This window comes from Streptomyces sp. MspMP-M5 (genome assembly GCF_000373585.1).
GTDB lineage: Bacteria > Actinomycetota > Actinomycetes > Streptomycetales > Streptomycetaceae > Streptomyces.
Genome location: NZ_KB891880.1, coordinates 57,672 through 114,946, shown reverse-complemented (window position 1 = coordinate 114,946; position 57,275 = coordinate 57,672). Strand labels below are relative to the sequence as shown.

The 57,275-nt window shown below is 72.4% G+C and carries 48 protein-coding genes and 1 tRNA gene (2 of these 49 cut by a window edge); 29 read left to right on the top strand and 20 right to left on the bottom strand.

What is annotated here, in order from left to right; all coding sequences use genetic code 11:
• On the bottom strand, window positions 1-979 hold the 5' portion of the coding sequence (locus B073_RS0110350) for a glycosyltransferase 87 family protein (RefSeq protein WP_018538024.1). It extends 416 nt beyond the left edge of the window; 979 of the gene's 1,395 nt are visible here — the first part of the coding sequence; the start codon lies at window positions 977-979; the stop codon falls past the left edge of the window.
• Window positions 980-1,188: 209 nt separating this feature from the next.
• On the opposite strand from B073_RS0110350, the gene B073_RS0110345 reads away from it, so the two are divergent.
• From B073_RS0110345 to B073_RS0110310, 8 genes are all read left to right on the top strand, one after another.
• Window positions 1,189-1,261, top strand: a tRNA-Ala gene (locus B073_RS0110345).
• A gap of 344 nt (window positions 1,262-1,605) precedes the next feature.
• On the top strand, window positions 1,606-3,564 hold the full coding sequence (locus tag B073_RS0110340; protein WP_026247242.1) for a S53 family peptidase: 1,959 nt from the start codon (window positions 1,606-1,608) through the stop codon (window positions 3,562-3,564).
• A gap of 311 nt (window positions 3,565-3,875) precedes the next feature.
• A complete protein-coding gene (locus B073_RS0110335; protein ID WP_018538022.1) occupies window positions 3,876-6,803 on the top strand; it encodes a leucine--tRNA ligase in 2,928 nt (975 codons plus the stop codon).
• 243 nt (window positions 6,804-7,046) lie between these two features.
• The gene (locus B073_RS0110330) at window positions 7,047-7,868 is read left to right on the top strand and encodes a hypothetical protein (protein ID WP_018538021.1); all 822 of its coding nucleotides are present in this window, start codon (window positions 7,047-7,049) and stop codon (window positions 7,866-7,868) included.
• A gap of 226 nt (window positions 7,869-8,094) precedes the next feature.
• Window positions 8,095-8,940, top strand: coding sequence for a DegV family protein (locus B073_RS0110325; RefSeq protein ID WP_018538020.1), 846 nt, complete (start codon window positions 8,095-8,097; stop codon window positions 8,938-8,940).
• Between the two features lie 171 nt (window positions 8,941-9,111).
• Window positions 9,112-10,329, top strand: a complete 1,218-nt coding sequence (locus B073_RS43790; protein ID WP_324608786.1) for a ComEA family DNA-binding protein — start codon at window positions 9,112-9,114, stop codon at window positions 10,327-10,329.
• A 188-nt stretch (window positions 10,330-10,517) separates the two neighbouring features.
• Window positions 10,518-13,346: a ComEC/Rec2 family competence protein gene (locus B073_RS0110315; RefSeq protein ID WP_078507959.1), complete on the top strand. Its 2,829-nt coding sequence runs from the start codon at window positions 10,518-10,520 to the stop codon at window positions 13,344-13,346.
• Window positions 13,327-14,100: an arylamine N-acetyltransferase family protein gene (locus B073_RS0110310; protein ID WP_018538017.1), complete on the top strand. Its 774-nt coding sequence runs from the start codon at window positions 13,327-13,329 to the stop codon at window positions 14,098-14,100. Before B073_RS0110315 ends, B073_RS0110310 begins: the two co-directional genes overlap by 20 nt.
• Before the next feature lie 84 nt (window positions 14,101-14,184).
• Here the strand turns inward: B073_RS0110310 and B073_RS0110305 are convergent, their stop codons facing one another.
• On the bottom strand, window positions 14,185-14,460 hold the full coding sequence (locus tag B073_RS0110305; RefSeq protein ID WP_018538016.1) for a hypothetical protein: 276 nt from the start codon (window positions 14,458-14,460) through the stop codon (window positions 14,185-14,187).
• A gap of 118 nt (window positions 14,461-14,578) precedes the next feature.
• Between B073_RS0110305 and holA the strand changes: the two genes are divergently transcribed.
• Window positions 14,579-15,562 (top strand): DNA polymerase III subunit delta, encoded by a 984-nt coding sequence (holA, locus tag B073_RS0110300; RefSeq protein ID WP_026247240.1) that lies wholly within the window; start codon window positions 14,579-14,581, stop codon window positions 15,560-15,562.
• 159 nt (window positions 15,563-15,721) lie between these two features.
• Here the strand turns inward: holA and B073_RS0110295 are convergent, their stop codons facing one another.
• Together B073_RS0110295 and rpsT are read right to left on the bottom strand one after the other, a co-directional pair.
• Window positions 15,722-16,546, bottom strand: coding sequence for a hypothetical protein (locus tag B073_RS0110295; RefSeq protein ID WP_234025042.1), 825 nt, complete (start codon window positions 16,544-16,546; stop codon window positions 15,722-15,724).
• A 666-nt stretch (window positions 16,547-17,212) separates the two neighbouring features.
• Window positions 17,213-17,479 (bottom strand): 30S ribosomal protein S20, encoded by a 267-nt coding sequence (gene rpsT / locus B073_RS0110290; protein WP_018538013.1) that lies wholly within the window; start codon window positions 17,477-17,479, stop codon window positions 17,213-17,215.
• 364 nt (window positions 17,480-17,843) lie between these two features.
• Here rpsT and lepA point away from each other — a divergent pair, with 364 nt between their 5' ends.
• The 4 genes from lepA (at window position 17,844) to hemW (ending at window position 25,793) form a co-directional block, all read left to right on the top strand.
• Entirely contained in the window at window positions 17,844-19,718 is a 1,875-nt protein-coding gene (gene lepA, locus B073_RS0110285) for a translation elongation factor 4 (RefSeq protein ID WP_078507955.1), read from the top strand.
• A gap of 282 nt (window positions 19,719-20,000) precedes the next feature.
• Window positions 20,001-21,890, top strand: coding sequence for an AMP-dependent synthetase/ligase (locus tag B073_RS0110280; protein ID WP_018538011.1), 1,890 nt, complete (start codon window positions 20,001-20,003; stop codon window positions 21,888-21,890).
• Window positions 21,891-22,142: 252 nt separating this feature from the next.
• A complete protein-coding gene (locus tag B073_RS0110275) occupies window positions 22,143-24,179 on the top strand; it encodes a SpoIIE family protein phosphatase (RefSeq protein WP_018538010.1) in 2,037 nt (678 codons plus the stop codon).
• Window positions 24,180-24,560: 381 nt separating this feature from the next.
• On the top strand, window positions 24,561-25,793 hold the full coding sequence (gene hemW, locus B073_RS0110270) for a radical SAM family heme chaperone HemW (protein ID WP_026247239.1): 1,233 nt from the start codon (window positions 24,561-24,563) through the stop codon (window positions 25,791-25,793).
• An 84-nt stretch (window positions 25,794-25,877) separates the two neighbouring features.
• Here hemW and B073_RS0110265 read toward each other — a convergent pair whose 3' ends face one another.
• The 3 genes from B073_RS0110265 to B073_RS0110255 all read right to left on the bottom strand — a co-directional run bounded on the left by B073_RS0110265 (window position 25,878) and on the right by B073_RS0110255 (window position 27,983).
• Window positions 25,878-26,153, bottom strand: coding sequence for a DUF1876 domain-containing protein (locus B073_RS0110265; protein ID WP_018538008.1), 276 nt, complete (start codon window positions 26,151-26,153; stop codon window positions 25,878-25,880).
• 119 nt (window positions 26,154-26,272) lie between these two features.
• Window positions 26,273-27,118 (bottom strand): DUF3097 domain-containing protein, encoded by an 846-nt coding sequence (locus B073_RS0110260; protein WP_018538007.1) that lies wholly within the window; start codon window positions 27,116-27,118, stop codon window positions 26,273-26,275.
• A 130-nt stretch (window positions 27,119-27,248) separates the two neighbouring features.
• Entirely contained in the window at window positions 27,249-27,983 is a 735-nt protein-coding gene (locus tag B073_RS0110255) for an MBL fold metallo-hydrolase (protein WP_018538006.1), read from the bottom strand.
• 319 nt (window positions 27,984-28,302) lie between these two features.
• On the opposite strand from B073_RS0110255, the gene hrcA reads away from it, so the two are divergent.
• The 4 genes from hrcA to B073_RS0110235 all read left to right on the top strand — a co-directional run bounded on the left by hrcA (window position 28,303) and on the right by B073_RS0110235 (window position 32,384).
• Window positions 28,303-29,319 (top strand): heat-inducible transcriptional repressor HrcA, encoded by a 1,017-nt coding sequence (hrcA, locus tag B073_RS0110250; protein WP_018538005.1) that lies wholly within the window; start codon window positions 28,303-28,305, stop codon window positions 29,317-29,319.
• Window positions 29,320-30,456 (top strand): molecular chaperone DnaJ, encoded by a 1,137-nt coding sequence (dnaJ, locus tag B073_RS0110245; RefSeq protein WP_018538004.1) that lies wholly within the window; start codon window positions 29,320-29,322, stop codon window positions 30,454-30,456.
• An 87-nt stretch (window positions 30,457-30,543) separates the two neighbouring features.
• Window positions 30,544-31,644, top strand: coding sequence for a nitronate monooxygenase (locus tag B073_RS0110240; protein ID WP_018538003.1), 1,101 nt, complete (start codon window positions 30,544-30,546; stop codon window positions 31,642-31,644).
• On the top strand, window positions 31,641-32,384 hold the full coding sequence (locus tag B073_RS0110235; RefSeq protein ID WP_018538002.1) for a 16S rRNA (uracil(1498)-N(3))-methyltransferase: 744 nt from the start codon (window positions 31,641-31,643) through the stop codon (window positions 32,382-32,384). Before B073_RS0110240 ends, B073_RS0110235 begins: the two co-directional genes overlap by 4 nt.
• A 353-nt stretch (window positions 32,385-32,737) precedes the next feature.
• Here the strand turns inward: B073_RS0110235 and B073_RS0110230 are convergent, their stop codons facing one another.
• Window positions 32,738-33,169 (bottom strand): OsmC family protein, encoded by a 432-nt coding sequence (locus tag B073_RS0110230; RefSeq protein ID WP_018538001.1) that lies wholly within the window; start codon window positions 33,167-33,169, stop codon window positions 32,738-32,740.
• Between the two features lie 196 nt (window positions 33,170-33,365).
• Here B073_RS0110230 and B073_RS0110225 point away from each other — a divergent pair, with 196 nt between their 5' ends.
• The gene (locus tag B073_RS0110225) at window positions 33,366-33,725 is read left to right on the top strand and encodes a histidine triad nucleotide-binding protein (protein WP_018538000.1); all 360 of its coding nucleotides are present in this window, start codon (window positions 33,366-33,368) and stop codon (window positions 33,723-33,725) included.
• Window positions 33,726-33,731: 6 nt separating this feature from the next.
• Window positions 33,732-34,637: a ribonuclease Z gene (locus B073_RS0110220; protein ID WP_018537999.1), complete on the top strand. Its 906-nt coding sequence runs from the start codon at window positions 33,732-33,734 to the stop codon at window positions 34,635-34,637.
• A gap of 47 nt (window positions 34,638-34,684) precedes the next feature.
• Here B073_RS0110220 and B073_RS0110215 read toward each other — a convergent pair whose 3' ends face one another.
• Window positions 34,685-35,479 carry an HAD family acid phosphatase gene (locus tag B073_RS0110215; protein ID WP_018537998.1) on the bottom strand — a complete coding sequence of 265 codons (795 nt, stop codon included), beginning with the start codon at window positions 35,477-35,479 and terminating at the stop codon, window positions 34,685-34,687.
• A gap of 335 nt (window positions 35,480-35,814) precedes the next feature.
• On the opposite strand from B073_RS0110215, the gene B073_RS0110210 reads away from it, so the two are divergent.
• Together B073_RS0110210 and B073_RS0110205 are read left to right on the top strand one after the other, a co-directional pair.
• Window positions 35,815-36,900, top strand: coding sequence for an S-(hydroxymethyl)mycothiol dehydrogenase (locus B073_RS0110210; RefSeq protein WP_018537997.1), 1,086 nt, complete (start codon window positions 35,815-35,817; stop codon window positions 36,898-36,900).
• Window positions 36,900-37,529: an MBL fold metallo-hydrolase gene (locus B073_RS0110205; protein WP_018537996.1), complete on the top strand. Its 630-nt coding sequence runs from the start codon at window positions 36,900-36,902 to the stop codon at window positions 37,527-37,529. Before B073_RS0110210 ends, B073_RS0110205 begins: the two co-directional genes overlap by 1 nt.
• Window positions 37,530-37,681: 152 nt before the next feature.
• On the opposite strand, the gene B073_RS0110200 is transcribed toward B073_RS0110205, so the two are convergent.
• Window positions 37,682-39,022, bottom strand: a complete 1,341-nt coding sequence (locus B073_RS0110200; RefSeq protein WP_018537995.1) for a 6-phospho-beta-glucosidase — start codon at window positions 39,020-39,022, stop codon at window positions 37,682-37,684.
• A 67-nt stretch (window positions 39,023-39,089) separates the two neighbouring features.
• Here B073_RS0110200 and B073_RS0110195 point away from each other — a divergent pair, with 67 nt between their 5' ends.
• From B073_RS0110195 to era, 6 genes are all read left to right on the top strand, one after another.
• Window positions 39,090-40,283 (top strand): carbohydrate kinase family protein, encoded by a 1,194-nt coding sequence (locus B073_RS0110195; protein ID WP_018537994.1) that lies wholly within the window; start codon window positions 39,090-39,092, stop codon window positions 40,281-40,283.
• A 165-nt stretch (window positions 40,284-40,448) separates the two neighbouring features.
• On the top strand, window positions 40,449-41,453 hold the full coding sequence (locus B073_RS0110190) for a PhoH family protein (protein WP_018537993.1): 1,005 nt from the start codon (window positions 40,449-40,451) through the stop codon (window positions 41,451-41,453).
• A 40-nt stretch (window positions 41,454-41,493) separates the two neighbouring features.
• A complete protein-coding gene (gene ybeY, locus B073_RS0110185; RefSeq protein WP_018537992.1) occupies window positions 41,494-41,991 on the top strand; it encodes an rRNA maturation RNase YbeY in 498 nt (165 codons plus the stop codon).
• An 11-nt stretch (window positions 41,992-42,002) separates the two neighbouring features.
• Window positions 42,003-43,322 carry a hemolysin family protein gene (locus tag B073_RS0110180; RefSeq protein ID WP_018537991.1) on the top strand — a complete coding sequence of 440 codons (1,320 nt, stop codon included), beginning with the start codon at window positions 42,003-42,005 and terminating at the stop codon, window positions 43,320-43,322.
• A gap of 640 nt (window positions 43,323-43,962) precedes the next feature.
• On the top strand, window positions 43,963-44,325 hold the full coding sequence (locus B073_RS0110175) for a hypothetical protein (RefSeq protein WP_037811393.1): 363 nt from the start codon (window positions 43,963-43,965) through the stop codon (window positions 44,323-44,325).
• A gap of 100 nt (window positions 44,326-44,425) precedes the next feature.
• Window positions 44,426-45,364 carry a GTPase Era gene (gene era, locus B073_RS0110170; protein ID WP_026247238.1) on the top strand — a complete coding sequence of 313 codons (939 nt, stop codon included), beginning with the start codon at window positions 44,426-44,428 and terminating at the stop codon, window positions 45,362-45,364.
• Between the two features lie 776 nt (window positions 45,365-46,140).
• On the opposite strand, the gene B073_RS0110165 is transcribed toward era, so the two are convergent.
• Both B073_RS0110165 and B073_RS0110160 read right to left on the bottom strand, forming a co-directional pair.
• Window positions 46,141-46,407 carry a protealysin inhibitor emfourin gene (locus tag B073_RS0110165; RefSeq protein WP_018537988.1) on the bottom strand — a complete coding sequence of 89 codons (267 nt, stop codon included), beginning with the start codon at window positions 46,405-46,407 and terminating at the stop codon, window positions 46,141-46,143.
• Window positions 46,408-46,471: 64 nt separating this feature from the next.
• Window positions 46,472-47,563 carry a M4 family metallopeptidase gene (locus tag B073_RS0110160; RefSeq protein WP_051093971.1) on the bottom strand — a complete coding sequence of 364 codons (1,092 nt, stop codon included), beginning with the start codon at window positions 47,561-47,563 and terminating at the stop codon, window positions 46,472-46,474.
• Between the two features lie 292 nt (window positions 47,564-47,855).
• Between B073_RS0110160 and leuA the strand changes: the two genes are divergently transcribed.
• A complete protein-coding gene (leuA, locus tag B073_RS0110155; protein WP_018537986.1) occupies window positions 47,856-49,613 on the top strand; it encodes a 2-isopropylmalate synthase in 1,758 nt (585 codons plus the stop codon).
• A 266-nt stretch (window positions 49,614-49,879) separates the two neighbouring features.
• Window positions 49,880-50,599, top strand: coding sequence for a TerB family tellurite resistance protein (locus B073_RS0110150; protein ID WP_018537985.1), 720 nt, complete (start codon window positions 49,880-49,882; stop codon window positions 50,597-50,599).
• A gap of 363 nt (window positions 50,600-50,962) precedes the next feature.
• Here B073_RS0110150 and B073_RS0110145 read toward each other — a convergent pair whose 3' ends face one another.
• From B073_RS0110145 to B073_RS0110110, 8 genes are all read right to left on the bottom strand, one after another.
• Window positions 50,963-52,195 (bottom strand): cytochrome P450 family protein, encoded by a 1,233-nt coding sequence (locus B073_RS0110145; protein WP_018537984.1) that lies wholly within the window; start codon window positions 52,193-52,195, stop codon window positions 50,963-50,965.
• The gene (locus B073_RS0110140; RefSeq protein ID WP_018537983.1) at window positions 52,111-53,541 is read right to left on the bottom strand and encodes a cytochrome P450; all 1,431 of its coding nucleotides are present in this window, start codon (window positions 53,539-53,541) and stop codon (window positions 52,111-52,113) included. The genes B073_RS0110145 and B073_RS0110140 overlap by 85 nt, the downstream gene beginning before the upstream one ends.
• Window positions 53,538-54,122 (bottom strand): GTP-binding protein, encoded by a 585-nt coding sequence (locus tag B073_RS0110135; protein ID WP_018537982.1) that lies wholly within the window; start codon window positions 54,120-54,122, stop codon window positions 53,538-53,540. The genes B073_RS0110140 and B073_RS0110135 overlap by 4 nt, the downstream gene beginning before the upstream one ends.
• A gap of 22 nt (window positions 54,123-54,144) precedes the next feature.
• Window positions 54,145-54,507, bottom strand: coding sequence for a DUF742 domain-containing protein (locus B073_RS0110130; protein WP_018537981.1), 363 nt, complete (start codon window positions 54,505-54,507; stop codon window positions 54,145-54,147).
• Complete coding sequence (locus B073_RS0110125; protein WP_018537980.1) at window positions 54,504-54,932, bottom strand: roadblock/LC7 domain-containing protein; 429 nt, start codon at window positions 54,930-54,932, stop codon at window positions 54,504-54,506. Before B073_RS0110125 ends, B073_RS0110130 begins: the two co-directional genes overlap by 4 nt.
• Window positions 54,929-56,419 (bottom strand): ATP-binding protein, encoded by a 1,491-nt coding sequence (locus tag B073_RS0110120; RefSeq protein ID WP_026247235.1) that lies wholly within the window; start codon window positions 56,417-56,419, stop codon window positions 54,929-54,931. Before B073_RS0110120 ends, B073_RS0110125 begins: the two co-directional genes overlap by 4 nt.
• Before the next feature lie 253 nt (window positions 56,420-56,672).
• On the bottom strand, window positions 56,673-56,885 hold the full coding sequence (locus tag B073_RS0110115; RefSeq protein ID WP_018537978.1) for a DUF397 domain-containing protein: 213 nt from the start codon (window positions 56,883-56,885) through the stop codon (window positions 56,673-56,675).
• Window positions 56,867-57,275 carry the 3' portion of a helix-turn-helix domain-containing protein gene (locus tag B073_RS0110110; RefSeq protein ID WP_018537977.1) on the bottom strand. Its footprint extends 425 nt past the window's final position, so 409 of the gene's 834 nt are visible here — the last part of the coding sequence; its start codon lies beyond the right edge, outside the window — the gene reads right to left on this strand; the stop codon is at window positions 56,867-56,869. The genes B073_RS0110115 and B073_RS0110110 overlap by 19 nt, the downstream gene beginning before the upstream one ends.

The following is a 57,275-nucleotide window of genomic DNA, read 5'->3' as shown; positions in this document are numbered from 1 at the left end:
AGGCCAGGGTCGCCCAGGCGTGCTCGCCGCGCAGCAGCGCCCCGGCGGCCAGCGCCAGCCCGGCGACCGCCGCCAGCCCGGCCAGGACGAGCCAGGCGGTGCCTGGGTCGTGGGTGTGCAGCAGCCGGGCCAGGGCGCCGCGCAGTGACTGGTTCGCGGTGATCTCCACCTCGCCGACCCGGTCGGCGGCGAACACGATCTCGGTCCAGAAGCGGTGCGAGTCGCGCGGCAGCACGACCGCAGAGAGGAGGGCGGTGGCGCCGAAGGTGCCGGTGGCGACGGCGGCCTGCCGCAGCCAGGGGTTCCAGGCGGCGCGCCACCCGGCGCCGGAGCGCAGCCGCCGGACGGCGTGGACCGCCCCGGCCAGGGCGAGGAAGACGGCGAACAGTGCCGGGGTCAGCTTGATTCCGGCCGCGATACCGATGCCGAGGCCGGCCCAGCGGTTGCTGTCCCGGCGGGTCAGGTCCCACAGCACCAGCACGGCGAGCAGGAGGTTGATCTGCCCGTAGCGCAGGGTCGTCCAGACCGGCTCGCACCACACCAGCAGCGCGGAGAGCGCCAGCGTCGCGGCGAGCGGAGGCACCCGCCGGGGCCGGCCGACGAGGCGGAGGGAGAGGTGGACGACGGCGACGAGCAGGACGAGGTTGCCCGCCGTGGCCAGTGTGCGCATCACCGGGACGCCGAAGAAGGTGAGCGGAACGAACAGCAGCGCGGCGAAGGGCGGATAGGTGTTGGGCAGCCGGGCGGAGGTGGCCACCATGTCGTAGAGGGCCTTGCCGTCGCGGGCGGTCTCGCCCTCGGCGCGGTAGACCATCAGGTCCACCATCGAGACGTGCGCCAGCCGCTGCGCGACCCAGAAGGCGGCGAAGGAGAGCAGGCAGGCCAGCGCCGCGGCGCCCACCGGGTGGCGGCGGATCACGCCCGCGCGGGGGCGCGGCCCGCGAGGGTGGATGGGCTGGTCCGGCTCCAGCGCGGTCACGGCGTACGGCTCCCCTGGACGAATCGGGCACGGCTCGCCGACAGTACCCCGGGTCCCACCGGAGGGCCTGCGGGGGCGCTATGGCCCGAGGGGCCTAGGGGTGGTGGCCGGGGGCGGGTAGGCGATTTGGCAGAAGGCCGGGGGGTCCGTGTAATGTAGGCGATGCCGCAGCGGGGAGCCGGAAGGAAAACCGCAGCGGATCAGGACCTGGGGCTATAGCTCAGTTGGTAGAGCGCCTGCATGGCATGCAGGAGGTCAGGAGTTCAATTCTCCTTAGCTCCACAGAAGGCAGAGCGGGTCGTCCGTAGCGGACGGCCCGCTCTGTCGTGCGTTTACGGGGATCGGCGCACCGCAGAGGGCCTTTCGGGGTTGCCCTGATATCCGGTCAACAACCTGTCGCATTCGGCGAGTTGGACGGCCCTTTCGCGACCGCTTCCGCCCGCTCCTGGCGGTTCTTTGGTCTCTTCTTGGTGTTCGCATAACCCTGACATGAACGGTTCACCGAAAGAGTGGCGAATCGCGTGAGCGTCACATCCGGCGCATTCACCGCTGATGAGGTGTCGCGCACCGGCGCACCGGCGCCGCGTCACCCCGCAGCGCACCGCATCGCCACAGCAGGGGGTTACATGAGAGCAAGCCGCACCAGATCACCGCGCGTCCGCGCCGGTCTGGCCTTGACCGCGGCGCTGCCGATGGTCGCCGGAGCGCTCGCGCTCGGCGCACCGGCCGCCGACGCCGCGGGCCACGACGGGGGCCGGCACGCGCTGCAGGGCACCAAGCCGAAGTGGGCGACCGCGCAGGCCGACCAGGGCACCACCGCCGACAGCGCCCGGGTCGACGCCCGGGTCTACCTGGCCGGCCGCGACGCCAAGGGCCTCGCGGACTACGCCAAGGCCGTATCCGACCCGCACTCCGCCGCGTACGGGAAATACCTGAGCGCCGCCCAGGTCAAGACCCGCTACGGCGCCACGCCGGACCAGATAGCCAGGGTGACCGCCTGGCTGAAGAAGTCCGGCCTGACGGTCACCGGCACCACCGACCGCTATGTGACGGTCACCGGCGACGCGGCCGCCGCCGAGCGGGCCTTCGCCACCGACCTGCACAACTACCGCAAGAACGGCCACACCTACCACGCGCCGTCGGCCACCGCCTCCGCGCCCGCGGCCCTCTCCGACGCGGTCCTGACGGTCACCGGCCTGGACAACGCGCCCCGGATGGCCCGGCACCACTCCGCCGAACTCCCGCCGCCGTCCCCCGTCTTCCGCAACGCCGGGCCGTTCTCCACGTACTACGGCTCGCGGACCGACAAGGACCTGCCCTCGGCCTACGGGAGCAAGGCGCCGTACGCGGTCAAGGGCTACACCGGCAAGCAGCTGCGCGCCGCCTACGGGGCGAAGAACTGGACCGGCAAGGGCGTCACCGTCGCGATCACCGACGCTTACGCCTCGCCGACCATCGCCAAGGACGCGGACACCTACGCCGGCCGCAACGGCGACCCGCACTACCGCAAGGGTCAGCTGTCGCAGGTCCTGCCCAAGGGCTACACGCACATCGACGAGTGCAAGGCGGCCGGCTGGTACGGCGAGGAGACCCTCGACGTCGAGGCCGTGCACGCGGTCGCCCCCGCCGCGGACATCGTCTACGTCGGTGCCGCCTCCTGCAACGACGACGACCTGCTGGACTCGCTCGGCAAGGTCGTCGACGGGCGGCTCGCCGACATCGTCTCCAACTCCTGGGGCGACATCGAGGCCAACGAGACCCCGGACGTGGCCGCCGCCTACGACCAGCTCTTCCAGCGCGGCGCCGTCGAGGGCATCGGCTTCTACTTCTCCTCCGGCGACAACGGTGACGAGGTCGCCAACACCGGCACCAAGCAGGTGGACACCCCGGCGAACTCCGCGTGGGTGACCGCGGTCGGCGGCACCGCCCTGGCCGTCGGCAAGGGCAACAGCTACCAGTGGGAGACCGGCTGGGGCACCCAGAAGTCGGTGCTCTCCAAGGACGGCAACGACTGGACCGACTTCCCCGGCGCCTTCAACGGGGGCGCGGGCGGCGGCACCAGCAAGACCGTCGCGCAGCCCTTCTACCAGCGCGGTGTCGTCCCGGACACGCTCGCCAAGGCCAACGGCGCCGGCGCCATGCGGACCGTTCCGGACATCTCGGCCGTCGCCGACCCGAACACCGGCTTCCTGGTCGGCCAGACCCAGACCCTGCCCAACGGCAAGCTCGGCTACGAGGAGTACCGCATCGGCGGCACCTCCCTGGCCGCGCCGGTGATCGCGGGCGTCCAGGCGCTGGCCCAGCAGGCCCGGCACGGCATCGCCATCGGCTTCGCCAACCCGGCCATCTACCAGCGGTACGGCACCTCGGCCTACCACGACGTGACCGACCACCCGCTGGGTGCCGGCCGTGACCTGGCGGTCGTCCGGGTGGACTTCGCCAACGGCATCGACGCGAGCAAGGGCACCATCACCTCGCTGCGCAGCCTCGGCAAGGACAGCTCGCTGCACGCCACCGTGGGCTACGACGACGTCACCGGCGTCGGCTCCCCGGGGGCCGGATACGTCAGCTCCTACCGTCCCTGAGCCAGGGGCGTCCCCGAGCCGCGCCGTGACTTCATGGACGCGGCGGTAGGGGAGGGGGGATAGCAGGACAGGGCCCGCGCCGGGGAATCCCGGGCGCGGGCCCTGTGTGCCCTGCGGTACCCTGGCGCCATGTGTGCCGTACGCCTTCTGCTTAGCGGGCCGCGCTGATCAGTCCCGACCGGGCCCTTCGCTGTGGCCGCCCGGGTCGGAATCGGCGCGGCGTCCCCTCCTGAGCGAGGGGCATTTTTGTTTCCACGGAAACCGTGTCCGCGGCAGCCGCAGGCGAGACGATCGATGGAGCTTTGAGGACGATGAGCGAGACGACTTCCTCCCCCGCTGCCGAAGGCGCGGGCGGTACCCCCACCGAGGTGGCAGCGCCGCACCGCTACACGGCCGCGCTGGCCGCCGACATCGAGGCACGCTGGCAGGACTTCTGGGAGGCGGACGGGACCTACGAGGCCCCCAACCCGAGCGGGAAGCTGGCGGGCGACCCGGAGGCGGTGGCCCGTCCCAAGAAGTTCGTCATGGACATGTTCCCGTACCCCTCGGGTGCGGGGCTGCACGTCGGGCACCCGCTGGGCTTCATCGCCACCGACGTCTACGCCCGCTACCACCGCATGACGGGCCACAACGTCCTGCACACCCTGGGCTTCGACGCCTTCGGCCTGCCGGCGGAGCAGTACGCCGTGCAGACCGGCACCCACCCGCGGGTCTCCACCGAGGCCAACATCGTCAACATGCGGCGCCAGCTGCGCCGCCTGGGCCTGGGCCACGACCAGCGCCGTTCGATCGAGACCATCGACCCGGCGTACTACAAGTGGACCCAGTGGATCTTCCTGCAGATCTTCAACTCCTGGTACGACCCGGAGGCGGACAAGGCGCGGCCGATCGACACCCTGGTCGCCCAGTTCGAGGCCGGCACCCGGCCCACCCCCGACGGCCGCCCCTGGGCGGAGCTGTCCGGCACCGAGCGCGCCGACGTCCTGGGCGAGTACCGCCTGGCGTACGCCTCGGACGCCCCGGTGAACTGGTGCCCCGGACTGGGCACGGTGCTGGCCAACGAGGAGGTCACCGCCGAGGGCCGCTCCGAGCGCGGTAACTACCCGGTCTTCAAGTCCAAGCTGCGCCAGTGGAACATGCGGATCACCGCCTACGGGGACCGGCTGCTGCGCGACCTGGACGCACTGGACTGGCCGGAGGCCATCAAGCTCCAGCAGCGCAACTGGATCGGCCGCTCCGAGGGCGCCCGGGTCGACTTCCCGGTCGGCGACTCCCACAAGATCACCGTCTTCACCACCCGCCAGGACACCCTGTTCGGCGCGACCTACATGGTCCTGGCGCCCGAGCACCCGCTGATCGCCGGCTCCGACAACGGCACCGGCTCGATCGTCCCCGACGCCTGGCCCGCGGGCACCCACGACGTGTGGACCGGCGGCCACGCCACCCCCGCCGAGGCCGTCGCCGCCTACCGCAAGCAGGCCGCCGCCAAGTCGGACGTCGAGCGGCAGGCCGAGGCCAAGGACAAGACCGGTGTCTTCACCGGCGTCCACGCCACCAACCCGGTCAGCGGCGAGCAGATCCCGGTCTTCATCGCCGACTACGTCCTGATGGGCTACGGCACCGGCGCGATCATGGCCGTCCCGGCACACGACAGCCGTGACTTCGCCTTCGCCCGCGCCTTCGAGCTGCCCCTGCGCTGCGTCGTCGAGCCCACCGACGGCCGCGGCACCGACACCGCCACCTGGGACGACGCCTTCGGCTCGAACGACGCGAAGCTGGTCAACTCCAGCGGCGACACCGTCTCGCTGGACGGCCTGAGTGTGCCCGAGGCCAAGGCGCGGATCACCGCGTGGCTGTCCGCCAACGGCATCGGCGAGGGCACCGTCAACTTCCGGCTGCGCGACTGGCTGTTCAGCCGCCAGCGCTACTGGGGCGAGCCGTTCCCGATCGTCTACGACGAGGACGGCGTGGCGCACCCGCTGCCCGAGTCGATGCTGCCGCTGGAACTCCCCGAGGTCGACGACTACTCGCCGCGCACCTTCGACCCGGACGACGCCGACACTCAGCCCGAGACCCCTCTGTCCCGTAATGCGGACTGGGTCGACGTCGAGCTGGACCTGGGCGACGGCCGCGGGGTGCGGCGCTACCGGCGCGAGACCAACACCATGCCCAACTGGGCCGGTTCCTGCTGGTACGAGCTGCGCTACCTCGACCCGGACAACGGCGACGCGCTGGTCGACCCGGGAGTCGAGCAGTACTGGATGGGCCCGGGCGAGGACCGGCCGCACGGCGGTGTCGACCTGTACGTGGGCGGCGCCGAGCACGCCGTGCTGCACCTGCTGTACGCCCGCTTCTGGTCCAAGGTGCTGTACGACCTGGGGCATGTCTCGTCCGCCGAGCCGTTCCACAAGCTGTACAACCAGGGCATGATCCAGGCGTACGTCTACCGGGACGCCCGCGGTATCGCCGTCCCGGCCGCCGAGGTCGAGGAGCACGAGGGCGGCGTCTTCTACTACGAGGGCGGCAAGGTCTCCCGGCTGCTGGGCAAGATGGGCAAGTCCCTGAAGAACGCCGTCACGCCGGACGAGATCTGCGCCGAGTACGGCGCGGACACCCTGCGGCTGTACGAGATGGCGATGGGACCGCTGGACGTCTCCCGGCCCTGGGACACCCGGGCCGTCGTCGGCCAGTACCGCCTGCTGCAGCGGCTGTGGCGCAACGTGGTCGACGAGGCGACCGGCGAGGTCACCGTCGTCGACACCGAGCCGGACGAGGCCACGCTGCGGGCCCTGCACAAGGCGATCGACGGCGTCACCCAGGACATGGCGAACCTGCGCTTCAACACCGCCATCGCCAAGATCACCGAGCTGAATAACCACCTGACGAAGGCCGGCGGCCCGGTGGCGCGCACCGTCGCGGAGCGGCTGGTGCTGCTGATCGCCCCGCTGGCGCCGCACATCGCCGAGGAACTGTGGCGCAAGCTGGGCCACACCGACACGATCGTCCACGCGGACTTCCCGGTGGCCGACCCGGCGTACGTCGTGGACGAGACGGTGACCTGCGTCGTCCAGGTGAAGGGCAAGGTCAAGGCCCGCTTGGAGGTCGCGCCGTCGATCTCCGACGCGGACCTGGAGGCGGCGGCGCTGGCCGAGCCCGCGGTGGTCGCGGCGCTGGGCGGCGCGGGCGTCCGGAAGGTGATCGTCCGGGCACCGAAGCTGGTGAACATCGTTCCGGCGTGAGCGGCCTCTCCGGCGTGAGCAGCCTTCCGGCTTGAGTCGCCATTCCGGCATGAGCCGCCTCTGACCTGGTCTTTTGGCGGCTTGTGCGGCGGCCGGGGGACGGTGTGCCGCGCGCGTATAGGTGGTTTCCCCTACGGGCAGGTTGGGGGTTCGTCTGGAACCCGCGACCTGCCCGACGCGTTTACGGTGGAGGGACAGGCGCCGGCGGGGATCCGGCGCCGCCGACACCTCAGGGGAGTGCCCATGGAAGCCGCCGTCGCCGTCATCGGGTTGCTCTTCGTGCTGTTCGTCGCCGCCGGGGTGTTCGTCACGGTCAAGGCGGTCCAGGCGGCCAAGCGCGGGGTGGACCGCAAGGTCGCCCAGGCCCGGCGGACGGTCGAGGACACCACCCTGCGGGCGCGCCAGTTCACCCAGCCCGGAGTCGTCGGCGAACTTGCCCAACTGCGGCTCTCGTTGCGCACGTCCATGCGCGCCACTCAGGAGGTCCTGCGCAGCGCCTCCTCCGAGGACGCCTCGCTCGCCGAGGCGGTCCGCCTCTTCGAACGGCTCAGCGCGCACGGCCGCGAGCTGGACGACGAACTCCACCGCCTGGAGCGCGAGCCCAGCAAGGCCGCCATCGCCGACCGCCTCCCCGAACTCCGCGAACGCCTGGAGCGCATCACGCACTCCGCCGAATCGCTCCGCTGGGCCGCCCGCGACCGGGCCCGCAAGTTCGCCGACGACGATCTGGCCGCCCTGAGCGACCAGATCGACATGGAGGCGGGGGCCTTGCGGCACTGGACGGATGAGGGGGCGCCGGGCGGGTTTGGGGTCGGCGGCGGGGCCGGTGCCGGTACGGGGGCGTTCTCGGGTGCCGGTTCGGGCTCGCGGGCGGGCTCGGGCTCCGGTTCGGGGTCGGGGTCGGGCTCGGGGGAGAAGGGCTTCGCATGGGGGCCGGTCGGGGAAGAGGCGCCTGCGATCACCGCCCGGGACGCGCGCACCCGGCCGACGTACCCGTGGGAGAAGTCCCCGCAAGGGGAGACGTCCCGCCGGCGGAGCGGCAAGGGTGAGGGCATAGCGGGGTAGGGCGCTTTCCCCGGGGTGGGGCGCTTTCGGAGGTGCGGTGGTTGTCGAGGGTTGCGTGGTTCGCGATGCGGGTCCGCGAACCGCTACGGGATCTGCCGTCTACCCTTCCGCCGCTTCCCGACAGGCCGTGACCTGGGCGGACTTGGCGTAGCCTTGGTGAAACCGGGAAGATCCCGGCAGGGGCCCGCACTGTCGAGCGCCTGCGTCCCCGGATAACCTCCCAGTCATGTCCCGCCATGTCGCGATCGTCACCGATTCCACGGCCTACCTGCCGCGGGCGGCTGTCGAACGCCACCGCATCACGGCCGTACCGCTGACCGTCGTCCTGGGGGACCAGGCCCTGGAAGAGGGCACCGAGATCTCCGCGAGATCGGTCGCCCAGGCGCTCCAGAAGCGCCGACCCGTGACGACGTCGCGACCGAGCCCCGCCGTGTTCGCGGACACCTATCGCGCCATCGCCGAGTCCGGTGCCAGTGGCATCGTCTCCCTGCACCTCTCCTCGGAGTTCTCCGGCACCTACGACGCGGCGGTGCTGGCGGCGAAGGACGCGCCGGTGCCGGTACGGGTCGTGGACACCGGGATGGTCGCGATGGCCCTCGGGTTCTGTGCCCTTGCCGCCGCGGAGGCGGTGGAGGCCGGCGGGGACGCGGACGACGCGGTGGCCGCAGCGGAGAAGCGTGCCTCGGGCACCTCCGCCTACTTCTACGTCGACACCCTCGACTACCTGCGGCGCGGCGGCCGGATCGGCGCCGCGCAGGCGCTGCTCGGCTCGGCGCTCGCCGTCAAGCCGATCCTTCAACTCGCCGACGGGCGCATCGAACTGCTGGAGAAGGTCCGTACGGCCTCCAGGGCGATTGCGCGCCTGGAGGAGATCGCCGCGGAGCGGGCGGGGGAGGGGCAGGTCGACATCGCGGTCCACCATCTCGCGGCGGCGGAGCGGGCGGACGCGTTGGCCGAACGGCTCCGGGAGCGGGTGCCGGGGCTGAACGAGCTGCATGTGAGCGAGGTCGGCGCGGTGATCGGCGCACACACGGGGCCGGGGCTGCTGGGGGCCGTGGTCTCGCCGCGGTGAGGACGCCGCGGTCGGCGGTCGGCGGTGTGCTGTGGGTGGTGGGTGCTCGCGTTGTGACGCGGCATGACTCCGGATGCCCGTGTGGGTGACGGAGTTATCCACAACTTCCCACTTGTCCACGGGAATTGACGCAGATCGGCGGGATTCGCGCGAGGCGCCTAGCGTCGAGCCATGAGCAGCTATCGAACGGCTTCCCGGCCGGATTCAACGTCAGTTTCGCTGTCCGCTTCCGCGTCGGAGTCACCGGCCGGACCGTCCCGCCCGTCCGCGGTCTCCCCGCCCGCCGCCCCGCCCACGCGTGGGGGACGGCGGGAGCACGAGCGCCTGCGGGAGTGGAAACGCGAACGGATGCGGGCGCGGGCCGCGGTGATCTTCGGCACCGATCAGTGGGACGGAGCGGAGGAGGCGGGGCGGAACGCCGGCGGGGAGGGAGGCGCCGGTACGGAGAGTGGTATCGGTGCGGGGAGTGGTATCGGTGCGGGGAGTGGTACGGGTACGGGCGTCGGCCTGGGGGCGCGTTGGCCCGGCGGTGGCCGTGGGCGGCCGGGGGCGGGGGCGGAGACGAGGGCGGAACCGTCGTACGCACATTCTGCGCCGCCGTCCCGGGAGCACGATCCGCCGGGGGTCCGACGGCCTGAGCGCTGGTGGCCGGCGGTACGTGAACGGCTGCCGCTGTGGGTGCAGTTACGGTGCGGCACGACTCCGAAGGCGCTGGCCGCGCTGGTCCTGGTGCTCGTGGTCGGTGTGGGCCTCGCCGTTCAGCATTTCTGGGCGGCGCGTCCCGAGCCCGTGAAGGCGCCCGGCGCCGATCGTCCGGTTGCGGTGCCCGGTCCCGGTGCCCGCTCACCGGCTCAGCCGTGGTCGTCGGGGCAGTCCCCGTCCCAGGGCTTGGCGACCGGGGGACCGTCGGGCGGCGCAGGCCGGATGGTGGTCGTGGATGTCGCGGGGAAGGTCCGGCGCCCCGGGATTCACCGGTTGCCGGCGGGCTCACGGGTGACCGATGCGCTGGAGGCCGCGGGCGGGGTGCTGCGCGGGACGGATCTCCGCGGGCTGAACCGGGCCCGTCTGCTGACCGACGGCGAGCAGATCGTCGTCGGTGCGGAGGGCGCCGGCGCCGCGGGCGGCACGGGCGGTGCGGGCGCGAGCGGACAGACCGGAGCCGGCGGTGCCGGAAGCGGGGCCTCGGGGATGACGAACGGGCCGCTGAGCCTCAGCTCGGCGACGGAGCAGCAACTCGACGCTCTGCCGGGCGTCGGTCCGGTGCTGGCCCGCCACATCATCGAATTCCGCACCCAGCACGGCGGGTTCACCTCGGTCGACCAGCTCCGCCATGTGACCGGCATCGGTGAGCGCAGGCTTGCCGATCTGCGCCCCTTGGTGGCGCCATGACGTCGACCGGAGAGGAGGAGACCCAGGAGCCCCCCGCGGGTGGGGTTGCGACCACGACGTCGGGTGGGGCGTCACCCAGGAGCTTCGGGAGCTTCAGGGGCGGCCTCGGCAGTCAGGAGGGCGCGTCCGGCGGTGTGGCCGAGGTACCTCAGAACGGCCCCGCTGACCTGCGGCTGGTCGGGCCTGCGGTGGCGGCGTGGGCGGCCGCAGCGGTCGCCTTGGGGGCGCCGGGTGGCGCGGTGGCGGTGGGCTGCGCCGTGGCCGTGGCGCTCGCGGCACTCGCGCTGTGGTGGGCACGGGCGCTTCGGGGGCGGCCGGATGCGTCGATACGCCCTGCTGCCATGACGGGTGGCCTGCTGGGCGGGGGCCGGTCCGCGGGTGCGCTCGTGGCCCTGGCGGCAGTACTGCTCTGCGCTGCGGCGGGGGCCGCCTCCGCCGCGCTGCACGCCGCGGACGTACGGAGCGGGCCGCTGCCGGTCTGGGCCCGGCGCTACGCCCCGCTCACGGTGGAGCTGGAGGTGACCGACGACCCCCGGCTGTCCCGCCCGAAGGTGCGGGGGGCCCAACGGGTGCCGCCGGCGCTCCTGTTCACCGCCGATGCCGTGTGCGTAACCACGCCGGATGGGAAGGTCACCGATGTCCGAACCCCCGTGCTGGCCGTCGTACAACAGCGGCGCGGCACGAAGGAGAAGGAGGGGAGAGACGCGAAGGAGGGGAGAGGCGCGAAGGAGGGGAGAGGCGCGAGCACCACAGGCACCACATGGCGGGGGTTGCTGCCGTCGACCCGAATCCGGGTGGTGGCGCGTGCCGCACCGCCGTTGGCAGCGGCCGATCGGACGGCCGCGGTGCTGCGGGTCACCGTCGACGGGCCGCCGGTCGAGGTGGCGCCGCCGTCGCCCCTGCAGCGGCTTGCCGGAAGCCTGCGCGCCGGGCTGCGCGAGGCGACCGACGGGCTCACTCCGGATGCCCGCGCTTTGCTGCCCGGCCTCGTGGTGGGCGATGTGTCACGGGTACCGCCCGATCTCGACGAAGCCTTCAGCGCCACCGACCTGACGCATCTGCTCGCCGTCTCCGGCAGCAACCTGACCATCGTGCTCGCCCTGCTGATCGGCCCGCCCCACCTCGCCGCCCGGGCCGAACGCCGAGGACTGGCACGGCACCTGGGGCTGTCACTGCGCGGCACCGCGCTGATCGGCGGGGTGCTCGCCCTCGGCTTCGTCGTCGTATGCCGTCCGGATCCGAGCGTGTTGCGGGCCGCCGCCTGCGGGCTGATCACACTGCTCGCCATCGGCACCGGCCGCCGCCGCTCGCTGCTCCCCGCGCTCGCCGCCGCCGTACTGCTGCTGGTCCTCTACGACCCCTGGCTCGCCCGGCGCTACGGCTTCCTGCTCTCCGTCCTGGCGACCGGCGCGCTGCTCCTGCTCGCACCGCGCTGGAGCGCCGCCCTCCAGCGCCGCCGGGTGCCGCCCCGGCTCGCCGAGGTGCTCGCCGCCGCGGCCGCCGCCCAGGCGGTCTGCGCACCCGTCGTGGCGGTGCTCGCCGCGCGGGTGGGCCTGGTCGGCGTGCCCTGCAACCTGCTCGCCGAACTGGCCGTGGCCCCCGCGACGATCCTCGGCTTCGCCGCGCTCGCCATCGCCCCGGTCGCGCTTCCGGCCGCCAAGGCGCTGGCCTGGTGCGCGGGCTGGCCGGCCGAGTGGATCGCCGGTGTTGCCCGTGCGGGGGCGGAGCTGCCGGGAGCGGAGGTCGGCTGGCCTGGTGGCTGGGTGGGCGGGCTGATGCTCGCCGTCGCCACCGTGGTGCTGCTCGCGATCGGCCGCCGGGTGCTGCGCCGCAGATGGCTGTGTGTGGCGTGTGCGCTGGCCGTGGTGTTGGCGGTGTGCCGCCCGGCACCGCTGACCCGCGTGCTGACAGGCTGGCCGCCGCCGGACTGGCGGGTCGTGGCCTGCGATGTGGGGCAGGGGGACGGGCTGGTGCTGGCAGCCGGTGACGGTACGGCGGTCGTGGTGGACACCGGGCCCGAACCCCGCGCCATCGACCGCTGCCTGACCGTATTGGGCATCCGCCGGATCCCGCTCCTCGTGCTCACGCACTTTCACGCCGACCATGTGGACGGCCTGCCCGGCGCGCTGCGCGGGCGGTCGGTCGGCGCGATCGAGACCACGACACTGCAAGAGCCCTATGGCCAGGCGAAGTTCGTCAGGGAAGCGGCGGCCGGTGCCCGGATCCCCGTCCTTCGGGCCGTACCAGGCGAACGGCGCCATCTGGGGCCCCTCTCATGGGAGGTCCTCTGGCCGGTCGCGCCCCCGTTGACGCCGCAGTCGGCCGCAGCATCGGCGGCACTCTCGGCCGGGGCCGGAGCCAGGGCCGGGTCTGGGGAACTCTCCGGGCCCAATGACGCCAGCGTGACCCTGCTCGTTCGGACGGGCGGGCTGACCGTCCTTCTGCTCGGGGATCTCGAACCCCCGGCTCAACAGGCGCTGTTCGCCGCCCATCCGGAACTGGCCGCCGTCGATGTCCTCAAGGTGGCGCACCATGGCTCCGCCTACCAGGACCCGGAGTTGATACGCCGCCTGATGCCCCGCCTGGCCCTCATCTCCTGCGGCGCCGGAAATCCATACGGGCATCCCGCCCCGCGCACCATCGCGTCGCTGCGCGCCGGGGGCACTCTGGTGCTGCGTACCGACACCGATGGCGCGATCGCGGTCGTCGGCACTCCCGGCAAGCTGTCCGCGGTGGTCGGTGGACGCCGCTCCCAGAGGCGATCCGGGGGATCCAGGGGACGTTTCAGGAGGCGGCAGTTCCGGGGCCGCCCGGGCCGGAGACGGCGGGAGCCCCGCGGAACAGGGAGATCCATACGGACGCCGAGAAGAAAGGGTGCGGGCTCAACGCACACGAGGGAATGCACGAGGGATGAGAAAAGACACAAGGAAATACACAAGGAACGAGACGAGGAAAGAGACGAGGAAAGAGACAGGGAACGGACAGGACGCATATCTCATGGACGATGCCACCGCTGACGCCTATCTCCGGCGGATAGCCGCTGCTCGGCCGGCCGTCGCGGACGTCGAGGCGTTGCGTGCGCTGCAACTGAGACATCTGCGGGCCGTGCCGTTCGAGAATCTCGCCATCCATCTGGGAGAGGAGATCGTCCTCGCGGAGCAGCCGCTGGTGGACAAGATCGTCGAGGCTCGCCGGGGCGGGTTCTGCTACGAGCTCAACGGCGCCTTCGCGGCACTGCTCCGGGCGCTGGGTTACGAGGTCGAGCTGCTGTCGGCGCGGGTGTTCGGGCCCGAGGGGCTGGGGATTCCGTACGACCATCTCGCGCTGCGGGTGCACACCCCCACCGGTCCCTGGCTGGTGGACGTCGGCTTCGGACAGAACAGCCACTATCCGCTGAGGCTGGACAGCGACGCGGACCAGAACGATCCCGGGGGCGTCTTCCGAATAGTGGAGGCCCCGGCGGGCGACCTGGACGTCTACCGGGACGGGGACCCGCAGTACCGCTTGGAACAACGCCCGCGTGAGCTGCGGGACTTTGAAGCGGGTTGCTGGTGGCAGCGTACGTCGCCCACGTCGCATTTCCGTCAGTCGCTGGTCTGCTCACGGCTCACGGAGACCGGCCGGGTCACGCTCTCCGGGCGCACGTTGGTGATCACCGGCGCCGACGGCACCCGGGAGGAGCGCGAGCTGGACGCGGCCGAGGTCCTGCCGGCCTACCGCACCCACTTCGGCATCACGCTGGAACGCGAGCCCGTCCTCGTGAGCCAGTGAGGAACAAGCGGAGGGACAAGGGGAGGAGCAACGGGAAAACCAACGCGAAGGACAAAGGACAAGGGAGGGGAGAAGGACGGACGGCTACTCGGTCTCGCGCCAGCCCTCGTATTCCGCGGCGAGGGCGTCCAGGCGGGCGGCGTCGTAGGCGGCGTCGGGGTCCTCGATCACGACCAGCCACTGCGCGTCCTCGGCGTCGTCCTCGCCGGCCAGGGCGTCCCGTACGAGCTGGGGTTCCTCGGCGACCCCGAGGCGTTCGGTCAGGGCCTCGGCCACCTCCTCGGCGGCGTCGCGGTCGGGGAGGACGAGGACGTGGCGTCCGTGGTGGGTGTCGTGCACCGGGCCATGGCTGTTGTTCACCCGTCCATTGTCAGGCAGTGGGCAGTGGGCAGTGGGCAGTGGGCGGTGGGCGGTGGACCGCGGTGGGGTGCCACGGGGCAGGCGGGGTTGTCGGTGGGGCGTGGGATGCTGGGACGCGATGGCCAGGAAGACAGCTAACGACGACCCGCTTGCCCCCGTGACGATCGCGGTGGGGCAGGAGGAACTGCTGCTCGAGCGTGCGATGCAGCAGGTGGTGGCCGCGGCCCGGGCGGCCGACGCGGACACCGACGTGCGCGACCTCACCCCCGATCAGCTCCAGCCCGGCACCCTCGCCGAGCTCACCAGCCCCTCGCTCTTCGCCGAGCGCAAGGTCGTGGTGGTGCGCGCTGCGCAGGACCTGTCCGCGGACACCGTCAAGGACGTCAAGGCGTATCTCGGCTCGCCCGCCGAGGAGATCACCCTGGTGCTGCTGCACGCCGGCGGCGCCAAGGGCAAGGGACTGCTGGACGCGGCCCGCAAGGCAGGTGCGCGCGAGATCGCCTGCCCCAAGATGACCAAGCCGGCCGACCGGCTCGCCTTCGTCCGCGGCGAGTTCCGGGCGTCCGGCCGCTCCGCCACGCCGGATGCCTGTCAGGCACTGGTGGACGCCATCGGCAGCGATCTGCGCGAGCTGGCGTCGGCCTGCGCACAGCTGGCCGCCGATGTCGAGGGCACGATCGACGACGCCGTGGTCGCGCGCTACTACACCGGCCGGGCGGAGGCGTCGAGCTTCACCGTCGCCGACCGGGCGGTCGAGGGCCGGGCCGCCGAGGCGCTGGAGGCGCTGCGCTGGGCGATCGCGACCGGGGTCGCCCCCGTCATGATCACCAGCGCGTTGGCGCAGGGCGTCCGGGCCATCGGCAAGCTCGCCTCCGCTCCGCGCGGGGCCCGCCCCGGCGACCTCGCCCGCGAGCTGGGCATGCCGCCCTGGAAGATCGACCGGGTCCGGCAGCAGATGCGCGGCTGGTCGGCGGACGGCGTGGCCAGGGCGCTGCGCGCGGTCGCCGAGGCCGACGCGGGGGTGAAGGGCGGCGGCGACGATCCCGAATACGCCCTGGAGAAGGCCGTGGTGACGATCGCGCGAGCGGCCCGCTCGCGGTAGAACGACCGACGGCGGGGCGTCGGGTGGCAGGGCGACGGTCCGCGGGGCGACGTGACGAGCGATGAGACCGGCCGCGGACCGAGACGTCCCAACCCTCACCCCTGCACCCTCACCCCTGCACCCTCACCCCTGCAACCCTCGCCCCGCATCCCGCATCCCTCACCCCCGCAACCGCTTGAGGGTCTCCTTCGCGCTGGTTTCCAGCATCGTGGCGAGTTCGGAGGAGGACGGCGGCTTCGCGGTGCGGCTGCTCGTCGGGTAGCTGGACCACGTCGACTGGTACGTCAGCCAGCCGTCCCGGACGGCGAGGACGACATACGTGCTCTTGCCCCCGCCGGAGGCGTCGTTGCGGGTCACGAGGTACGCCTCGTCGCCGAGGCCGGTGACGGGCTCGACCTTGTACGAGACGGTGGTCTGCTGTTTCTCGTACGCGCGGTACACATCGGCGAACTCCGGGGCCGGGTCGGCCTTCTTGTGCAGGGTGACGGAGTTGTAGATCCAGGTCGAGGGGTAGTCGCCGGTCCCGGCGTCGTCGGCGGTGAGCGAGATGTTGCACCACATCGAGTCCATGGAGTTCATCCGTGAGCCGCTGTGCTGCGGGTTGGGCGGGGACGACGCCCCCGACGGACCGGAACCGGAACCCGAACCCGAACCCGGTCCCGCACCCGCGCCGGTGCCGGTGCTCGGCTTCGCCTTGTAGTGGGCGTTCGCGAACGGCGTCAGGGAGGTCGCGGCGCACAGGTCGTCCCGGTACGCGTAGCCCTTGAGGTCGGGGCGGGGCGCCGAGGAGAAGGCGCCGGTGGCGAACATCACGGACGCCCCGATCGCGGCGGCCGCCACCGCGCCGCCGATCGCCCACAGCCAGCCGGAGACGCCCCGCCCGCCCGCTCCACCGGGCGTGCCGCCGAGGGGCCCGCCGAGCGGCGCCCGGTACGCCGGGCTTGGCGCTGCCAGCGCCCTCGGTGTTCTCGGCGCGCCCGACACCGCGGGTGCCCCTGGCGCCCCGGGGGCTCCCGTTACGCCACCCTGGGCGCCCGGCGGCGGATAGCCGTACCCGCCCGGCCCCTGCGTGTACGGATTCTGCCGGTAAGGCATCGAAGGCGGAGACAGAGGCGAAGGGGAAGGTGGCGGCGGCGGTGACGGAGGCGGTGGCTGCTGCGCGGGCCTCGGCCCGTAGGCGGGAGGCTGCGGCGCGGAGTAGGGATCGTTCTGCTCCCCCGAATTGGACATGGCGGCAGACTAGTGGACATCCCTCGCATCCGGCCCTGTCCGGAGCCGCGTTGCGCCTTCCCGGGAGGCGTATGCGGGCCCAGCTGGAAGCCGTGCCGGACCCTCCCGGGAGCATGCGGCCACAAACGCCCGCCCGGCGCACACCGGGCGCGCCCCCCCGACTGCCCCGCCCCCCGACCGCCCCGTCCCCGACACAAACAAAAGACCCCGCCGTCCCAAAATGGGCCCCGGCGGGGTCTTCTGTATCCAGTTCGGATGGCTGCTCGGCGGACGTTGCCGCGGAGGAGCCGGTTGCGCCGCACCCGCGTGGCGAACGCAGGCCGCGTGCGGCGCGGTGGTGCACCGACCGGGAGCGGTGAGAGGGGCCGCTGGGTCCCTGATCGGCAGGGTGACCGCGTCGGGCGCGGTCGAAGGCGAAGGTCAGCCCTTGAGGCCGGCGACCTTCTTGGCCAGCGCCGACTTCTTGTTGGCGGCGTTGTTCTTGTGCAGCACACCCTTGCTGACGGCCTTGTCGAGCTTCTGGGCCGCCAGGGCCTGCGCGGCGGTGGCCTTCTCCAGGTCACCGGCCTCGATGGCCTCGCGGGTGCGACGGATCGCGGTCTTCAGCGAGGACTTGACAGCCTTGTTGCGCTGACGAGCCTTCTCGTTGGTCTTGATCCGCTTCATCTGGGACTTGATGTTCGCCACGAAAGAGCCTTTTCAGGTTCGTTGGAGTTTCGAGTGGCGCCTCGTACGAGAGAGGGCACGAAGCGCAGTGGACCAGGCTACCAGCAGGGTTCACGGGCTCCCAAACCGGACCTCGAACCGGCCCCGGAACCGGACCCTGCGCACGGGCGGCCCGTACCCGGGCGCCCGTACCGGCCGCAGCGGCCGACGCCCCCGCCGAAGGCGCGCCGCGCCCCCGCCTCGCCCGCCCGGCACCCTTGCACCCGAGCGTGCCCGCCCCGCCGCCCCCATGCCCGAAACCCCTCGCCCCCGCCGGTCATGGGACGATGGGGGAGACATCACAAGACCGAGTCCCGCCTACCCGCGTTCACTGAATGGACCCTGCGTGCCCGCGACCCCTACGAACGTGCCGGAGCCGAGCCGTACCGACCCGGCGCTCCTCCGTAACTTCTGCATCATCGCGCACATCGACCACGGCAAGTCGACGCTCGCCGACCGGATGCTCCAGCTCACCGGTGTCGTCGACCAGCGGCAGATGCGCGCGCAGTACCTCGACCGCATGGACATCGAGCGCGAGCGCGGCATCACGATCAAGTCCCAGGCGGTCCGGCTGCCCTGGAGCCCCTCCGAGGGCGAAGAGGGAAGTGGCACGACCCACATCCTGAACATGATCGACACGCCGGGCCACGTCGACTTCACCTACGAGGTGTCCCGCTCGCTGGCCGCGTGCGAGGGCTGCATCCTCCTCGTCGACGCCGCCCAGGGCATCGAGGCCCAGACCCTCGCCAACCTCTACCTGGCGATGGAGAACGACCTCACGATCATCCCGGTCCTCAACAAGATCGACCTGCCGGCCGCGCAGCCCGAGAAGTTCGCCGCCGAGCTGGCGAACCTCGTCGGCTGCGAGCCCGAGGACGTCCTGAGGGTCTCCGCCAAGACCGGCGTCGGCGTGCCCGAGCTGCTGGACAAGGTCGTCCGCGAGGTGCCGGCCCCGGTCGGCGTCAAGGACGCCCCCGCCCGCGCGATGATCTTCGACTCGGTCTACGACGCCTACCGCGGCGTGGTGACGTACGTGAAGGTCGTCGACGGCACGCTCAACAAGCGCGAGCGGATCAAGATGATGTCCACCGGCGCCGCCCACGAGCTGCTGGAGATCGGGACCAACTCGCCGGAGATGAAGTCGGCCGACGGCCTGTCCGTCGGCGAGGTGGGCTATCTGATCACCGGTGTGAAGGACGTCCGGCAGTCGAAGGTCGGCGACACGATCACCCAGCTCACCAAGGGTGCCCAGGAGCCGCTGGGCGGCTACAAGGACCCCAAGCCGATGGTGTTCTCGGGGCTGTACCCGCTCGACGGCTCGGACTACCCCGAGCTGCGCGACGCGCTGGACAAGCTCCAGCTCAACGACGCCGCGCTGGTCTACGAGCCGGAGACCTCGGCCGCCCTGGGCTTCGGTTTCCGCGTCGGCTTCCTGGGCCTGCTGCACCTGGAGGTCATCCGGGAGCGCCTGGAGCGCGAGTTCGGCCTCGATCTGATCGCGACCGCCCCCAACGTGGTCTACCGCGTGGAGATGGAGGACGGCACCGAGTGCACCGTCACCAACCCCAGCGAGTTCCCCACCGGCAAGATCGACGTGGTGCACGAGCCGGTCGTCCGGGCCACGATCCTGGCGCCCAGCGAGTTCATCGGCGCGATCATGGAGCTGTGCCAGACCCGCCGCGGTGCGCTGATGGGCATGGACTACCTCTCCGAGGACCGGGTCGAGATCCGCTACACCCTCCCGCTCGCCGAGGTCGTCTTCGACTTCTTCGACCAGCTCAAGTCCAAGACCCGCGGCTACGCCTCGCTGGACTACGAGCCCACCGGCGAGCAGACCTCCGACCTGGTCAAGGTCGACATCCTGCTGCACGGCGACAAGGTCGACGCGTTCTCCGCGATCACCCACAAGGACAAGGCGTACGCCTACGGTGTGCGGCTGGTCGCCAAGCTGCGCGAGCTGATCCCGCGGCAGAACTTCGAGGTGCCGATCCAGGCCGCCATCGGCAGCCGGGTCATCGCCCGTGAGACCGTCCGCGCCATCCGCAAGGACGTCCTCGCCAAGTGCTACGGCGGTGACATCTCCCGTAAGCGGAAGCTGCTGGAGAAGCAGAAGGAGGGCAAGAAGCGGATGAAGATGGTCGGCAGCGTGGAGGTGCCGCAGGAGGCGTTCATCGCGGTGCTGTCCTCGGACTCCGACGGCGACGGCAAGGCGAAGAAGTAGTCCGGGGCGCAGTCGGAGAAGCAGAAGAAGCAGCGGACGCGGGACGCCCGCGCGGGGCGCCGGTTCCTTGGGGGACCGGCGCCCCGCGCCGTGTCGGGGCCGGTCGCACGGGGTCCCGCGGGCCCGCCGGTCAAGCGGGTGTCATGTGCACCTATCGCTCGGGTCACATCGTGAACCAGTCGGGTGCAGCCCCTTACGCGGCGGCCGCACGCGCTCTAGTCTGATCACTGCTCAAAGGTTACTCGCGAGTCACCAGCAACGAAGCGGGCCCCGGAGGACGCCGTGACCGACACTCACACGCTGATCGACAACCGGCCGCCTTCGGTGGCGACCCTGTTCCTGGAGCGGGTCGCGGCCACCCCGGACACCGAGGCATACCGCTACCCCGTCCCGCCCGTCTCGGGCACCGGACCGGACGACTGGAAGGCCCTCACCTGGAGCCAGGCCGCCGAGCGGGTCCTCGCCGCGGCCGCCGGACTGATCGCCCTGGGCGTCCGCCCCGAGGAGCGGGTGGCGCTGGCCGCCGACACCCGGGTGGAGTGGATCCTCGCCGACCTCGGAGTGCTCTGCTCCGGCGCCGCCACCACCACCGTCTACCCCTCCACCAGCGCCGACGAGACCGCGTTCATCCTGGCCGACTCCGGCAGCCGGGTGCTGATCGCGGAGAACGCCCGGCAGCTCGCCAAGGCCCGCGAGAGGCGCGCCGAGCTGCCCGAGCTGGCGCACGTCGTCGTCATCGACGAGGCCGACGCACAGCCCGCGGAGGACGACCCCGAGGGCTGGGTGCTCTCCCTCGCCGAGCTGGAGAAGCGCGGCACCGCCTATCTGGAGCAGCACCCGGAGTGCGTCAAGGAGCGGGTCGCCGCGCTCCGCGCCGACCAGCTGGCCACCCTCATCTACACCTCCGGGACCACCGGCCGCCCCAAGGGCGTGCGGCTGTCCCACGACTGCTGGGCGTACATGGCCCGCGCCATCCAGGCGACCGGCATGGTCGCCGCGGACGACGTGCAGTACCTCTGGCTGCCGCTGGCGCACGTCTTCGGCAAGGTGCTGAGCGCCGGGCAGATCGCCGTCGGGCACGTGATCGCGGTGGACGGCCGGGTCGACAAGATCATCGAGAATCTGCCGGTGGTCCGGCCGACGTACATGGCCGCCGTCCCGCGGATCTTCGAGAAGGTCTACAACGGCGTCGCGGCCAAGGCGCGCGAGGGCGGCGGCGCCAAGTACAAGATCTTCCAGTGGGCGGCCGGGGTGGCCCGCGAGTACGCCAGGACCTCGCAGGAGAACTTCCGGCGCACCGGCAACACCTCGGTGCCGTTCGCACTGGCCGCCAAGCACAAGGTCGCCGACGCCCTCGTCTACGCCAAGCTGCGCGAGGCGTTCGGCGGCCGGCTGCGCGCCGCGATCTCCGGCTCGGCCGCCCTCGCCCCGGAGATCGGCTACTTCTTCTCCGGCGCCGGCATCCACATCCTGGAGGGCTACGGCCTGACGGAGTCCAGCGCCGCCAGCTTCGTCAACCCCGGGGAGGCGTACCGCACCGGCACCGTCGGCAAGCCGCTGCCCGGCACCGAGGTGCGGATCGCCGAGGACGGCGAGATCCTGCTGCGCGGCCCCGGCATCATGCAGGGCTACCACGGCCTGCCCGAGAAGACCGCCGAGGTCCTGGAGGAGGACGGCTGGTTCCACACCGGCGACATCGGCGAACTGTCCCCGGACGGCTATCTGCGGATCACCGACCGCAAGAAGGACCTCATCAAGACCTCCGGCGGCAAGTACATCGCGCCCGCCGAGGTGGAGGGCCAGTTCAAGGCGGTCTGCCCGTTCGTCTCCAACGTGCTGGTGCACGGCGCCAACCGGAACTTCTGCAGCGCCCTGATCGCACTGGACGAACCCACCATCCTCAAGTGGGCCGAGGAACACGGCCTGGCCGGCCGGAGCTACGCCGAGGTCGTCGCCACCGACCAGGTCCGCACGCTGATCGACGGCTATGTGGAGCGGGTCAACGAGGGGCTCCAGCGGTGGCAGCAGATCCGCAAGTTCCGGTTGCTGCCGCGCGACCTGGACATCGAGCACGGCGAGATCACCCCCAGCCTCAAGATCAAGCGGCCGGTGGTGGAACGGGCCTTCAAGGACCTCCTCGACGAGATGTACGCCGGGACGCGGGAGGCGTGACGCCGCCGGCGGGCGCGCCGCGGGGCCGCGGGCGGACCCGCACCGCTCCGGCGCGCCCGCCCGGCACCCGGCGGCCCCGGCGGGCCCCGGACGTCCGGCGTGCCCCGGCCAACTGCCGTACCGCGTCAGCCGAATTGACCCCTCTGACCACGCACTTCCGTGACTCACCGCTTATGTGCGGGCTCGTTCTGTCACTCTGGCGTTGGCGCATCCGGCGCCGCTGGGGAACTGCTCGGGAGTTGCTCAATGAGGATGACAACTTCGGCCGGACGGGACGACGTTGCAGAGGCCGCCACGCGCTCCCTGCGGGCCACGCTGCCCGGTGACCCGCGGGCCGCGGCGGCCGCCCGGCAGTTCGTCCGGGCCGCCTTCGCGGACTGGACCGCGCGGCGGCTGCCCGGCGCCGACCGGCTCACCGAACCACTGGCCGACGAAGCAGTGCTGCTGGTCAGCGAGTTGGTGACTAACGCCGTGGTGCACGCGGGCACCACCGTCGACGTGCTCTGCCGGCTCGACCCCGCCGAGGAGCGGCTGCCGCACCCCGACGACCCCCCGGACACCGCCCCCGCGGAACCGCCCCGCCCCGGCCTCGTCGTCGAGGTCTCCGACCGGCACCCCACCCAGCCGGTGCGGGCCCGCGAGGACACCGGCGCCTACGAGGCGGGCGGCCACGGACTGCGGCTGATCAGCGCGGTGGCCGAGGCATGGGGCGTCACCTACCGGCGGGCGATGAAGACCGTGTGGTTCCGGTTGCCGGTCGGCGGCCCGGACGTCGCCTGGCCGGAGCCGGACACCGCGGACGGCGCCTACGACGCCCTCGACCCCCACGGCACCTACGGCGCCCTGGACGAGGAGATCTTCCGGCAGGGGCTGCGGGCCTCCGAACTCCTCGCCCCCGTGCCGCGCCGCCCCGCGCCGCCCGAGGACCGGCCCGCACGGGAGCGCGGCGTCGACAGCGGCGCGCTGTCCTTCCTGGCGGAGGCGTCCGACCTGCTCTCCGGGCAGCTGGACGCCGATCAGGTCGCCTCGCTGGCCTGCCAGTTGATCGTTCCGCGACTCTCCGACTGGTGCGCGGTGTGGCTCCACGACGGCGACGGCGGCGCGCCCGGACGCGGCCTCGCGGAGGCCGGTGAGGCGCCGCGGCTGGCCCGCGTCTGGCACCAGTCCGAGGGCCGGATCGACTCGCTGCGGGCCGCCCTGGAGAAGGAGCCGCCGGGCCTGGGGCTCGACGGCGCCGTCGGCAGCCGGCCGGTCCCGGTGCCCTGGCCGCACGAGCCGGCCGGCCCGGAGCCCGGCGGCGCGGCGCTGGCCTGCCCGCTGGTCGCCGGCGGCCGCCGGCTCGGCACCCTGCTGCTCGGCCGGGCCGGACTGCGGCGCTTCCCCGGCGAGGTGGTCGCGCTCGCCGAGGACCTGTGCCGCCGGGCCGCCCGCGCGATGGCCACCGCCCGCGCCTACAGCCGTCAGGAACGCATCAGCCGGGTCCTGCAGCGCCGCCTGCTGCCCCAGGGGCGGGCCCGGGTGCCCGGCGTGGCGTCGGCGGTGGTCTACGAGCCGCGCGAGGGCGCCTGGGCCGGCGGCGACTTCTGGGACCTCTTCGACGCCGGCGACGACCGCTGGTGCTTCGCGCTCGGCGACGTCTGCGGCAGCGGGCCCGAGGCCGCCGCGGTCACCGGGCTGGCCCGGCCGGTGCTGCGGCTGCTGGCCCGCGACGGCTTCGGCGTCGCCGAGGTGCTGGACCGGCTCAACAAGACCATGGCGCGGGAGGCCGCGGACTCCGTCGCCGCGGTGGCGGCGGCGGTGGCGGCGGCCGGTGCGGGCGCGGAGGCCCCCGTGGAGATCCGCGAGGAGGGCGAGCAGGCCCGCTTCCTGTCCCTCCTGTACGGCGAGATCGTCCCGTACCGCGGCGGTTCCGGCGGCGCCCGGTGCACCCTCGCCAGCGCCGGCCACCCGCTGCCGCTGGTCCTCGGCACCGACGGCGCGGTGCGGGTCGTCGCGGCCCCGCAGATGCTGCTGGGCGTCGTCGAGGAGGCGGCGTATGTCAGCGAGTCCTTCGACCTGTGCCCCGGGGAGACGCTGCTGTGCGTCACCGACGGGGTGACCGAGCGCCGCTGCGGCCGGCGGCTCTTCGACGACGAGGACGGGCTGGCCTCGGCGCTCGCCGCGACGGCCGGACGGAGCGCCGAGGCCATCGCCGAACACATCCGCCGCACGGTGCACGCCTTCGGCCCCACGCCACCCGACGACGACCTGGCGCTGATGGTGCTGCAGGCGGCGGGGGGTTGCCCGTAGGGGTGGTCGAACGGTTCCCGTAGGGGGTGCGCAGGCCCCCTGCGGGGCCACAACCGGACGGGCGGGGGCGGTATTCCCCGGTGCGGGGCGTGGCATCGGCCGGTGCAAGGCCCGGCGTTCCGCGGTGCGGGGCACGGCGTCGGCCGGTGCGGGGCCGGCGTTCGGCGGCGGTGCGGGCCTGGCGTTCGGCGGTGCGGGGCACGGCGTTCCCCCGCGCGGGCCCGGGGTCGACCGGCGCGGGGAACGGCATCCCCGGTACGTGGCACGCCATCGGCCGGGGGCGCGCCACCCGCCCGTTCCCCGGGCCCTCAGGCGGGCTGCCCGTGCACCTCCCGCCACGGGCAGCCCGCACATCCCCCGCCATGACGGACAATGGACCCCATGCCTTCCGCACTGCCAGATGGTGAGCCGATGCCCGAGGACGGGGAGCTGCCCCGCCATGCGCTGACCGGCGCCGCCGAGCGCCCCCTCGGCTTCTATCTGCACGTGCCGTACTGCGCCACCCGCTGCGGCTACTGCGACTTCAACACCTACACCGCCAGTGAGCTGCGCGGACCCGGCGGCGCCCTGGCCTCCCGCGAGAACTACGCCGACACCCTCGTCGACGAGATCCGGCTGGCCCGCAAGGTCCTCGGCGACGACCCCCGCCCGGTCGAGACGGTCTTCGTCGGCGGCGGCACCCCGACCCTGCTGCCCGCCGCCGACCTCGGCCGGATGCTGGCCGCGGTGCGCGACGAGTTCGGCCTGGCGCCCGGCGCCGAGATCACCACCGAGGCCAACCCGGAGTCGGTCGGCCCGCGCTACCTCTCCGAGCTGCGCGAGGCCGGCTTCAACCGCGTCTCCTTCGGCATGCAGAGCGCCCGGCAGCACGTCCTGAAGATCCTCGACCGCACGCACACCCCGGGCCGCCCCGAAGCCTGCGTCGCCGAGGCCCGCGCGGCCGGCTTCGCGCACGTCAACCTCGATCTGATCTACGGCACCCCCGGCGAGTCCGACGACGACTGGCGGGCCTCCCTGGACGCCGCCACCGCCGCCGGCCCGGACCACATCTCCGCGTACGCCCTGATCGTCGAGGAGGGCACCCAGCTGGCCCGCCGGATCCGCCGCGGCGAGATCCCGATGACCGACGACGACGTGCACGCCGACCGCTATCTGATCGCCGAGGAACGCCTGGCCGCCGCCGGCTTCTCCTGGTACGAGGTCTCCAACTGGGCCACCACCGAGGCCGGCCGCTGCCGTCACAACGAGCTGTACTGGACCGGCGCCGACTGGTGGGGCGCCGGCCCCGGCGCGCACAGCCACGTCGGCGGCGTCCGCTGGTGGAACGTCAAGCACCCCGCCGCCTACGCCCAGGCCCTCGCCGAGGGCCGCTCCCCGGGTGCCGGCCGCGAACTGCTCTCCGACGAGGACCGCCGCGTCGAGCGGATCCTCCTGGAACTCCGTCTCGCCGCCGGCTGCCCGCTGTCCCTGCTTGCGCCCTCGGGCGCCCGCGCCGCCGCCCGCGCGGTGGCCGACGGCCTCCTGCAGCCCGGCCCCTACGAGGCGGGCCGGGCCGTACTGACCCTCCGCGGCCGCCTGCTCGCGGACGCGGTGGTACGCGACCTGGTGGACTGACCGCCCCCGCCCGGCCCCGGTGGGCCGGCGGAGCAGCGGCCACCGCCGGGCCGGCGCCTCAACCGGCCCACGGGGCAGGGGACTTCAGTGGGTCAGCGGCCGCGACGTCCGCCCCGAGGCCGTGTCGATCTCGTCATGGGCCTTGGTCAGCAGCTGCATCGCCAGGTCGTTCAGGGCCCTGGCCCCCGCGACCTCTTCGCCGACCCGGGGCTGGTTCCCGTCGGCGGGGTGGCGGCTGGCATAGCCATGGGCCCGCACCTCGGTCCCGTCCGGCAGGCGTACCAGCGCGGCGGCCCGGGTGCGGTGGGTGTCCTCCTCGAATTCCAGCTCGACATGCCATCCGACAGCGGTCTTCAACATGGCGGTCACCTCCGGAATCGCTGCTACCAGAGTGCGCTCACCGCCGAGGCGGCGCACGGCGTGCACCGGCCGCGCACGCCGCCGTGCGCACCGCCGCGAACCGCCGTGCCGGTCGGACCTCAGACCCCGTCGTCCGCCCCCGCCGGCGCCGTCACGAAGTCGATCAGCTCCTCCACCCGCCCCAGCAGCGCCGGCTCCAGGTCCTTGTAGGACCGCACCCGGGACAGGATCCGCTGCCAGGCCGCACCGGTGTTCTCCGGCCAGCCCAGCGCCCGGCACACGCCCGTCTTCCAGTCCTGGCCCCGGGGGATCTCCGGCCACGCCTCGATGCCCAGCGAGGACGGCTTCACCGCCTGCCAGACGTCGATGTACGGGTGGCCGACGACCAGCGCGTGCTCACCGGTCACCGCCGCCGCGATCCGGGACTCCTTGGAGCCGGGTACGAGGTGGTCCACCAGGACGCCGAGGCGGGCGTCCGGGCCGGGGGCGAAGGCGTCGACGATCGCCGGAAGGTCGTCGACGCCCTCCAGGTACTCCACGACGACGCCCTCGATCCGCAGGTCGTCGCCCCAGACGCGCTCCACCAGCTCCGCGTCGTGCCGCCCCTCCACGTAGATGCGGCCGGCCCGGGCGACACGGGCCCGCGCCCCGGGGACCGCGATCGAGCCGGACGCGGTGCGCGCCGGTCCGCTCGGCGCCGGGCCGCTCCGCGGACGGACGAGGGTGACGGTCCGCCCCTCCAGGAGGAAGCCGCGCGGCACCATCGGGAACACCCGCTGCTTGCCGAAGCGGTCCTCCAGGGTGACCGTCGGGCCCTCGGCGGTCTTCTCGCACCGCAGCACCGCGCCGCAGTAGCCCGTCACCACCTCCTCGACGACCAGCCCGGGGTCGGCCGGCACCTCGGGCACCGGCTGCGGCTTCTTCCAGGGGGGAGTGAGGTCGGGGCTGTAGTGCCTGCTGTGCATGCGGGTCTGCTTCCTGTTCCTGTTCCTGCGGATCGACGGGACGGCGGGACGGCCGGGACGGCGGCCGGCGGCCCGGGAGACGGGCGAGGGGGCGCGGGGGCGAGCCGTCAGCGGCTCAACGTGCGCCGCTTCAGGGGGAGTCGGTGCCCGGACGGGCGGCCAGGGCGTCGCGCTGGGCGCGGACGAAGCCGGCGTCGACCACCGCGCCGTGGCCCGGCACGTACACCGCGTCCTCGCCGCCCAGAGCCAGCAGCCGGTCCAGCGCGGCGGGCCACCGCCCGGGCAGCGCGTCCGGGCCCGCCTGGGGCTCGCCGGACTCCTCGACCAGGTCGCCGCAGAAGACGACCGCCCGTTCACCGGCCCGGCCCGGCACCAGGACGGCCAGGTCGTGCGGGGTGTGACCGGGCCCCACGTCGGCCAGCAGCACCTCCCGGTCCCCGAGGCCGACCGTCCGCCGCCCGTGCACCTCGTGATGCGGGACGACCAGCAGGTCAGCGGCCTCCGCCGCGGCATCCGGGTCCACGCCGTGCCGGACCGCGTCGTCCCGCAGCGCCTCCTTGCCGTGCCGCAGCAGCTCGCCCACCCCGGCCGCGCCGAACACCTCCACCCCGGCGAAGGCCGCGGTGCCCAGAACGTGGTCGAAGTGCGGGTGGGTGAGCGCGACATGCGTCACACCGCGGCCGAGCACCGCGCGCACCGTCCGGCGCAGCTCAGCCCCGGCACCGAGGGTCGCGCCGGTGTCGACGATCAGCACCCCGTCCGAACCGGCGACCACGCCGATCGTCTCGTCCCAGCCCGGCATCCGGCGCCGGACCACCCCCTCGCCGAGCCGCTCCCAGCCCGCCTCTTCCCATGTGGTGCGCATACCGAGACGCTAGCGCCCCCGCGATAGCGTTGCCCGGCACACCGCGGAAGCGGCTCGACGCCGGTCCGCGACGGGCACCGCCCGGAACCCGTAGGGGACCGCGGCGGCGTCGGACCGGGGATCGCCCGGGGTCCGCTCCGGGCCGTCTCGGGGGCGGCCCGCGGGTCGGATTCCGCGGGGGTGGGTAAGCCCTGAGTACGCCCGCCCTTGCCGCATCCGCGCTACCCGGCCGTACACTGGCCCAGGGTCTGGCACTCGGCCCATGTGAGTGCCAGGAGTGACGGAACGACACGGCGGACGGCCGACTGGAGGTGGCGAGATGCTCAGTGAACGCAGGCTCGAAGTGCTGCGCGCCATCGTCCAGGACTATGTCGGGACGGAGGAGCCGGTCGGCTCCAAGGCGCTCACCGAGCGCCACAAGCTGGGCGTCTCCCCGGCCACCGTCCGCAACGACATGGCGGCCCTGGAGGACGAGGGCTTCATCGCCCAGCCGCACACCAGCGCCGGCCGCATCCCCACCGACAAGGGCTACCGCCTCTTCGTCGACCGGCTCGCCGGCGTCAAGCCGCTGTCCGTCCCCGAGCGCCGCGCGATCCAGAACTTCCTCGACGGTGCCGTCGACCTGGACGACGTGGTGGGCCGCACGGTGCGCCTGCTGGCGCAGCTGACCCGCCAGGTGGCCGTGGTGCAGTACCCGTCCCTGACCCGGTCCACGGTGCGGCACGTCGAACTGCTGGCCCTGGCCCCGGCCCGGCTGATGCTGGTGCTGATCACCGACACCGGCCGCGTCGAGCAGCGGCTCATCGACTGCCAGACGCCGTTCGGCGAGACGTCCCTGGCGGACCTGCGCGCCCGGCTCAACAGCCGGATCGTCGGCCGCCGTTTCACGGACGTCCCGCAGCTGGTGCAGGATCTCCCGGAATCCTTCGAACAGGACGACCGGGCCACCGTCTCGACAGTACTGTCGGTACTGCTGGAGACTCTGGTGGAGGAGACCGAAGAGCGGCTCATGATCGGCGGCACCGCCAATCTGACGCGCTTCGGGCATGATTTCCCCCTGACCATCCGGCCCGTGCTGGAGGCCCTTGAGGAGCATGTGGTGCTGCTCAAGCTGCTGGGGGAGGCCAAGGACTCGGGCATGACCGTACGGATCGGGCATGAGAATGCTCACGAGGGCCTGACGTCCACCTCGGTCGTCACCGTCGGATACGGTTCGGGCGACGAGGCCGTCGCGAAAATGGGCGTGGTCGGACCGACCCGCATGGACTACCCCGGAACGATGGGAGCGGTACGCGCAGTGGCACGTTACGTCGGACAAATCCTCGCGGAGTCGTAAGTGGCCACGGATTACTACTCGGTCCTCGGCATCAGCCGTGACGCCTCGCAGGACCAGATCAAGAAGGCGTTCCGCCGGCTGGCGCGCGAGCTGCACCCGGACGTGAACCCGGATCCCAAGACCCAGGAGCGGTTCAAGGAGATCAACGCCGCCTACGAGGTCCTGTCGGACCCGCAGAAGAAGCAGGTCTACGACCTCGGCGGCGACCCGCTCTCGCAGGCCGGCGGCGCCGGTGGCGCGGGCGGCTTCGGCGCCGGCTTCGGGAACTTCTCCGACATCATGGACGCCTTCTTCGGCACGGCCTCGCAGCGCGGCCCGCGCTCGCGCACCCGCCGTGGCCAGGACGCCATGATCCGGCTCGACGTCGAGCTCAGCGAGTCCGCGTTCGGCACCACCAAGGACATCCAGGTCGACACCGCCGTCGTCTGCACCACCTGCAGCGGCGAGGGCGCGGCGCCGGGCACCTCGGCGCAGACCTGTGACATGTGCCGCGGCCGCGGCGAGGTCTCGCAGGTCACCCGCTCTTTCCTGGGCCAGGTCATGACCTCCCGGCCCTGCCCCCAGTGCCAGGGCTTCGGCACGGTCGTCCCGACGCCGTGCCCCGAGTGCGCCGGCGACGGCCGGGTCCGCTCCCGCCGCACCCTCACCGTCAAGATCCCGGCCGGTGTCGACAACGGCACCCGGATCCAGCTGGCCGGCGAGGGCGAGGTGGGCCCCGGCGGCGGTCCCGCCGGCGACCTCTACGTCGAGATCCACGAGCTGCCCCACCCGGTGTTCCAGCGGCGCGGCGACGATCTGCACTGCACGGTCACCATCCCGATGACGGCGGCGGCGCTGGGCACCAAGTGCCCGCTGGAGACGCTGGACGGAGTGGAGGAGATCGACGTCCGGCCCGGCACCCAGTCCGGCCAGTCGATCCCGCTGCACGGCCGCGGCGTGACCCACCTGCGCGGCAACGGCCGGGGCGACCTCATCGTCCACGTCGAGGTGCAGACCCCCGGCAAGCTCGACCCCGAGCAGGAGGAGCTGCTGCGCCGCCTCGCCAAGCTGCGCGGCGAGGAGCGCCCCCAGGGCCAGTTCCAGCCGGGGCAGCAAGGGCTGTTCTCGCGGTTGAAGGACGCGTTCAACGGGCGGTAGGCGCAGCGGCCGCGGGCCGGGGTGTTTCCCGGGCCGCGGCCGCCGCCCCCGTTCGGGCCGGGGCGCCGGTCGTGACACGATGTGGGCATGCCCACCGCGCTCACCGATTTCTGCCGCCACCCCATCGTGCAGGCCCCGATGGCGGGCGGCGGCTCCGGACCCGAGCTGGCCGCGGCCGTCTGCGAGGCCGGCGGCTTCGGCTTCCTGGCCGCCGGCTACAAAACCGCCGACGGCATGTACCAGGAGATCAAGCGGCTGCGCGGGACGACCGGCCGGCCCTTCGGCGTCAACCTCTTCATGCCGCAGCCCGAGCTGACCGACACCTCCGCCGTCGAGGTCTACCGCGAGCAACTCGCCGGCGAGACCGCCTGGTACGAGACCGAGCTCGGCGACATCAACGGCCCCACCGACGACGGCTACGAGGCCAAACTCGCGATCCTCCGCGACGACCCGGTGCCGCTGGTCTCCTTCACCTTCGGCTGCCCCTCGCGGGCGGCCCTCGACGCGTTCGCCAAGGTCGGCACCTACACCGTCGTCACCGTCACCACCGCCGCCGAGGCACAGGCCGCCCAGTGGGCCGGGGCCGACGCGGTCTGCGTGCAGGGCGTGGAGGCGGGCGGCCACCAGGGCACCCACCGGGACGATCCGCACGCCGACGGGACCGGCTCCGGGCTGGGGCTGCTGGCGCTGCTCGCGCAGGTCCGCGAGACGGTGCAGATCCCGGTGATCGCCGCCGGCGGGCTGATGCGCGGTGCGCAGATCGCCGCGGTACTGGCCGCCGGCGCGTCGATGGCGCAGCTGGGCACCGCCTTCCTCGCCACCCCCGAGTCCGGCGCCGACCCGCTGCACAAGCAGGCGCTGACCAACCCCCTCTTCACCCATACCGAGTTGACCCGGGCGTTCTCCGGGCGGCCGGCCCGCGGCCTGGTGAACCGCTTCCTGCGGGAGCACGGCCCGTACGCCCCGGCCGCCTATCCCGCCGTGCACCACCTCACCTCCCCGGTCCGCAAGGCCGCCGCCAAGGCCGGCGACGCCCAGGGGCTGAACCTCTGGGCGGGCCAGGGGCACCGGCTGGCGCGTGAGATGCCGGCCGGGCAGTTGGTGGAGGTGCTGGCGGCCGAACTCCACGCCGCCCGCGCCGCGTTCGGCCAGGGCGGCCCCGGCCATGGCATCGGCGGTGCGGCATGACCGCCCCCGTCTTCCTCGTCGAATCGCTCACCGGCGTACGGGCCGGGGGCACCCTGACCCTGGCCGGACCCGAGGGCCGGCACGCCGTGTCGGTGCGGCGGCTGCGGGTCGGTGAGGAGGTCGTGCTGACGGACGGCGCCGGGACCGGCGCCGAGGGCACCGTCGCCGCCGTCGAGGGCAAGGACCGGCTGACCGTCGCCGTCACCGCGCTGCGCACCGAGGAGCCGCCGACGCCCACCCTCACCGTCGTGCAGGCACTGCCCAAGGGCGACCGCGGCGAACTGGCCGTGGAGACCATGACGGAGACCGGGGTGGACGCCATCGTGCCGTGGTCCGCGGCCCGTTGCGTCACCCAGTGGAAGGGCGAGCGGGCCGCCAAGTCGCTGGCGAAGTGGCGTGCCACCGCCCGTGAGGCGGGCAAGCAGTCCCGCCGGCTGACCTTTCCGCGCGTCGCCGATCCGCTGACGACCAAACAGGTCGCCGCGCTGCTCGCGGACGCCGACTTCGCGGCCGTCCTCCACGAGGAGGGCAGTACGCCGCTCGCGACCGCCGAACTTCCCGCCGAGGGTTCGATCGTGCTGGTCGTCGGCCCCGAGGGCGGGGTGTCGCCGGAGGAGCTGACGCTCTTCGCGGAGGCGGGTGCGAAGCCGTATCGGCTGGGGGCGTCTGTGTTGCGGACGTCCACGGCGGGGACGGCGGCTACGGCGTTGCTGTTGGGGCGCACGGGGCGGTGGGGCTAGGCCCCGGCGGGCCTCCCACGTTGTCGGCTCCCCCGCCGTAGGGGTTCGCCATTTTGCGCCTGGCGGCGCGGTGCCGCTGCGCGGGCCTTGTCGTACGTTGCCGGGTTCCCCGCCGTGGCGCCTGGCGGCGGGCGTTGTCCGCTGCGCGGGGCTGTTGGGTGCGGTGACGGGCCTGCGGGGGTGGTGTGCCGGACTGCTTCGCTTTACGTCCGGCACACCACCCCCTCCGGCCCGTCCCCTCCCGTTGGGGGTCATGAAGACGGTGGGTGGGGGCTGGGCCGAGTGGTCCTCTGACGGGCAACGGTCAGGTCAGGAGCCTGTGTTGGGCTGGTGGCGTCCCGTCAGGAGAGGGGTCAGGAGAGGAGTTCGGCCTGGAGGGTGATGTTCTTGACGCCCGCGAGGGCCTGGCTGACCGGGCAGTTCTTCTTGGCGTCCTCGGCCGCGGCCTGGAAGTCCGGCTCGGAGAGGCCGGGGACGCGGGCCTTGACGGTCAGGACGATGCCGGTGATGCCCTCGCCGGGCTGGAACGTGACGTCGGCCCGGGTGTCGAGGCTCTCGACGGTGTGGCCCTTGCCGGCCAGGCCGTGCGAGAAGGCCATCGAGTAGCAGGAGGAGTGGGCCGCCGCGATCAGCTCCTCGGGGCTGGTGACGCCGTTCGGCTGCTCCGCGCGGGCGGGCCAGTTCACGTCGTAGGTGCCGACCTTGGAGGACTCCAGGGCGACGGTGCCCTTGCCCTGGAGGAGGTTGCCCTCCCAGTGGGTCGTGGCGGTGCGCGTGGTTGCCATGGTGCATAACTCCCGTTTGTGGGGCCGATGCGGTCTGAGAGATCAGCTTAGGGTCTGCCGGGCCGCGATCCGGGCGACCGGCCGCGGGGGCGCCCACGGGCCGCCCCGGGGACCCGCCGGGGTGATCGGCTAGCATCCGGAGGGCGTACGCACGGTGCGTACGGCGCATGCCGCGCGACCCGGGAGGAGTCCACCGGTGGCGGGAGAACCGCAGGCCGACTGCCTGTTCTGCAAGATCGTGGCGGGTGAGGTACCGGCGACGATCGTCCGCGAGACCGAGACCACCGTCGCGTTCCGCGACATCAACCCCCAGGCGCCGACGCACGTCCTGGTGATCCCCAAGGCCCACTACCCGAACGCGGCGGAGCTCGCCGCGGCCGAGCCGAAGGTGATCGCCGACATACTGTGCGAGTCCCGCGAGGTCGCGGCCGCGGAGGAGATCGAGGAGTCCGGCTTCCGAGTCGTCTTCAACACCGGCTCCGGCGCCGGCCAGACCGTCTTCCACGCCCATCTGCACATCCTCGGCGGCCGCGGCCTCCAGTGGCCCCCCGGATAACGAGCCATGTCGGTACGCGAACTGGTCGTCCTCGGGACCGCCAGCCAGGTCCCCACCCGGCACCGCAACCACAACGGCTATCTGCTGCGGTGGGACGGCCAGGGGCTGCTCTTCGACCCCGGTGAGGGCACCCAGCGCCAGATGCTGCGGGCCGGGGTGGCCGCCCACGACATCAACCGGATCTGCATCACCCACTTCCACGGCGACCACTCGCTGGGCCTGGCCGGGGTGATCCAGCGGATCAACCTCGACCGGGTGCCGCATCCGGTGACCGCGCACTACCCGGCCAGCGGCGAGCGGTTCTTCGAGCGGCTGCGGTACGCCACCGCCTACCGCGAGACGGTCCGGATCGCCCAGCGGCCGGTCTCCGCCGACGGTGAACTGGACCGCGCCAAGGGCTACGTCCTCCAGGGACGCCGGCTCTCGCACCCGGTCGAGTCGTACGGCTACCGCCTCACCGAGCCGGACGGCCGGCGGATGCTCCCCGAGCGGCTGGCCGCCCACGGCATCGCCGGACCGGACGTCGGCCGCCTGCAGCGGGCCGGCGAGCTGAACGGCGTCACCCTCGACGACGTCAGCGAGGTGCGGCCCGGCCAGAGCTTCGCCTTCGTCATGGACACCCGGCTGTGCGACGGTGTGTACGCGCTCGCCGAGGGGGTGGACATGCTGGTGATCGAGTCCACCTTCCTCGACGAGGACATCCGACTCGCCGAGGAACACGGGCACTTGACGGCCGGGCAGGCGGCCCGGGTGGCCGCCGGAGCCGGCGTGCGCCACCTGGTGCTCACGCACTTCTCGCAGCGCTACGCCGACCCCGAGGACTTCGCGCGGCAGGCGCGCGCGGCGGGCTTCACCGGCGAACTCACCATCGCCAAGGACCTGCAGCGGGTGCCGCTCCCCAAGAGGCGCTGAACCCCGGGTGGACCCCGGCGCCCTGAGGAGGGCGCCGGGGCCGCCGCTCACGGCAGGTAGTACATCGGGTTCGGCAGCTTGAAGGTGCGGGCCGCGGCGCCGCCCGCCAGGTCGCTGTACTGATCGCCGAAGTTGGCGACGACGCGGTAGCCGAGGGACTCGATGTGCCGGCGGGTGCCGGACTTGAAGTCGGTCGTCGAGCAGGTCGAGCCGCACGGCAGGTAGACGGGCGGGTGCTCCTTGTCGCGCAGGTAGACGTGGGCGCGGTCGAGCGGGACGTCGTAGCCGACGTTCTTGAGGTTGCGCACGCTCCAGTCGCGCTGCGCCTCCTTGCGCCCGGTGAGGAAGAAGACCTCGGCGCCCTTCTTGTGGGCCCAGTTCACCAGGTCGTTCATCCCGAAGACCGCGGCCATGTCCGTGTGCTCCAGGTACTCGTCCTGGGACTTGGGGGTGAAGTTGAAGCCGACCTTCAGCTCGTAGTTGTAGGTCAGCAGGGTGGTGTCGTCCATGTCCAGGACGATGGCCGGCTTGGCCTTCCCGGTGCCCTTCTTGGCGAGCGCGCCGGCCAGGTAGGCGCGCGCCTTGGCCTCTATGCCGCGGACCTGGCGGGCGTAGTTGCTGGTGGGGGAGGCGTAGTGCTCGCCGTCGGCCGTCACCGTGTCGCCGTAGTACGCCTTGATCTTGTCCTCGACCTGGGTGAGGTTGGGGATCTCCTTGTCGGTCCGCGGCACGGAGTGCTCGGCGGTGGCCTGGCCGGCGCCGAACACCGCGGTGCCGGCGACGAGGGCGGCGGCCAGCGCACCGCCCAGACGGACACGGCGGGAGAGGGCGGGACGGGGCATGCGCGGCTCCTTGGGAAAAGCGTGGGGGTGGTCCCGGGTAGATGTAACAGAGGTGGCGCACGGCCCTCTACGCGCGAAGATTAAAGTATTGGCAAAGTGTGGCGTGATGTGGTTGCCCAACTTGACCGTTGTGCGCGGCCCTTGAGGGCGCTTGGGTGTGGCCTTCGGTCTCCGTCCCGATCCGTGGGTGCTGTCCGCAAGGGGGGGCGAACGCCAAGGGGTGGCCGTGGCCGCGGTCCTGCGCGTGGCCGTTTCGTCCCCGTACGGTGTGGCACGACCGGGTGGTGGTGCGCCACAGTGGTCCCCTACGTGATCTTCGAAGAGGGGCGGTACCGATGGCACAGGAAGTGCGCGGCGTCGTGGCGCCGGGGAAGAACGAAGCGGTCCGGCTGGAGACGATCCTGGTGCCCGATCCCGGGCCCGGCGAGGCCGTGGTGAAGGTGCAGGCGTGCGGGGTGTGCCACACCGACCTGCACTACAAGCAGGGCGCGATCAACGACGACTTCCCGTTCCTGCTCGGCCACGAGGCGTCCGGGGTGGTGGAGTCGGTCGGCGAGGGCGTCACCGACGTCGCCCCCGGGGACTTCGTCGTCCTCAACTGGCGCGCGGTGTGCGGCTCCTGCCGGGCGTGCCTGCGCGGCCGGCCCCAGTACTGCTTCGACACCCACAACGCCCGGCAGAAGATGACGCTCAAGGACGGCACGGAGCTGACGCCGGCGCTGGGCATCGGGGCGTTCGCCGACAAGACGCTGGTCGCCGCCGGCCAGTGCACCAAGGTCGACCCGGGCGTCTCGCCGGCCGTCGCGGGGCTGCTGGGCTGCGGGGTGATGGCCGGCCTCGGCGCCGCGATCAACACCGGCGGGGTCGGCCGCGGCGACTCGGTCGCGGTCATCGGCTGCGGCGGCGTCGGCGATGCGGCGGTGGTCGGCGCCCGGCTGGCCGGCGCGGCCAGGATCATCGCCGTCGACATCGACGACCGGAAGCTGGAGCAGGCCCGCGCCATGGGGGCCACCCACACCGTCAACTCCCGTACCACCGACCCCGTCGCGGCCGTCCGCGAGCTGACCGGCGGCTTCGGCGCGGACGTCGTCATCGAGGCGGTCGGCCACCCGGAGACCTACCGGCAGGCGTTCTACGCCCGCGACCTCGCCGGCACCGTCGTCCTGGTGGGCGTGCCCACCCCCGAGATGACCCTGGAACTCCCCCTCCTGGACGTCTTCGGCCGCGGCGGCGCCCTGAAGTCCTCGTGGTACGGCGACTGCCTGCCGTCCCGGGACTTCCCGATGCTGATCGACCTCCACCAGCAGGGCCGGATCGACCTCGGCGCGTTCGTCACCGAGACCATCGGCATCGACGAGGTGGAGCGGGCCTTCGACCGGATGCACGCCGGCGACGTGCTGCGTTCGGTGGTGGTGCTCTGATGACCGCCCGCATCGACCACCTCGTCACCTCGGGGACGTTCTCGCTGGACGGCGGCACCTGGGACGTCGACAACAACGTGTGGATCGTCGGCGACGGGTCGGAGGCCGTGGTCATCGACGCCGCCCACGACGCCGACGCCATCCTCCGGGCCCTCGACGGGCGCACCCTGCGCGCGATCATCTGCACCCACGCGCACAACGACCACATCGACGCGGCACCGGCGCTCGCCGCCCGCACCGGGGCGCGGATCCTGCTGCACCGCGACGACCTGCCGCTGTGGAAGCTGACCCACCCGGACACCGCCCCCGACGGGGACCTGTCGGACGGCCAGGTGCTGACCATCGCCGGTACCGACCTGACGGTGCTGCACACCCCCGGCCACGCGCCCGGCGCGGTCTGTCTGCACGCCCCCGACCTGAACACCGTCTTCACCGGCGACACCCTCTTCCAGGGCGGCCCCGGCGCCACCGGCCGGTCGTTCTCCGACTTCCCGACGATCGTCGACTCGATCCGCGACCGGCTGCTGACCCTGCCGCCGCGGACCGTCGTCCGCACCGGCCACGGCGACCCGACGACCATCGGCGAGGAGGCCCCCCACCTGGCGGAGTGGGTCGCCCGGGGGCACTGAGGGGGCAGCCCGGGCCGCGGTGGGGGGTTCCTTACGGGCCGGGCGAACAGATCCCGTAGGGGGCCGCGGCGCCCCCTGCGGGGCCACAACGTGCCGGGGGCGGTGGGAATTCCCGAGGCGGGCGGCCGCGGCGCGTGCCCCCGGCCCGCCGCCTACGGGCCCTCCGCCGCCCGTTGCAGGATGCGGGCGGCCACCGCCGGGGAGTCCACCAGGGGGTGCAGGGCCAGGGCCCGGAGCGCCGCGTCGCGGTCCTTGAAGAGGGCGGCCGCGACCGTGGCGCGTTCGACGGCCTTGATCTGCAGCATCAGGCCCAACTGGTCCTCGCGCAGCGGTGCACAGGGCAGCGGCCGGGGGCCCTTGGCGGTCACCTCGCACACCGTCTCCACGATGGCGTCCGGCGGCAGCTGCGGCACCGTCGTCCCGTTGCGGACGTTGAGGATCAGCCGGCGGCCGGAGTCGCCGGCGATGGCGTGCATCAGGGCCAGCGCCACCCGGTCGTAGCCGCCGCCCTCCAGGTCGTGGCTGTCCCGCTGCCAGCCGCCGGTCGCCTCCCGGCTGTGCGCCATGTACGTCTCCTCGCGCTCCAGCCGGGTCCGCTCCCACAGGTCGTACACCGCGTCCGGGGAGCCGGCCGCCGCGGCCTGCTCGAAGAAGCCGCCCTGCTGCCGGTCCAGGAACTCCCCGCGGGTCTCCGCGGTGTCCCGTACGGAGTGCAGGGTCTCCCGGCGGAAGTAGTAGTAGTGCAGATACTCGTTGGGGAGGGCGCCGAGGACGCGGAGCCACTCCGGGCCGAAGAGCCGGCCCTCCTCGAAGGAGCCCAGGGCCGGCACATCGTCCAGGAGGCCCGGCAGCACATCGGTGCCGTCGAGGGTCAACGACCGCAGCCAGCCGAGGTGGTTGAGCCCCACGTAGTCGTAGCCGGACCGCGCCGGGTCCTCCAGGACGGCCGGGTCCGCGCCGGCCGCCCGCGCCGCCCGGCGCACCAGCCCCACCGGTGAGTCGCAGATCCCGACGACCCGGTCGCCCAGCACCTCCGCCATCGCCTCGGTCACCATCCCCGCCGGATTGGTGAAGTTGATGACCCAGGCACCCGGGGAGAGCGCCGCGACCCGCTCGGCGATGTGCAGCGCCACCGGGACCGTCCGCAGCCCGTAGAGGACCCCGCCCGCCCCCACCGTCTCCTGGCCCAGCACGCCCTCCGCCAGCGGGATCCGCTCGTCCCGGATGCGGCCCGCGGTACCGCCGACCCGTATGGCGGAGAAGACGAAGTCGGCTCCGGTCAGCGCCGCGTCGAGAGTTCCCGCCACTCGTACGGGTACCGGATCGGTACGGCCCCGTGCCAGCCGGGAGAGCACGTCGGAGATGACCGCGACCCGGCGGGGATCGGTGTCGTAGAGCGTCAGCTCGGAGACGGAGCGTGCCGGGTCGGCCAGCAGTGCGCGGTAGACCAGCGGGACCCGGAAGCCGCCACCACCGAGAATGGAGAGCCTCATGGGGCGGAACGTACCGCAGCATCAGGCACACTTGCGGCACGAGTTGAGTACGAGAGGGGCGAGCGCGGTGAACGCTGGCCGACGCGATGTCCAACCGCCCGCCGGGCCGGTCGCCGCACCGCCGGGCCTCGATCCGCTGGCCGCGCTGCGCCGCGCGGACGATCCGCCCACCGACGTCTACCTCACCGGCACCGTCTTCCTCGACATCATCTTCACCGGCCTGGACTCCGCGCCGGTCCGTGGCACCGAATCCTGGGCCCGCGGTATGGGCTCCAGCCCCGGCGGCGTCGCCAACATGGCCACCGCACTGGCCCGGCTCGGCCTGCGCACCTCCCTGGCCGCCGCGTTCGGCGACGACATGTACGGCGAGTACTGCTGGGAGGCGCTGGAACAGGGCGAGGGCATCGACCTGGCGCTCTCGCGCCGGATTCCGGGCTGGCACTCCCCGGTGACCGTCTCGATGGCCTACGAGGGCGAGCGCACCATGGTCTCGCACGGCCACGAGGCACCGCCGCCGGAGGATGCCTTCGACGGCGGGCACGCCCCCGGCTGCCCGCCGCCGACCCGGGCCTGCGTCGCCTCGCTCGTCCCCGGCCGCCGGGAGGGCTGGCTGGGCTGTGCGGCCGGCCGCGGCAGCCGGATCTTCGCCGACGTCGGCTGGGACGACACCGGCCGCTGGGACCCGTCCGACCTCGCCGACCTGGAGCACTGCGAGGCGTTCCTGCCCAACGCCGAGGAGGCGATGCGCTACACCCGCACCGAGTGCCCGCGCGCCGCCGCCCGCAAGCTCGCCGACCTGGTCCCGCTCGCCGTCGTCACGCTCGGCGCGCAGGGCGCCTACGCGGTGGACGGCCGCACCGGCGAGTGCGCCGAGGTGCCCGCCATCGCGGTGGAGGCGCTGGACCCGACCGGCGCCGGGGACGTCTTCGTCGCCGGCTTCGTCACCGGCACCCTCGCCGGCTGGCCGCTGGCCGACCGACTGGCCTTCGCCGGGCTGAGCGCCGCCCTGTCGGTGCAGGAGTTCGGCGGTTCGCTCTCCGCCCCCGGATGGGCGGAGATCGCCGCCTGGTGGAGCAGGGTCCGGGCCTGCGCCTCCGAGGCGGCCGCCGGGCTGGCCCGCCAGTACGCCTTCCTGGAGGCCGTGCTGCCCGAGCCGGGCGTGAGCCTCGGTGCCACGGGGGCGGCGGACCGCGCGCGGCCGGCCGGGCCCGCGCCACTGGCCCGCGCGGTCCCCACGATCGGCTTCCGCCGCCCGGCCTGAACGCCCCGGCCCGCGGTGCCCCCGCGGCCGCCCCGGAAAAGCCGACCGGCTTGTCAGTCCCCCGTCGTACTCTGGTAGCGCAAGGAGCCAGTGCGGGCACCGCTGCCGCGGTCCGCACCTGTGATGAGCAAAGGATGGGGGTTGAGCAGGCCACCCGGCCCACCCATGACGCAGACACCCACACGAGCGCAGGCGAGCGCCCAGTTCACGGTCCCGGCCAAGCACCCGATGGTGACGGTCCTGGGGTCCGGCGACTCGCTCCTGCGTGTGATCGAGGACGCCTTCCCCGCCACCGACATCCACGTCCGGGGCAACGAGGTCAGCGCGGTCGGCGACGCCCGGGAAGTCGCCCTGGTCCAGCGCCTGTTCGACGAGATGATGCTGGTGCTCCGCACCGGACAACCGATGACGGAGGACGCAGTGGAACGCTCCATCGCCATGCTGCGCGCGGCGGAGAACGGCGAGGGAGCGGCGGGCGAGACCCCCGCCGAGGTGCTCACCCAGAACATCCTCTCCAACCGCGGCCGCACCATCCGCCCCAAGACCCTCAACCAGAAGCGCTATGTCGACGCCATCGACCAGCACACCGTCGTCTTCGGGATCGGACCGGCCGGCACCGGCAAGACCTACCTCGCCATGGCCAAGGCCGTCCAGGCCCTCCAGGCCAAGCAGGTCAACCGCATCATCCTGACCCGCCCCGCGGTCGAGGCCGGCGAGCGCCTGGGCTTCCTGCCCGGCACCCTCTACGAGAAGATCGACCCGTATCTGCGCCCGCTCTACGACGCGCTGCACGACATGCTCGACCCCGACTCCATCCCCCGCCTGATGGCGGCGGGCACGATCGAGGTCGCACCGCTGGCGTACATGCGCGGCCGGACGCTCAACGACGCCTTCATCATTCTCGACGAGGCACAGAACACCAACCCCGAGCAGATGAAGATGTTCCTCACCCGGCTCGGCTTCGACTCGAAGATAGTCATCACCGGCGACGTCACCCAGATCGATCTGCCCGGCGGCACCAAGAGCGGTCTGCGCCAGGTCCGGGAGATCCTGACCGGCGTCGACGATGTGCACTTCGCCGAGCTGACCAGCAGGGACGTGGTCCGGCACAAGCTCGTCGGCCGTATTGTCGACGCCTACGAGAAGTACGACAGCCGCAACGGCCAGTAGCCCGCGCCGCACGACCAAGAAGCGAGACCTGACCTTTCCCATGTCGATCGACGTCAACAACGAGTCCGGTACGGACATCGACGAGCAGGCGATCCTGGACGTCGCCCGCTATGCCCTGGCCCGGATGCGGATCCACCCGCTCTCCGAGCTGTCCGTCATCGTCGTGGACGCCGAGGCCATGGAGCAGCTCCACCTCCAGTGGATGGACCTCCCCGGCCCGACGGACGTCATGTCCTTCCCGATGGACGAGTTGCGGCCGCCGTCCAAGGACGAGGAGGAGCCCCCGCAGGGACTCCTCGGTGACATCGTGCTGTGCCCCGAGGTCGCCGCACAGCAGGGCGCGGCGGCCCCCACGGCGCACAGCATGGACGAGGAGCTCCAGCTGCTCACCGTCCACGGCGTGCTGCACCTGCTCGGCTACGACCACGAGGAGCCGGACGAGAAGGCCGAGATGTTCGGCCTGCAGGCCGCGATCGTCGACGGCTGGCGGGCCGAGCGCGGCATGACGGGCCCCTCGCCGGCCCCGACCGTGACCTGACGGGACGCGCGATGACCACCCTGATCGCCGTCGCGGTACTGCTCGTCGTGATCGCCTGGCTCGCCGCCTGCGCGGAGGCCGGACTGACCCGCACGACGAGCTTCCGCGCCGAGGAGGCGGTCCGCTCCGGCCGCCGCGGCAGCGCCAAGCTCGCCGCGGTGGCCGCCGACCCCACCCGCTACCTCAACGTCGCCCTGCTGGTGCGGGTCGGCTGCGAGATGGCCGCCGGTGCCCTGGTCACCTACGCCTGCCTGCGGTCCTTCGAGGAGACCTGGCAGGCGCTGACCGTCGCCATCGCGGTGATGGTGCTGGTGTCCTACGTCGCCGTGGGCGTCTCCCCGCGCACCATCGGCCGCCAGCACCCGCTCAACACCGCCACCGCGGCGGCCTACGTCCTGCTGCCGCTGGCCCGGGTGATGGGCCCGGTGCCGCAGCTGCTGATCCTGCTCGGCAACGCCCTCACCCCCGGCAAGGGCTTCCGCAAGGGCCCGTTCGCCTCCGAGGCGGAGCTGCGGTCCCTGGTGGACCTCGCCGAGAAGGAGTCGCTGATCGAGGACGAGGAGCGCCGGATGGTGCACTCGGTCTTCCAGCTCGGCGACACCCTCGTCCGCGAGGTGATGGTGCCGCGCACGGACCTGATCTCCGTGGAGCGCTTCAAGACCATCCGGCAGGCGCTGACCCTCGCCCTGCGCTCCGGTTTCTCCCGAATCCCGGTGACGGGGGAGAACGAGGACGACATCGTCGGCGTGGTCTACCTCAAGGACCTCGCCCGCAAGGTGCACATCAGCCGGGACGCGGAGAGCGAGCTGGTCTCCACGGCGATGCGCCCGGCGGTGTTCGTGCCTGACACCAAGAACGCCGGTGATCTGCTGCGCGAGATGCAGCGGGACCGCAACCACGTCGCGGTGGTGATCGACGAATACGGCGGCACCGCCGGCATCGTCACCATCGAGGACATCCTTGAGGAGATCGTCGGCGAGATCACCGACGAGTACGACCGGGAACTGCCGCCCGTGGAAGACCTGGGCGCCGGCCGCTACCGCGTCACCGCCCGGCTGGACATCGGCGCGCTGGGCGAGCTGTACGGCCTGGCGGAGCTGGACGACGAGGACGTGGAGACGGTCGGCGGGCTGCTCGCCAAGCAGCTGGGCCGGGTCCCGATCGCCGGCGCGACCGCCGAGATCGACCTCTCCGACGACGCCTCGGACCCGGACCTGAAGGCGCTGCGGCTGATCGCCGAGTCGCCGGCCGGCCGCCGCAACAAGATCGTCACGGTGCTCTGCGAACCGGTTCGCGCGGCGGACGCGGAGGGTGACGGCGCCCGCGGCTGACCGCCGGACCACCGGCCCGCACCACCCGCAATTCCGGGCATTCGCCCCCACTCCACTCCTGATCTCCAGTACAGCGGAAATATCCTCAAGGCCATTTCCGGCAGCCCTGGATTCCCTCACCAATTCCATGGAAAGATCTTCGAGTCGGCGCCGGAAAGGCGTCGGCACTGTGCGGCAGAGGGAAGCTGAAGAAAATGCGGGAAAGAAATGCGGCGCTGGTCTCCACCGCCGCGACGGCGCTCCGGGCGGCCCGCCCGGCCGGCAGTGACGCCCCCGCCGCCCGACGGCCCTACTGACACCGCAGAGGCCCGAAGAGCCTCGCAGAGGCTCGAAGAGGCCCGCCGCACACGGCACAGGAAAACTCAGGAAAGACCTTAGGGAAATTCTCCGCAGAATTCGCAATGGCGTCCGGCCAGGCCGGCCCGGCCGGACGCCATCGCGAACACGGGCACCGGGTGGGGGTGCCGGTCCACCGACCGAGGTGACCGGCGACCCGGTGACCCGGAAACGACGTTGGCTGGAGAGCCGGGTGCCCCGGCACAGGGGAGCGGGGCAACCGGACTCTTCAGCCATCGTGCGTTTTTCGCGCCCTGCCCCCGTAGGCCACGGCCCGGGCCAGCCCCCGCATATGCTCGCCCGTATGACCGAAGTCGCACCGCTGGACCCCGAAGACCGCAAGATCATCACGCTCGCGCGCTCGGCGCGGGCCCGTAACGGCGTCCCCGAGGGCGCCGCCGTCCGCGACGAGACCGGCCGCACCTACGTCGCCGGCACCGTCGCCCTCGACTCCCTGAAGCTCACCGCGCTGCAGACCGCCGTCGCGATGGCCGTCGCCAGCGGCGCCACGTCCCTGGAGGCCGCGGCCGTGGTCACCGACGCCGAACAGGCCGCCGATGCCGACCGCGCGGCCGTCCGCGACCTGGGCGGCCCCGACACCCCCGTCCTGGTCGCCGCCCCCGACGGCACCCTGCGCGGCACCGTCCCGGCGGGCCCCGCGGCCTGACCTCCGGGGCGGGGCGCCGCACCACCGTGCGCCCCGCCCCGCGACGGCAGAAGCGGCCGGATGGTCGGAGTGGCCGCGGGGATCGGGGAGAATGGGCGCCATGAGCGTTCGTACAGACTCCACCGCACCGCACCGTGCGGGCTTCGCCTGCTTCGTCGGCCGTCCCAACGCGGGCAAGTCCACCCTGACGAACGCTCTCGTCGGGACGAAGGTGGCGATCACCTCCAACCGCCCCCAGACCACCCGCCACACCGTCCGCGGCATCGTGCACCGCCCCGATGCCCAGCTGGTCCTGGTCGACACCCCGGGCCTGCACAAGCCCCGCACCCTGCTCGGCGAGCGGCTCAACGACGTGGTGCGCACGACCTGGTCCGAGGTCGACGTGATCGGCTTCTGCCTGCCCGCCGACCAGAAGATCGGCCCCGGCGACCGCTATATCGCCGGCGAGCTCGCCGACATCAAGAAGACCCCCAAGGTGGCCATCGTCACCAAGACCGACCTGGTCGACTCCAAGGCGCTCGCCACTCAGCTGCTCGCCATCGACCAGCTCGGCAAGGAGCTGGGCATCGAGTGGGCCGAGATCATCCCGGTCTCCGCCGTCGGCGACAAGCAGGTGTCGCTGCTCGCCGACCTCCTCGTCCCGCTGCTCCCCGAGGGCCCGGCCCTCTACCCCGAGGGCGACCTCACCGACGAGCCCGAGCAGGTCATGGTCGCCGAGCTGATCCGCGAGGCCGCGCTGGAGGGCGTCCGCGACGAGCTGCCGCACTCCATCGCCGTCGTCGTCGAGGAGATGCTGCCCCGCGAGGACCGCCCCGCCGACAAGCCGCTGCTCGACATCCACGCCAACGTCTACATCGAGCGCCCCAGCCAGAAGGGGATCATCATCGGCCCCAAGGGCAAGCGCCTGAAGGAAGTCGGGACGAAGTCCCGCAAGCACATCGAGGCGTTGCTGGGGACGCCGGTCTTCCTGGACCTGCACGTCAAGGTTGCCAAGGATTGGCAGCGCGACCCTAAGCAGCTGCGGAAGCTTGGGTTTTAGCCTTCCCACGTTGTCGGCTGCCCCGCCGTAGGGGTTCGCCTTGCTTGCGCCTGGCGGCGCCTGTCTTTTGCGCCTTCGGCGCCGGGGCCGCTGCGCGGGGCTGTTGGGTGCGGTGCCGGGTCTGCGGGGCAGGGGGTGGGTCCGGACTGCTTCGCTTTACGTCCGGACACACCCCCTGCCCCTCCGACCCGTCCCCTCCCGTGGGTGGTCATGGAAGACGGTGGGTGGGGGCTGGCCTGAGTGGTCCCGTGCCGGTCGCCCGACAATTGCGGTCACCCATCAGTCCAGAGCCTGCACCGGCCCACCGGATATGAGCCCCAACTCACCTGCAATTCGACCCTCAACGGGAGGGGGCGGGTCGGAGGGGGTGGTGTGCCGGACGTAAAGCGAAGCAGTCCGGCACACCACCCCCGGAGGCCCGTCACCGCACCCGACAGCCCCGCGCAGCGGACGAGCAATGCGCCGCAGGCGCAAACGGCAAGAACCCCTACGGCGGGGAAGCCGACAACGTGGGAAGCCACTCGCCCCGTACCGCTCGTGGACCGAAGTCGGTGCGGGGGCGCCCCTCGATCTCCCGAGGCGCGAACGGCAGACCGGCCGGCAGCCGGACGCCGGAGAAGTCGGAGGGGGCGGAGCCGTCATCGGCCCCGTCGCCGGTAACGGTGTCAAGGGGCATGCGCCCCCAACGCGCGCCCCCAACACGCGGCCGCAAGACGCGGTCTCAAGTGATCTGTCCGGCAGGGGAGTTGGGGCAAGGGCGGCGCGGCCCGGTGCCGCTACGCCCCCTCCTTCAGTACCCGGGTGATCAGTTCGCGCTGTTCGTCGGTGAGCTGCGGGTCCGCGCAGTAGGCGGTTTTTCCGTCGATGGTGAGGGTGTAGCGGAAGCCGTCGGGGACGCCGGCGGGGGGCGTCGCGTGCGCCGCCGCCAGGGCGTGTGCGGCCAGGGTCTGCAGCTCGGCCGCGTCGGGGTAGTCGTCCGTGTCGATCTCGGCGTGCCGCTCGATGCCGGCGAAGCCGCCGGTGCGGCGGATGTGGATGCGCATGGGGGGCTTCTACCCGAGGGGGAGGGAATAGTCGCGCGGGCGGCCATCCCCTCCCCGGGGCGGGCTACTTACCGGTCACGCCGACCGTGGACCACGCCTTGACGACGGCCTCGTGCTCGCTGCCGGAGGCGCCGTAACGGGCCTGGGCGGCCTGGACGGTGAGGTTGGCGAAGTCGGCGAACTGGGCGTTCTTGGCCAGGTGGCCGCCGGTCAGGACGTCGTACCAGATCTGGCCGGCGCGCTCCCACGCCTTGCCGCCGAGGGCGCTGGCGACGAGGTAGAAGGCGTGGTTGGGGATGCCGGAGTTCAGGTGGACGCCGCCGTTGTCGTCGGCGGTCTGGACGTAGCCGGCCATGGTGGCGGGCTGCGGGTCCTTGCCGAGCTTGGGGTCGTCGTAGGCGGTGCCGGGGGCCTTCATGGAGCGCAGGGCCTGGCCGTGCACGCCGGGGGCGAGCAGGTCCGCGCCGATCAGCCAGTCGGCCTGGTCGGCGGTCTGCTTGAGGGCGTACTGCTTGATCAGGGAGCCGAAGACGTCGGAGACGGATTCGTTGAGGGCGCCGGACTGGCCCTGGTAGTCGAGGGCGGCGGTGTACTGGGTGACGCCGTGGGTCAGCTCGTGGCCGATGACGTCGACGGGGATGGTGAAGTCCTTGAAGAGGGTGCCGTCGCCGTCGCCGAAGACCATCCGCTGGCCGTCCCAGAAGGCGTTGTCGTACTTCTCGCCGTAGTGGACGGTGGCGTCGAGCGCGAGGCCGGCGCCGTCGATGGACTTGCGGCCGTATGCCTTGAGGTAGAACTCGAAGGTGGCGCCGAGGCCGGCCTGTGCGCGGTTGACGGAGGCGTCCTTGGCGGGGCCGTCGGTCTCGGAGTGGACCTTGGTGCCGGGGAGGTCCTGCCGGTGGCCGGCGTCGTAGATGGTGCGGTTCGGCTTGTCGGCGTCGGCCCGGGCCTCCTGTGGGGCGGTCAGCTGCGCGGTCAGCGCGATGCGGCGGGTGCGGTGGTGGGCGTCGTGCTCCAGGGTGCGGCGGGCGGGCTCGTGGTGGAGCGGGTCCTCGGACTCGGCGAGTCTGCCGAGGATGTGCGGCGGGACGATCGTGCAGAAGATCGGCGAGGTGGGGGCGGCTGCGGTGCGCTTCCGGGTCACGGATTCCTTCATAGGGAAAACGGTGGCATTGTGTAATGCGTCTGTCACTGCCGGCGGCCGAAGTTCCCGAAAACGTGTGGTTGGTCGCAATTTCGCCGCTACGTCCCGGCGGTCCCGCATACTGATACGCGACTGCGGATCTTCGCCGCCTCCGCTAACGTGCTGTGCATCATGCGTTTCGGGCTGCTTCTTCTTAGCTGCCGCGGCGAGGGCCTGTAGTCGTAGGCCGACCCCCTCCCCGCGGGATCTGGTGCTGCGTTCGACCGTCGGCCGTCATACGGATCTCCCCGAGGAGCCCTACGCAATGTCGCAGCCAGTCGGCCGCCCCACCCCGATCACCAACGCCACCCACGCGCAGAAGCCGTCCGGGATGCCGATCCACCGGTACCGGCCGTTCGACGCGGTGCACCTGCCCGAGCGCACCTGGCCGGAGCAGCGGATCACCAAGGCCCCCCGCTGGCTCTCCACCGACCTGCGCGACGGCAACCAGGCGCTGATCGACCCCATGTCGCCGGCCCGCAAGCGCGAGATGTTCGACCTGCTGGTACGCATGGGCTACAAGGAGATCGAGGTCGGTTTCCCGTCCTCCGGCGAGACGGACTTCGCGTTCGTACGGTCGATCATCGAGGACGGCGCGATCCCCGAGGACGTGACGATCTCGGTCCTGACGCAGGCGCGCGAGGAACTGATCGAGCGGACCGTGGAGTCGCTGCGCGGCGCCCCGCGGGCCACCGTCCACCTCTACAACGCCACCGCCCCCACCTTCCGCCGGGTCGTCTTCCGCGGCTCGAAGGAGCAGGTCAAGCAGATCGCGGTGGACGGCACGCGGCTGGTGATGGAGTACGCGGACAAGGTGCTGGGCGACGAGACGGTCTTCGGGTACCAGTACAGCCCGGAGATCTTCACCGACACCGAGCTGGACTTCGCGCTGGAGGTCTGCGAGGGGGTGATGGACGTCTGGCAGCCCGAGGCGGGCCGCGAGATCATCCTCAACCTGCCCGCCACCGTGGAGCGTTCGACGCCCAGCACGCACGCCGACCGGTTCGAGTGGATGAGCCGGAATCTGAGCCGGCGGGAGTTCGTCTGCCTGTCGACCCATCCGCACAACGACCGCGGGACGGCGGTGGCCGCGGCCGAACTGGCCGTGATGGCCGGCGCGGACCGCGTCGAGGGCTGCCTGTTCGGGCAGGGCGAGCGCACCGGCAACGTCGACCTGGTGACCCTGGGCATGAACCTCTTCTCCCAGGGCGTCGACCCGCAGATCGACTTCTCGCAGATCGACGAGATCCGTCGCGCCAGCGAGTACTGCAACCAGATGGAGATCCACCCGCGCCACCCCTACGCGGGCGACCTGGTCTACACCGCCTTCTCCGGCTCCCACCAGGACGCCATCAAGAAGGGCTTCGACGCGCTGGAGGCCGACGCGGCCGCCCAGGGCAAGAGGGTGGACGACATCGAGTGGGCGGTGCCGTACCTGCCCATCGACCCCAAGGACGTCGGCCGCTCCTACGAGGCCGTCATCCGCGTCAACTCCCAGTCCGGCAAGGGCGGTGTGGCCTACGTCCTGAAGAACGACCACAAGCTGGACCTGCCGCGCCGGATGCAGATCGAGTTCTCCCGGATCATCCAGGAGAAGACCGACGCCGAGGGCGGCGAGGTCACCCCGGCGGCCATCTGGTCGGTGTTCCAGGACGAGTACCTGCCCAACCCGCAGAACCCGTGGGGCCGTATCCAGGTCCGGGCCGGGCAGACCACCACCGACAAGGACGGCGTCGACACCCTCACCGTCGAGGCCGAGGTGGACGGCACCGAGACCGTCCTGGTGGGCTCCGGCAACGGTCCGATCTCCGCGTTCTTCCACGCGCTGGCCGGCCTGGGCATCGACGCCCGCCTGCTGGACTACCAGGAGCACACCATGAGCGAGGGCGCCTCCGCGCAGGCCGCCTCGTACATCGAGTGCGTCATCGACGGCAAGGTGCTGTGGGGCATCGGCATCGACGCCAACACCACCCGCGCCTCCCTCAAGGCCGTGGTCTCCGCCGTCAACCGCGCGGCGCGCTGACCCCCGGTCGCGGCATCTCCCGTACGGCCCCGCCGCTCCCGCCCGGAGCGGCGGGGCCGTCCCGCGCCCTCCGGCGCCGTCCCGCGTGCCGTACACACTTCGTACGCATCGGCGCCGGTATTCCGGCCAGCGGGCCGGGCGTTGTCCGATACGGGGTGCTGACGGCGCATCACCGATGTGGCTAACATCACGTAACGAACGGCGACGGGGCCGGGGGTGCGCCACCGTGGCCTTGAGGCGTGGGGGAGTTACGGAGGACTGACGTGATGCGCAACGGCTGTGTGGTGGGGGTGCGCACATCGTGGCGGACCGTCGCCGACGGCGAGTTCTTCTGCCCCGAGTGCGGCGGCGACCGCAACTACCTCCGCCGCACCGGCCGGCGCCGCCTCACCGTCCTCGGCATCCCGGTCCTCGCCCGCGGCGACGCCGGCCCGGTCCTCGAATGCTCCGCCTGCCGGGGCCACTTCGGGCTGGACGCGCTCGACCACCCGACCACCGTACGGCTCTCCACGATGCTCCGGGACGCCGTCCACACCCTGACCCTGGCCCTGCTGGCGGCCGGCGGCACGGCCTCCCGCACGGTCCGCGACACCGCGGTCGCCGCCGTCCGCGCGGCCGGGTCCGCCGACTGCACCGAGGACCAGCTGCTCACCCTCCTCGCCGCCCTCGCAGCCGACACCGGCCGGATGACCGGCACCTACGAGGCGGCCACCGGCGGCCACTGCGGCCACCAGGGCCTCGACCCGTGCGGTACCGCGCTGGCCATAGAGCTGCACGAGGCGCTGGAGCCGCTGGCGCCCCATCTCGCCCCCGCCGGGCGGGAGTCGCTGCTCCTCCAGGCCGCCCGGATCGCCCTCGCCGACGGCCCCTGCACCCCCGCCGAACGCGAGGTGCTCAGCACCGCCGGCGCCGCCCTGACGCTCGACCCGGACGACATCGGCCGGCTGCTGACCGCGGCGGCCCGCTCGCCCCGCTACCGCGGCTAGGGCGCTTCAGAAGCGTTCTGGAGCCGGCTCACGCGGCCGCAGGCCCCGGCCCATGGCGGCGCCCCGCCCCTGGGTCCTGTCGTCAAACTCCCGCCTGCCTCGCGACGCCTGGCACGCACGCTCGCCGCGTTGTCGGGTTCGTCCCGGGACGCCCAGTCCCGGGACGACCCTCCGCCTTGCGATCGCACGCACCAGACGCCGCGAGGCCCGCCCTCCGGGCGAACGACGGGAGTTTGACGACAGGACCCAGGCGCCGCCCGGCACGAGGACGGCCCCGCCACCGGATGTCACCGGTGGCGGGGCCGCATGCCTGCCGGGGGCTTCCCGGCGCACGTGCCTCGGGTGCGGCTCAGGCCGTGCGGCTCACGCCGTCAGCCGCACCGGCAGGCTCGCCAGGCCGCCCGCGATGAAGCCGCCCGCGGGCGTCAACTCCTCGGGTGCGGCGGCCAGTTGGATGTCCGGGAACCGTTCGAAGAGCGCCGGCAGCGCGGTCCGCGCCTCCAGCCGGGCCAGCGGCGCGCCGATGCAGTGGTGCACCCCGTGCCCGAACGCCAGATGCTCCTGCGCCGCCCGCCGGACGTCGAACTCCGCGGCGTCCGCGCCGTGCTGCTCCGGGTCCCGGCCCGCCGCCGCGTACATCGGCAGCAGGGCCTCGCCCTTGCGGATCACCTCGCCGTCCGGCAGCTCGACGTCCGCCACCGCGAACCGCAGCGGCAGGCTCGCGATGCTCGGCATCCAGCGCAGCGTCTCCTCGATCACGTCGTTCCACGACGCGCCGCCCGCCCGTACCAGCTTCAGCTGCTCGGGGTGGGTCAGCAGCGCGAACACCGCGTTCCCCAGCAGGTCGACGGTGGTCTCGTGGCCGGCGCCGATGACCAGCAGCAGGGTGTCCAGCAGCTCCTTCTCGGTCATCCCCTGGCCCTCGTCGTCCCGGGCCGCCACCAGCAGGCTGGTCAGGTCGTCCGCGGGCGCCGCGCGCTTGGCCGCGACCAGCGAGCCGAGCAGCTCGGCCACCGCCCGCTGGGTCGCCGCGGCCTGCTCCGGGGTGGCCGTGGTGTCCATGATCTCCGCGACGACCCGGGCCAGTTCGCGCCGCGGCTCGCCCTCCGGATAGCCGAACAGCTCGCAGATCACCTGCATGGGGAGCGGGTGGTTGAAGGACTCCCGCAGGTCGACGACCTCGCCGGCGGGGCGCGCCGCCAGTCCGTCCAGTAAGTCGCGGGTGATCTCCTTCACCCGCGGCACCATGGCCTCGGTGCGGCGCGCGGTGAACGCCGGGGCGATCAGCTTCCGCAGCCGGCGGTGGTCGACGCCGTAGGCGGTGAACATGTTCGTCACACCGATCCACGACTGGAGCCAGCTGCCGCGCACCTCCGCGCGCTGCCACTCCGGCCAGTGCGCGCGCGGGTTCTTCGAGATCCGGTCGTCGGTCAGCAGCTGCTTCAGCAGGGCGTGACCGGTGATCCCCCACGCCTGGATGCCGCCGGGCAGCTCGATCCGGGCCGCCGGACCTAGTGCGCGGAGGCGGGCGTTCTCCCCGTGGACGTCGGTTCCGGCGGGGTCGATGACGAAGGGCCGCGTTCGCTGTTGTGCCATGGCGTGGCTCCTGCCTGATCCGGGGTGATGGGGGTGAAGCGGGTCGGGAGAGCGGTCAGGGCCCGGTGGAAGGCCCCGTTGCGCCACGTCAACTCACTGGGCTGGACGGTGAGTTCGATGTCCGAGAGCCAGGCGGTGAGCCGCTCGATGGCGGTGACGGCGATCAGCAGCGCATGCCGCTTCACCGGGCAGGCGTGCGGCCCCGCCGCCCACGCCAGGTGCGATCCGCTGCCCGACCCCGGCCCGTCCACACCGGTGGTGTCGAACTGGCTGTTGGCCGCCGCGTACGAGACCATCACCAGCTGCCCGGCGCGCAGCCAGGTGCCGTGGAAGAAGACGTCCCGGACCGGGAAGTGCGCGGAGTAGTTGGCCATCGGCGGGTCGTTCCACAGCACCTCGTTGATGGCGTCGTGGACGGTCAGCGCGCCGCCGGAGACGGTGTGGTAGTAGCGGTCGTCGGAGAGCATCCGGGCCAGCGAGTTGCCGATGAGGTTGGCCAGCGGCTCGTTGCCCGCGCCCATCACGAGGATGATGTTGTGGATCAGTTCCTCGTCGCCCAGGTCGTTGGGATGGTCCATCATCCACGACGTGAGGTCCGGCCCGCGCTGTGCCTTCTTCGCGCCGACCAGCTCCATGATGTACTGCGTGTACGCCTCGTTGGCGGCGTTCGCCTCCTCCGGGGAGTTGCCCTCCATCATCCCCGCGATGGCCGCGATCAGCCGCTCGCTGTAGGAATCGGGCAGCCCGAAGAGGGTGTTGAACATCAGCAGCGGGATCAGCCGCGCGTAGTCCGCGATCAGGTCCGCCTCGCCGCGGGCGCCGAACCGCTGGATCAGGGTGTCCGCCGCGTGGTGCACCCGCGCCCGCAGCTCGTGCGGCTCGACGAGCTTGAAGCTGTCGACGATCACGTCGCGGTAGCGGACGTGCGCCGGGCCGTCGCTGTAGAAGACGTTCGGCCGCCAGTGCAGCATCGGCATGACCGGCGAGTCCGCCGGGACGGTCTGCATCCAGGCCCGGGAGTCCTTGGACCAGGTGCTGTCGTCGTTCAGCAGGTCCAGCGCCGCCCGGTAGTCGGTCACCAGCATCGCGGTCACCTCGGGCGCGATCTCCACCGGCGCCACCGCCCCGTACTGCCGCAGCTGCGCGTAGACCCGCTGCGGGTCCGCGGCGAACTCCGGTCCGTACAGCTTCACCGGCGCGTACGCGTCCGGGGGCGCCGGGGCCTGCGGCGGCATCCCGTGCGCCGGACAGCCCGGCGGCGGAGCGGCGGCCTCCGGCTGCGGTGGAACGGCCTGCCCGGGGCAGGACGGCGGCGGGGCGGCGCCCGGCTCGTACGGGGAAGTCACGGGATCGGGTTCTCCTCGGGCTGGGGCGTGTGGTCCAGGACATGGCGGACCAGCGAGATCAGCGCGTCGACGGACTGCTCCCGGTCGCGGGCGTCGCACAGCACCAGCGGGGTGTCCGGGTGCAGGTCGAGGGCCTCGCGGAGCTTGGGGACGTCGTACTGCGGGGCGTCGGGGAAGGTGTTGACCGCGACCGCGTAGCGCAGCCCGGCCTCCTCCACGATGTCCATCACCTCGAACGAGTCCGCCAGCCGGCGGGTGTCCGCGAGGACCAGGGCGCCCAGCGCACCGCGGGCGATGTCCTGCCACAGCGGACGGAAACGCTTCTGCCCCGGGGTGCCGAACAGGTACAGCACCAGGTCCTCGGTCAGCGTCAGCCGCCCGAAGTCGATGGCGACGGTGGTGGTGGTCTTGTCCCGCACTCCGGCGAGGTCGTCGACCATCGCGCCGGACTGCGTCATCACTTCTTCGGTGTGCAGCGGCGGGGTCTCCGACAGCGCCCGGATCAGCGTGGTCTTGCCGACCCCGAACGGGCCGGCGACCAGCAGTTTCACCAGGGTCTGGTGCTCGCCGGCGAGGTACATGTGGCCGGTCCCGGCGCCGGGGCTAGGACTTGAGAGAGCGGAGTCCATCGAGAACCCTCTCCAGGATCTGCCGGTCGAATTGCTCGGCTTCGGGTATGGGGACTCGGGCGTGCAGGCGCCCGGCATCGACGAGGTCGGCCACCAGCACCTTCACCACGCTCACCGGGAGGTGCAGATGGGCGGCCACCTCGGCCAGAGTCAGCGCCCCGGGCCGGAGCAACTCCAGAATCCGGTGCTCCTCGGGGCGTATCTCGCTGGTGAGCGGCATGTCCACACTGATCAGCACGGTCAGCCGGTCCAGTGTGTTGCGGCTCGGTCGGGCGCGTCCGCCGGTCGCCAGATAGGCCGGTACCAGGCGCCGTCCGCTGCTCTGCCGCGGCGTCATACCAGGCCACCGGTGTCCCGCGCCGGGCTGTTCATGACCTTCTTGCCCAGGGTCGTCACCTGGATCTGCATGTGGTGCGCGACGACGCCCATGTTCACCTCCGGATCGGCGAATACGGCCAGGCAGGTGTTCTCACCCGCCGGGATCGCGAAAACGAAACCCTCCTCGGACTCGATCACGGTCTGCCGCAGCCGGGCGTCGTCCTTCTCCGTGAACGCCGCGGTCACCGCGCGCCCCGCGCCCTGGAGCGCCGACATCATCGCCGCGACGCCCTCCGCGGCCTCCCGCGACAGGCCCGGCGAGGCCCCCTCGATGAAGCCGTCGCCGGAGATGACGGCGGCGTGGACGACATGTGGCAGCTCCAACAGGGGAGCCAGCACCCAGGACTTGTCCTCGGTGACACGGCGGCGGGTGGGGCTGTTCATGACTGGGCGTTCCCTTCGGGACTGCGCGGGGGTTCTGTCTGGGCTGCGGCCCGGCCGGACTCGGTGCCTCGCTGGAGCGCCGCCCAGCGGGACCCGGTCTCCTCCGGGGAGCGCAGGTTGAGCGTTTCGGTGGGGGTGTCGACCTCCTGCTCGGCGACCGGACGGCGGCGCCGGCGGCGCGGCAACTCACCCTCGGCGGGCGGCTGCACGGGCTCCGGCGCGGTGGACTCCGCGGCGGCCGGGGCCGGAGCGGCGTGCGCGGGCCCCGGCTGCGCGGGCGCCGCGGGGGGCGCGGCCGGAGCGGCACCCGCGGGGGTGGCCGGCGCGGTCGCCCCGGTCGGCATCGCGGACGGTACCGCCGCCCGGTCCCGCGGCCCGCCGGGGGCCCGGTGCGGCATCGGCGCCATCACCGACATCGGCCGCGCGCCCTCGTCGAGCACGGTCAGCAGCGGATCGCCCGGGATGTACACCACGGCTCGCACCCCTCCGTACGGCGACGGCTCCACGTGCACCCCGTACCCGTACTGCCGCACCAGCTGGCCGGCGGCGGCGAAGCCCGAGCGCGGCGGGTCGCCGAGCTGCGTCAGCAGCAGGCTGTCACTGCCCGCCAGCAACTCCATGGCGTGCTTGAGCTCGTCGTCGTGCATGCCGACGCCGTAGTCGTCGATGATCACCGAGGCGCCGCGGTTGCCCTGCTGGAGCGTGACGGTGACCGGTAGTTCGCGGTGCGAGTGGTGCAGCGCGTTCGCCAGCAGCTCGGTGACGGTGATCGCGATCGGCTCGACGGCCCGCGCCACCACCGCGACCGGGTCCCGCAGCTGGTTGCTGATCTGCACCCGCTCGTAGCCGCGCAGCCGCGAGGTGGCGCCGACGACCAGCTCCGCGAGGTAGGAGTCCTCGCGGGTCAGGCCCGGCCAGGCGCCGCACACCACACCCGTGGCCTGGACGCGCCGCAGCGCCTGCTCGTTGAGGAAGTCCGCCTCCAGCAGGTCCTGCGCGATCTGCGGGTCGTCGTACTTGTGCTGCATCGTCTGCAGCGACGTCTGCACCTGGTACAGCAGCGCCTGGATGGTGGTCGTCGCACCGCGCAGCGTGGACTGCGCCGCCGCGTCGACCCGGGTGCGCTCCTTGGTGATCGCCGCACTGACCTGCTCCAGCACGGCGTTCAGCGCCTCGTCGGTCTCCGACCCGCCGAATCGTTTGTCCAGCAGGCCGCGCACCGGTACGTGCGGGTGAGCCAGCGCCAGCGTCAGGTCGGGCAGCCGCGCCTCGGCCAGGTGCCGGATCTCGGCCTCCGTGGCCCGCAGTCTGGCCGACAGCTCCGTGTTGCTGTGGAGCGTGGCGCTGTTGTGTTCCTCGGCGGCGGTCAGTCGTGCTCTGAGACCGGCACGCTCCTTGCGCACGCGGACGAGGAGCGCCGCCAGGACCACGGCGGCGGCCGTACCTGCGCTGAGGCACCACAACAGCGCCTGCGGTATGGATGTCATCGAGATCCTCGTTTGGGACGGACGGGGATGTCTCGGCCACGCCACGGCTGCGGTGCGCCGATGTTCACGCGATGCTACCTGTCGTCTGACGCGCCGTAAGGGTCCGTGACGTGGGAGGACGGAGAAGTGCGGAAGGTCGCATTCAGTCGTGGATGAGTTTGATGACCGGTGAGTAACGTGATGCGGCCCCGTCATCCGGAGGGATGGCGGGGCCTTGTGGAGGTGCCGTGAACGGGACGTGCCTGAGCGGCGGTCAGCCCGCCGCGATACGGCCATCCTTGACGGCGTCCACGAACGAGGCCCAACGCGCGGCCGGGAAGACCAGCGCCGGGCCGTGGGGGTTTTTGCTGTCACGGACGGGGACGGCACCGGGGAGGTCGTTCGAGACCTCCAGGCAGCTGCCACCGTTGTGATCGCTGTAGCTGCTCTTGTACCAGTGAGCGTTGCTCAGGTCGTACTCGCGCATTGTCGGTATTCCTCCGCCGCTGATTCGATCAGGGCCAGAGACGCCTCCGGCGACAGCGCGGTGGCCCTCACCAGATCGTAGTCCTGCTGTACGCGCCTCACTATGGCCGGATCGTCCAGCAGCGTTCCTGAATACACGCCTTCTGTATAGGCGGTTGGTGGCGCGTCCGCGAACTCCATCAACGTCACCATCCTGCCCGCCGACGGGTACGGTCCGGCCGCGAACGGCATCACTTGAACCACGATCTTCCGCTCGTGTGCGAGGCGTGCGATGTGCTCCAACTGCTCCGCCATGACAGCCGGCCCGCCCACCGGCATGCGGAGCACCGCCTCGTGCAGGATGGGCCAATAGCCGTCCTGAGGGCCGCCCTTGAGGATCTCGGCACGGTCG

Excerpts from the sequence above, each read along its gene's own strand:
- B073_RS0110340 (WP_026247242.1), top strand. The coding sequence starts at position 1,606 with ATGAGAGCAAGCCGCACCAGATCACCGCGCGTCCGCGCCGGTCTGGCC.
- B073_RS0110335 (WP_018538022.1), top strand. The coding sequence starts at position 3,876 with ATGAGCGAGACGACTTCCTCCCCCGCTGCCGAAGGCGCGGGCGGTACC.
- B073_RS0110330 (WP_018538021.1), top strand. The coding sequence starts at position 7,047 with ATGGAAGCCGCCGTCGCCGTCATCGGGTTGCTCTTCGTGCTGTTCGTC.
- B073_RS0110325 (WP_018538020.1), top strand. The coding sequence starts at position 8,095 with ATGTCCCGCCATGTCGCGATCGTCACCGATTCCACGGCCTACCTGCCG.
- B073_RS43790 (WP_324608786.1), top strand. The coding sequence starts at position 9,112 with ATGAGCAGCTATCGAACGGCTTCCCGGCCGGATTCAACGTCAGTTTCG.
- B073_RS0110310 (WP_018538017.1), top strand. The coding sequence starts at position 13,327 with ATGGACGATGCCACCGCTGACGCCTATCTCCGGCGGATAGCCGCTGCT.
- holA (WP_026247240.1), top strand. The coding sequence starts at position 14,579 with ATGGCCAGGAAGACAGCTAACGACGACCCGCTTGCCCCCGTGACGATC.
- B073_RS0110275 (WP_018538010.1), top strand. The coding sequence starts at position 22,143 with ATGACAACTTCGGCCGGACGGGACGACGTTGCAGAGGCCGCCACGCGC.
- hemW (WP_026247239.1), top strand. The coding sequence starts at position 24,561 with ATGCCTTCCGCACTGCCAGATGGTGAGCCGATGCCCGAGGACGGGGAG.
- B073_RS0110265 (WP_018538008.1), bottom strand. The coding sequence starts at position 26,153 with ATGTTGAAGACCGCTGTCGGATGGCATGTCGAGCTGGAATTCGAGGAG.
- B073_RS0110260 (WP_018538007.1), bottom strand. The coding sequence starts at position 27,118 with ATGCACAGCAGGCACTACAGCCCCGACCTCACTCCCCCCTGGAAGAAG.
- B073_RS0110255 (WP_018538006.1), bottom strand. The coding sequence starts at position 27,983 with ATGCGCACCACATGGGAAGAGGCGGGCTGGGAGCGGCTCGGCGAGGGG.
- hrcA (WP_018538005.1), top strand. The coding sequence starts at position 28,303 with ATGCTCAGTGAACGCAGGCTCGAAGTGCTGCGCGCCATCGTCCAGGAC.
- B073_RS0110240 (WP_018538003.1), top strand. The coding sequence starts at position 30,544 with ATGCCCACCGCGCTCACCGATTTCTGCCGCCACCCCATCGTGCAGGCC.
- B073_RS0110235 (WP_018538002.1), top strand. The coding sequence starts at position 31,641 with ATGACCGCCCCCGTCTTCCTCGTCGAATCGCTCACCGGCGTACGGGCC.
- B073_RS0110230 (WP_018538001.1), bottom strand. The coding sequence starts at position 33,169 with ATGGCAACCACGCGCACCGCCACGACCCACTGGGAGGGCAACCTCCTC.
- B073_RS0110220 (WP_018537999.1), top strand. The coding sequence starts at position 33,732 with ATGTCGGTACGCGAACTGGTCGTCCTCGGGACCGCCAGCCAGGTCCCC.
- B073_RS0110215 (WP_018537998.1), bottom strand. The coding sequence starts at position 35,479 with ATGCCCCGTCCCGCCCTCTCCCGCCGTGTCCGTCTGGGCGGTGCGCTG.
- B073_RS0110210 (WP_018537997.1), top strand. The coding sequence starts at position 35,815 with ATGGCACAGGAAGTGCGCGGCGTCGTGGCGCCGGGGAAGAACGAAGCG.
- B073_RS0110205 (WP_018537996.1), top strand. The coding sequence starts at position 36,900 with ATGACCGCCCGCATCGACCACCTCGTCACCTCGGGGACGTTCTCGCTG.
- B073_RS0110200 (WP_018537995.1), bottom strand. The coding sequence starts at position 39,022 with ATGAGGCTCTCCATTCTCGGTGGTGGCGGCTTCCGGGTCCCGCTGGTC.
- B073_RS0110190 (WP_018537993.1), top strand. The coding sequence starts at position 40,449 with ATGACGCAGACACCCACACGAGCGCAGGCGAGCGCCCAGTTCACGGTC.
- ybeY (WP_018537992.1), top strand. The coding sequence starts at position 41,494 with ATGTCGATCGACGTCAACAACGAGTCCGGTACGGACATCGACGAGCAG.
- B073_RS0110180 (WP_018537991.1), top strand. The coding sequence starts at position 42,003 with ATGACCACCCTGATCGCCGTCGCGGTACTGCTCGTCGTGATCGCCTGG.
- B073_RS0110175 (WP_037811393.1), top strand. The coding sequence starts at position 43,963 with ATGACCGAAGTCGCACCGCTGGACCCCGAAGACCGCAAGATCATCACG.
- era (WP_026247238.1), top strand. The coding sequence starts at position 44,426 with ATGAGCGTTCGTACAGACTCCACCGCACCGCACCGTGCGGGCTTCGCC.
- B073_RS0110165 (WP_018537988.1), bottom strand. The coding sequence starts at position 46,407 with ATGCGCATCCACATCCGCCGCACCGGCGGCTTCGCCGGCATCGAGCGG.
- B073_RS0110160 (WP_051093971.1), bottom strand. The coding sequence starts at position 47,563 with ATGAAGGAATCCGTGACCCGGAAGCGCACCGCAGCCGCCCCCACCTCG.
- leuA (WP_018537986.1), top strand. The coding sequence starts at position 47,856 with ATGTCGCAGCCAGTCGGCCGCCCCACCCCGATCACCAACGCCACCCAC.
- B073_RS0110150 (WP_018537985.1), top strand. The coding sequence starts at position 49,880 with ATGCGCAACGGCTGTGTGGTGGGGGTGCGCACATCGTGGCGGACCGTC.
- B073_RS0110145 (WP_018537984.1), bottom strand. The coding sequence starts at position 52,195 with ATGGCACAACAGCGAACGCGGCCCTTCGTCATCGACCCCGCCGGAACC.
- B073_RS0110135 (WP_018537982.1), bottom strand. The coding sequence starts at position 54,122 with ATGTACCTCGCCGGCGAGCACCAGACCCTGGTGAAACTGCTGGTCGCC.
- B073_RS0110130 (WP_018537981.1), bottom strand. The coding sequence starts at position 54,507 with ATGACGCCGCGGCAGAGCAGCGGACGGCGCCTGGTACCGGCCTATCTG.
- B073_RS0110125 (WP_018537980.1), bottom strand. The coding sequence starts at position 54,932 with ATGAACAGCCCCACCCGCCGCCGTGTCACCGAGGACAAGTCCTGGGTG.
- B073_RS0110120 (WP_026247235.1), bottom strand. The coding sequence starts at position 56,419 with ATGACATCCATACCGCAGGCGCTGTTGTGGTGCCTCAGCGCAGGTACG.
- B073_RS0110115 (WP_018537978.1), bottom strand. The coding sequence starts at position 56,885 with ATGCGCGAGTACGACCTGAGCAACGCTCACTGGTACAAGAGCAGCTAC.